Origin of the sequence: Campylobacter concisus UNSWCS (genome assembly GCF_000466685.1) — a bacterium.
In the GTDB taxonomy this organism is placed as follows: domain Bacteria; phylum Campylobacterota; class Campylobacteria; order Campylobacterales; family Campylobacteraceae; genus Campylobacter_A; species Campylobacter_A concisus_A.
Map to the genome: position 1 here is coordinate 1 of NZ_ANNG01000029.1, position 52940 is coordinate 52940.

The 52940-nt window shown below is 39.9% G+C and carries 47 protein-coding genes and 2 pseudogenes; 42 read left to right on the plus strand and 7 right to left on the minus strand.

Annotated features, from left to right (window positions below; translation table 11 throughout):
* Window positions 1–787: methyl-accepting chemotaxis protein (locus UNSWCS_RS12520; protein WP_035143656.1), on the plus strand; the 787-nt coding region annotated here is incomplete at its 5' end.
* A 577-nt stretch (window positions 788–1364) separates the two neighbouring features.
* Here the strand turns inward: UNSWCS_RS12520 and UNSWCS_RS06460 are convergent.
* Both UNSWCS_RS06460 and surE read right to left on the minus strand, forming a co-directional pair.
* Window positions 1365–2015: a ThiF family adenylyltransferase gene (locus UNSWCS_RS06460; protein WP_021087841.1), complete on the minus strand. Its 651-nt coding sequence runs from the start codon at window positions 2013–2015 to the stop codon at window positions 1365–1367.
* Window positions 2005–2781 (minus strand): 5'/3'-nucleotidase SurE, encoded by a 777-nt coding sequence (gene surE, locus UNSWCS_RS06465; protein ID WP_021087853.1) that lies wholly within the window; start codon window positions 2779–2781, stop codon window positions 2005–2007. Before surE ends, UNSWCS_RS06460 begins: the two co-directional genes overlap by 11 nt.
* 102 nt (window positions 2782–2883) lie before the next feature.
* Between surE and lpxB the strand changes: the two genes are divergently transcribed.
* From lpxB to UNSWCS_RS06590, 25 genes are all read left to right on the plus strand, one after another.
* Window positions 2884–3918 (plus strand): lipid-A-disaccharide synthase, encoded by a 1035-nt coding sequence (gene lpxB, locus UNSWCS_RS06470; RefSeq protein ID WP_021087840.1) that lies wholly within the window; start codon window positions 2884–2886, stop codon window positions 3916–3918.
* Between the two features lie 3 nt (window positions 3919–3921).
* On the plus strand, window positions 3922–4407 hold the full coding sequence (gene greA, locus UNSWCS_RS06475) for a transcription elongation factor GreA (protein ID WP_012001423.1): 486 nt from the start codon (window positions 3922–3924) through the stop codon (window positions 4405–4407).
* A gap of 64 nt (window positions 4408–4471) precedes the next feature.
* A complete protein-coding gene (locus tag UNSWCS_RS06480) occupies window positions 4472–5263 on the plus strand; it encodes a UDP-2,3-diacylglucosamine diphosphatase (protein WP_021087869.1) in 792 nt (263 codons plus the stop codon).
* Window positions 5263–6216: a chemotaxis protein gene (locus UNSWCS_RS06485; RefSeq protein WP_021087860.1), complete on the plus strand. Its 954-nt coding sequence runs from the start codon at window positions 5263–5265 to the stop codon at window positions 6214–6216. Before UNSWCS_RS06480 ends, UNSWCS_RS06485 begins: the two co-directional genes overlap by 1 nt.
* Window positions 6217–6224: 8 nt before the next feature.
* Window positions 6225–8576, plus strand: a complete 2352-nt coding sequence (locus tag UNSWCS_RS06490; RefSeq protein WP_021087842.1) for a chemotaxis protein CheW — start codon at window positions 6225–6227, stop codon at window positions 8574–8576.
* Window positions 8577–8586: 10 nt separating this feature from the next.
* Complete coding sequence (locus UNSWCS_RS06495; protein ID WP_021087872.1) at window positions 8587–9084, plus strand: chemotaxis protein CheW; 498 nt, start codon at window positions 8587–8589, stop codon at window positions 9082–9084.
* A gap of 8 nt (window positions 9085–9092) precedes the next feature.
* On the plus strand, window positions 9093–9719 hold the full coding sequence (gene serB / locus UNSWCS_RS06500; RefSeq protein ID WP_021087856.1) for a phosphoserine phosphatase SerB: 627 nt from the start codon (window positions 9093–9095) through the stop codon (window positions 9717–9719).
* A 4-nt stretch (window positions 9720–9723) separates the two neighbouring features.
* Window positions 9724–10716 (plus strand): transaldolase, encoded by a 993-nt coding sequence (locus UNSWCS_RS06505; protein WP_021087851.1) that lies wholly within the window; start codon window positions 9724–9726, stop codon window positions 10714–10716.
* Entirely contained in the window at window positions 10716–11876 is a 1161-nt protein-coding gene (locus UNSWCS_RS06510) for a type IV pilus twitching motility protein PilT (RefSeq protein ID WP_021087845.1), read from the plus strand. The genes UNSWCS_RS06505 and UNSWCS_RS06510 overlap by 1 nt, the downstream gene beginning before the upstream one ends.
* Before the next feature lie 67 nt (window positions 11877–11943).
* Window positions 11944–12480 carry a 50S ribosomal protein L25/general stress protein Ctc gene (locus UNSWCS_RS06515; RefSeq protein ID WP_002939542.1) on the plus strand — a complete coding sequence of 179 codons (537 nt, stop codon included), beginning with the start codon at window positions 11944–11946 and terminating at the stop codon, window positions 12478–12480.
* Window positions 12481–12491: 11 nt separating this feature from the next.
* Window positions 12492–13040 carry an aminoacyl-tRNA hydrolase gene (pth, locus tag UNSWCS_RS06520; RefSeq protein ID WP_035143659.1) on the plus strand — a complete coding sequence of 183 codons (549 nt, stop codon included), beginning with the start codon at window positions 12492–12494 and terminating at the stop codon, window positions 13038–13040.
* Entirely contained in the window at window positions 13037–14101 is a 1065-nt protein-coding gene (locus tag UNSWCS_RS06525) for an LptF/LptG family permease (RefSeq protein WP_021087850.1), read from the plus strand. The genes pth and UNSWCS_RS06525 overlap by 4 nt, the downstream gene beginning before the upstream one ends.
* A 55-nt stretch (window positions 14102–14156) precedes the next feature.
* The gene (gene lysA, locus UNSWCS_RS06530; RefSeq protein ID WP_021087854.1) at window positions 14157–15380 is read left to right on the plus strand and encodes a diaminopimelate decarboxylase; all 1224 of its coding nucleotides are present in this window, start codon (window positions 14157–14159) and stop codon (window positions 15378–15380) included.
* Window positions 15364–16443: a prephenate dehydratase gene (gene pheA / locus UNSWCS_RS06535; protein ID WP_021087852.1), complete on the plus strand. Its 1080-nt coding sequence runs from the start codon at window positions 15364–15366 to the stop codon at window positions 16441–16443. The genes lysA and pheA overlap by 17 nt, the downstream gene beginning before the upstream one ends.
* A complete protein-coding gene (hisC, locus tag UNSWCS_RS06540) occupies window positions 16443–17540 on the plus strand; it encodes a histidinol-phosphate transaminase (protein WP_021087857.1) in 1098 nt (365 codons plus the stop codon). The genes pheA and hisC overlap by 1 nt, the downstream gene beginning before the upstream one ends.
* 4 nt (window positions 17541–17544) lie before the next feature.
* Window positions 17545–19242, plus strand: a complete 1698-nt coding sequence (gene fliF / locus UNSWCS_RS06545; protein ID WP_021087880.1) for a flagellar basal-body MS-ring/collar protein FliF — start codon at window positions 17545–17547, stop codon at window positions 19240–19242.
* Window positions 19242–20273, plus strand: coding sequence for a flagellar motor switch protein FliG (fliG, locus tag UNSWCS_RS06550; protein ID WP_021087878.1), 1032 nt, complete (start codon window positions 19242–19244; stop codon window positions 20271–20273). The genes fliF and fliG overlap by 1 nt, the downstream gene beginning before the upstream one ends.
* Complete coding sequence (gene fliH / locus UNSWCS_RS06555; RefSeq protein ID WP_021087839.1) at window positions 20270–21136, plus strand: flagellar assembly protein FliH; 867 nt, start codon at window positions 20270–20272, stop codon at window positions 21134–21136. Before fliG ends, fliH begins: the two co-directional genes overlap by 4 nt.
* Window positions 21129–22955 carry a 1-deoxy-D-xylulose-5-phosphate synthase gene (gene dxs / locus UNSWCS_RS06560; RefSeq protein WP_021087867.1) on the plus strand — a complete coding sequence of 609 codons (1827 nt, stop codon included), beginning with the start codon at window positions 21129–21131 and terminating at the stop codon, window positions 22953–22955. Before fliH ends, dxs begins: the two co-directional genes overlap by 8 nt.
* A gap of 71 nt (window positions 22956–23026) precedes the next feature.
* Entirely contained in the window at window positions 23027–23437 is a 411-nt protein-coding gene (locus tag UNSWCS_RS06565; protein ID WP_009294652.1) for a Fur family transcriptional regulator, read from the plus strand.
* A 139-nt stretch (window positions 23438–23576) separates the two neighbouring features.
* A complete protein-coding gene (locus tag UNSWCS_RS06570) occupies window positions 23577–24983 on the plus strand; it encodes a CHAD domain-containing protein (RefSeq protein ID WP_021087873.1) in 1407 nt (468 codons plus the stop codon).
* Between the two features lie 13 nt (window positions 24984–24996).
* Window positions 24997–25719, plus strand: coding sequence for a bifunctional demethylmenaquinone methyltransferase/2-methoxy-6-polyprenyl-1,4-benzoquinol methylase UbiE (ubiE, locus tag UNSWCS_RS06575; protein WP_021087876.1), 723 nt, complete (start codon window positions 24997–24999; stop codon window positions 25717–25719).
* Window positions 25712–26878 carry an exodeoxyribonuclease VII large subunit gene (xseA, locus tag UNSWCS_RS06580; protein ID WP_021087846.1) on the plus strand — a complete coding sequence of 389 codons (1167 nt, stop codon included), beginning with the start codon at window positions 25712–25714 and terminating at the stop codon, window positions 26876–26878. Before ubiE ends, xseA begins: the two co-directional genes overlap by 8 nt.
* 2 nt (window positions 26879–26880) lie before the next feature.
* Window positions 26881–27960 (plus strand): phosphoserine transaminase, encoded by a 1080-nt coding sequence (gene serC, locus UNSWCS_RS06585; RefSeq protein WP_021087877.1) that lies wholly within the window; start codon window positions 26881–26883, stop codon window positions 27958–27960.
* Complete coding sequence (locus tag UNSWCS_RS06590) at window positions 27960–29420, plus strand: class I SAM-dependent methyltransferase (protein ID WP_021087855.1); 1461 nt, start codon at window positions 27960–27962, stop codon at window positions 29418–29420. The genes serC and UNSWCS_RS06590 overlap by 1 nt, the downstream gene beginning before the upstream one ends.
* Before the next feature lie 28 nt (window positions 29421–29448).
* Here the strand turns inward: UNSWCS_RS06590 and UNSWCS_RS06595 are convergent, their stop codons facing one another.
* The gene (locus UNSWCS_RS06595) at window positions 29449–30189 is read right to left on the minus strand and encodes a sulfite exporter TauE/SafE family protein (RefSeq protein ID WP_021087879.1); all 741 of its coding nucleotides are present in this window, start codon (window positions 30187–30189) and stop codon (window positions 29449–29451) included.
* A 144-nt stretch (window positions 30190–30333) separates the two neighbouring features.
* On the opposite strand from UNSWCS_RS06595, the gene UNSWCS_RS06600 reads away from it, so the two are divergent.
* The 3 genes and pseudogenes from UNSWCS_RS06600 to UNSWCS_RS06610 all read left to right on the plus strand — a co-directional run.
* Window positions 30334–31605: an anthranilate synthase component I family protein gene (locus tag UNSWCS_RS06600; RefSeq protein ID WP_021087848.1), complete on the plus strand. Its 1272-nt coding sequence runs from the start codon at window positions 30334–30336 to the stop codon at window positions 31603–31605.
* 152 nt (window positions 31606–31757) lie between these two features.
* The gene (locus UNSWCS_RS06605; RefSeq protein ID WP_035143662.1) at window positions 31758–32132 is read left to right on the plus strand and encodes a hypothetical protein; all 375 of its coding nucleotides are present in this window, start codon (window positions 31758–31760) and stop codon (window positions 32130–32132) included.
* 285 nt (window positions 32133–32417) lie between these two features.
* Window positions 32418–32654 (plus strand): annotated as a pseudogene (locus UNSWCS_RS06610) (phosphatidylserine decarboxylase); the annotation flags it as partial.
* Window positions 32655–32810: 156 nt separating this feature from the next.
* Here the strand turns inward: UNSWCS_RS06610 and UNSWCS_RS06615 are convergent.
* Genes UNSWCS_RS06615 through UNSWCS_RS06630 form a run of 4 tightly spaced genes read right to left on the minus strand, consistent with a single transcriptional unit; the run spans window position 32811 to window position 38374 of the window.
* Entirely contained in the window at window positions 32811–35342 is a 2532-nt protein-coding gene (locus UNSWCS_RS06615; RefSeq protein ID WP_021087865.1) for a response regulator, read from the minus strand.
* The gene (locus tag UNSWCS_RS06620; RefSeq protein ID WP_021087861.1) at window positions 35332–36066 is read right to left on the minus strand and encodes a hypothetical protein; all 735 of its coding nucleotides are present in this window, start codon (window positions 36064–36066) and stop codon (window positions 35332–35334) included. The genes UNSWCS_RS06615 and UNSWCS_RS06620 overlap by 11 nt, the downstream gene beginning before the upstream one ends.
* A complete protein-coding gene (gene uvrC, locus UNSWCS_RS06625) occupies window positions 36063–37880 on the minus strand; it encodes an excinuclease ABC subunit UvrC (protein ID WP_021087847.1) in 1818 nt (605 codons plus the stop codon). Before uvrC ends, UNSWCS_RS06620 begins: the two co-directional genes overlap by 4 nt.
* Window positions 37874–38374 (minus strand): hypothetical protein, encoded by a 501-nt coding sequence (locus tag UNSWCS_RS06630; RefSeq protein ID WP_021087875.1) that lies wholly within the window; start codon window positions 38372–38374, stop codon window positions 37874–37876. The genes uvrC and UNSWCS_RS06630 overlap by 7 nt, the downstream gene beginning before the upstream one ends.
* Here UNSWCS_RS06630 and UNSWCS_RS12370 point away from each other — a divergent pair.
* From UNSWCS_RS12370 to UNSWCS_RS06690, 13 genes and pseudogenes are all read left to right on the plus strand, one after another.
* Window positions 38357–38524: a lipoprotein gene (locus UNSWCS_RS12370; RefSeq protein WP_012001408.1), complete on the plus strand. Its 168-nt coding sequence runs from the start codon at window positions 38357–38359 to the stop codon at window positions 38522–38524. The two genes, UNSWCS_RS06630 and UNSWCS_RS12370, sit on opposite strands and share 18 nt — an antisense overlap.
* A 113-nt stretch (window positions 38525–38637) precedes the next feature.
* The gene (nhaD, locus tag UNSWCS_RS06635) at window positions 38638–40026 is read left to right on the plus strand and encodes a sodium:proton antiporter NhaD (protein WP_021087844.1); all 1389 of its coding nucleotides are present in this window, start codon (window positions 38638–38640) and stop codon (window positions 40024–40026) included.
* Between the two features lie 10 nt (window positions 40027–40036).
* On the plus strand, window positions 40037–41569 hold the full coding sequence (guaA, locus tag UNSWCS_RS06640; protein ID WP_021087866.1) for a glutamine-hydrolyzing GMP synthase: 1533 nt from the start codon (window positions 40037–40039) through the stop codon (window positions 41567–41569).
* Between the two features lie 126 nt (window positions 41570–41695).
* Window positions 41696–42064 (plus strand): annotated as a pseudogene (locus UNSWCS_RS06645) (bifunctional tRNA (5-methylaminomethyl-2-thiouridine)(34)-methyltransferase MnmD/FAD-dependent 5-carboxymethylaminomethyl-2-thiouridine(34) oxidoreductase MnmC); the annotation flags it as partial.
* Window positions 42065–42138: 74 nt separating this feature from the next.
* Window positions 42139–42783, plus strand: a complete 645-nt coding sequence (locus tag UNSWCS_RS06650) for a cupin domain-containing protein (RefSeq protein WP_021087871.1) — start codon at window positions 42139–42141, stop codon at window positions 42781–42783.
* Window positions 42784–42899: 116 nt separating this feature from the next.
* Window positions 42900–44060 carry a multidrug effflux MFS transporter gene (locus UNSWCS_RS06655; RefSeq protein WP_021087874.1) on the plus strand — a complete coding sequence of 387 codons (1161 nt, stop codon included), beginning with the start codon at window positions 42900–42902 and terminating at the stop codon, window positions 44058–44060.
* Complete coding sequence (locus UNSWCS_RS06660) at window positions 44053–44694, plus strand: uroporphyrinogen-III synthase (RefSeq protein WP_021087859.1); 642 nt, start codon at window positions 44053–44055, stop codon at window positions 44692–44694. Before UNSWCS_RS06655 ends, UNSWCS_RS06660 begins: the two co-directional genes overlap by 8 nt.
* 232 nt (window positions 44695–44926) lie before the next feature.
* A complete protein-coding gene (purD, locus tag UNSWCS_RS06665) occupies window positions 44927–46171 on the plus strand; it encodes a phosphoribosylamine--glycine ligase (protein ID WP_021087868.1) in 1245 nt (414 codons plus the stop codon).
* On the plus strand, window positions 46168–46617 hold the full coding sequence (locus UNSWCS_RS06670; RefSeq protein WP_002941696.1) for an RDD family protein: 450 nt from the start codon (window positions 46168–46170) through the stop codon (window positions 46615–46617). The genes purD and UNSWCS_RS06670 overlap by 4 nt, the downstream gene beginning before the upstream one ends.
* The gene (locus UNSWCS_RS06675) at window positions 46610–48772 is read left to right on the plus strand and encodes an LPS-assembly protein LptD (protein WP_021087858.1); all 2163 of its coding nucleotides are present in this window, start codon (window positions 46610–46612) and stop codon (window positions 48770–48772) included. The genes UNSWCS_RS06670 and UNSWCS_RS06675 overlap by 8 nt, the downstream gene beginning before the upstream one ends.
* Before the next feature lie 13 nt (window positions 48773–48785).
* Entirely contained in the window at window positions 48786–49484 is a 699-nt protein-coding gene (locus UNSWCS_RS06680) for a sodium:proton antiporter (RefSeq protein ID WP_002941705.1), read from the plus strand.
* Window positions 49474–51672, plus strand: a complete 2199-nt coding sequence (locus tag UNSWCS_RS06685; protein ID WP_021087870.1) for a polyribonucleotide nucleotidyltransferase — start codon at window positions 49474–49476, stop codon at window positions 51670–51672. The genes UNSWCS_RS06680 and UNSWCS_RS06685 overlap by 11 nt, the downstream gene beginning before the upstream one ends.
* Window positions 51673–51690: 18 nt before the next feature.
* Complete coding sequence (locus UNSWCS_RS06690; protein WP_021087843.1) at window positions 51691–52542, plus strand: universal stress protein; 852 nt, start codon at window positions 51691–51693, stop codon at window positions 52540–52542.
* Window positions 52543–52940 lie beyond the last annotated feature (398 nt).

Genomic DNA, 52940 nt, shown 5'->3' on the forward strand with positions numbered 1-52940 from the left:
CAATCCAAAACTAGTAGAACTTAAAAATGTTCTAAATAAAATGCTTGATGTTCTTGAAGCAAAAGTAGGTAGTGATCTAAATGTTATCCAAAAGGTATTTGATAGCTATAGAAGATCAGACTTTACCTCTAGGATAGAAAACGCAAATGGTGAAGTAGAAAAGGTAACAAATGCTCTAGGCACAGAAATATCTAGAATGCTAAACTATAACCTAGAAAAAGCTAAAACTCTAGAAGAAAAAGCTAAACTTCTAGCTGAGTCTGTATCTCAAGTAACAAGCTCAGCTAGCACACAAGCAAGCTCACTTCAAGAAAGTGCTGCTGCAGTTGAGCAAATGTCTAGCTCAATGAATGCCATATCTCAAAAGACAGCTGATGTTATAAGACAAAGTGATGAGATAAAAAACATCATAACTATCATTAGAGATATAGCAGATCAAACAAACCTTCTAGCTCTTAATGCTGCAATAGAAGCAGCACGTGCAGGAGAACATGGTAGAGGATTTGCCGTTGTTGCTGATGAAGTAAGAAAACTAGCCGAAAGAACTCAAAAATCACTTGGTGAGATAGAAGCTAATACAAATGTCCTAGCTCAATCAATAAATGAGATGAGTGAATCAATTAAAGAGCAAAGTGAAGGTATCAATATGATAAATCAATCAGTTGCTCAAATAGATAATCTAACAAAAGAAAACGTAGTAATTGCTAACCAAGCAAACGAAGTCACAACAGAAGTAGATGAGATGGCTAAAGCTATAGTTGAAGATGTTAGGAAGAATAAATTTTAAACTAAACCATTACAATTAAATACAAAGCATAGCTCTCTAAAGCATTAGAGGGCTATGTAAATTTAGACTAGATGATTAAATTTAACACATAAAAAACTTCAAACAAATTTTAAGATCAACACTCAAGAATTATCTATCAAATTTTAAAATTTATGAGCGAGCATACACACTTCCAAATATAGTGGCAAGTGGCAACGAGACCTGAATTTGGTAAGTTACTAAGGCGAGTGAGCAAAGTTTTAAAATTTGCCAAAAATAGATTTTTAGAAATTTAAAGTTTTATTTCTTTGTTAAAGAGGAAGAGGCTTGAATTACGAAGTCGCTCCCTTATCTCCCTTTAGATCCTACAATCCCCTCGCACGTTCAAAGTGCATGCGATATCACTATTGTGCCGCATGCGAATTAAAACTCTAGCAAGTTTAAAATTTGGTGATGTGGTTATGATCGCTTGTAAATTTTAAAATTTACTAGACGCTCATCTTGGATTGTTAAATTAGTCTCTTGTAGAGCTGGCTATTAAATTTATCCAAAAATGTCAGCTCTAATTTGAAATTTTGCTCGGAGTGTAAATTTAGGCTTACTGCTCAACTATCTTTTTAACAGCTAGCGAGGCTAAATTTAGCCCAAAGCAGGCAGTTACTCCCATGAAGCTTCCAAGTGGCTTGCAAAGTGGCTCTTCTGTTGAAAAGACCACGTCAAATTTACCGCTAAAGCCTGATTTTTTGAGCTCATATCTATATTTTCTAGCTAGTGGATCGACCGAAGTTTTCCAAACGCAGGCCACCTTGATCTTGGTTGGATCAACCCTTTTTGCCCCACCCATCGAGGCTATAAATTTGCTAGGATCTACCGCATTTGCAAGGGCGATCTTGGCGGTGATATCATCGATCGCATCGATCACCACGTCAAATTTACTAAAGTCAAATCCAGCAACAAACTCAGGCGTGATCAGCGTCTGCATAGGCGTGATGCAAGGATAAATTTTGGCAAACTCCTCCACCTTTACGCCACCCACGTTTTCACTGTAAATTTGGCGGTTTTGATTTGTCACGTCAAAGATGTCTTTATCGATCAGCGTGATGCTTCCGACCCCGCTTCTAGCAAGCGCATCTACGCACATCCCACCAACGCCTCCAGCTCCGCAAACTAGCACTTTTGCGCTTTGAAGCTTGCTAAAACCATCCTCGCCAAAGAGCCATCTTATCCTTGTAAATCTATCATTTTGCATCAAATTTCCCTTTTAAGCTCTCCAAGCTCTCGTATGAAGTCATGTTTAGTTTTATGGGCGTTATCGTGGCAAAGCCCTCATTTACCTTGCTGATGTCGCTTGGCTCGCCTTTTTCGTATTCAAGTGCGGCGTTTCCAAGCCAATAGTACTCGATGCCTCTTGGGTTGCGATTAAGCGTGGCATGCGTGGCGTAGGTGCGTCTGCCAGCTGGCACGACGGCGTAACCTTTGAAATTTTTGCTAGTTGTGGCTGGGATATTTACATTTAGAAATTCTCTTTGATTTAGCAAAATTTCATCATTTAGCACCTTTGGAGTGATAAATTTCACCACCTCTTTTGCTAGCTCAAACCCAAGTTCATTTAGAGAGTTATTTTCATAAAACTGCGAAAAAGCAATGCTTCTAATGCCCTGTAAAACCCCCTCCATCGCCGCTCCACACGTACCAGAATAGGTTATATCTTCGCCCAAATTTGCTCCGTGATTTATGCCGCTTATCACTAGATCTGGTTTTTTATTATAAAGTGCGTGAAGTGCGAGATAGACGCAGTCACTTGGCGTTGCGTCATCGAGTTTAAAAAAGTTATCATCAAGTTTTATAAATCTAAGCGGCCTTGTGAGAGTTAGCGAGTGAGCGCAGGCTGATTTTTCTGAGCTTGGAGCTACGATCGTGACATTTACGCCATCTAGCTCGCTTAAAGCTTCTTTTAAGGCAAGCAGGCCAGTTGCCTCAAATCCATCGTCATTTGTTATCAAAATTTCTTTCAAATTTTATCCTTTAAAGGGTTGGATTTTATCACAGCTTTCTTAAAATTTTAAAGAATTTTTGCGTATAATGCCCCCAAAAAAAGACCTGATGAAAGTGTGTAAATGAAAATTTTAGTCTCCGCTCTTGAGCCATCGGCAAATTTGCATTTAAAAGAAATTTTAAAAAATTTCGAGGGCGAATTTGAGCTAATGGGAATTTTTAGCGAAGAGCTTGGCACGCCATATATGAAAAGCAGCGAGTTTTCTGCGATGGGCTTTGTCGAGGTTTTGCCACTCATTTTTAAGGCAAAAAAAGCGATAAAAGTGATGAGCCAGATGGCAAAAGAGGCTGATGCGGTGCTGCTAATAGACAGTCCAGCCTTTAACCTCCCGCTTGCAAAGGCGATAAAAGAGGCCGGCGCAAAAGCAGCCGTGACATACTACATCTTGCCTCAAGTTTGGGCGTGGAAGCCAAAAAGAGTAAGCGTTGTGGAGAGGTATTGTGACAATCTTGCTTCGATCCTGCCATTTGATGCGAAATTTTATAGCCGCTCGACCTACGTGGGACATCCTTTGATGGATGAGATAAAGCTTAAAAAAACTAGCCTAAGTAGCAGTGGCAAAGTGGCTTTTTTACCAGGATCAAGAAGGTCAGAGATTTCAAGGCTGATGCCAGTTTATAGAGAGCTTGCTAAAAAGATAGAGGCTACAAGGCTGCTTGTCGTGCCACCATTTTTGCTTGATAAAGTGGGCGAAATTTATGGCGATGTGAGCGATTTTGAGGTCGTCTCAAACACGCCTGAAGCCTTGTATGAGAGTGATTTTGCCTTTGTATGCTCTGGCACGGCTACGCTTGAGGCAGCGCTCATTGGCACACCATTTGTGCTAGCATATAAGGCAAAAGCGATAGATGTTTTCATCGCCAGAAAATTTGTAAAGATCAAGCATGCGGGACTTGCAAATATAATGTTTGACTTCATGGGCAAAGAGCCACTTCATGAGGAGTTTATCCAAGAGTTTGCAACGGCTGAAAATTTGCTAAGAGCTTATGAGAGCTGTGATAGACAAAAATTCTTAAAAGGCTGCGATGAGCTAAGGGCCTACCTAGGGCATGGCAGCAGTAAAAATGTAGTAAAAATTTTAAAAAATATGGAGTAAAAAATGAGTGAACCAATGACAATGCACGGATATGAGAAGATAGAAGCTGAGCTAAAGGATCTAAGGTTAGTTCAGCGCCCACAAATCGTAACAGAGATCGACATCGCAAGAAGCCATGGCGATCTAAAAGAAAACGCTGAGTATCACGCTGCAAAGGAGAAGCAAGCCTTTATAGACGCTAGGATCGCTGAGCTTAGCGCACTTTTGGCAAACGCAGAAGTGATCGATCCAAGTAGCTACGAGCATGATAGGGTGAGATTTGGCTCTAGTGTAACGATAATGGACGAAGAGACCGAGGTGGAGCATACTTACACGATAGTTGGTGTGAGCGAAAGTGACCTAGACAAGGGCTATATCTCGATAAACTCTCCTCTTGCAAAGCAGCTTTTAGGCAAGGCTGAGGGCGATGAGGTGGCGCTAAATTTACCAAAAGGCAGAAGCGACGTTGAGATCGTTAAGATCTGCTATAAACCTATAAAATTTGACTAAAAAGATGAGGCGAAGGGCTAAAAACTGCTTTTTGGCTCTGCTAAATTTTTAATTAAGGCAAAATTTGAGCGAATACCTATATGTCCCCGTTATAAAAGAAGGCGCGATCTTTTTGGCTGATGCGCATGAAAATGTAAATAGAGATGGTTTTTTGAAATTCTTGCGCGCCGTTGATAGCAAAGAGATCAAGGAGCCACCGCAGATTTTCTTGCTTGGCGATATATTTGATTTTTTAACGGGTGAGGGCGAATATACGCAAAAATTTTACGCTGAGCACTTAAGGCTTATAAATAAAATTTCACAAAAGGTGGAATTTTTTTACTTCGAGGGCAACCACGATTTTAGACTTTCAAATTTATTTAATAAAACTAGAGATTTTTGGAACAAAGGCGAGAGGCTAAGCTTTGAGGGGGTAAAGGTCTATGACATTTGCGCTCAGCCAGTGAAATTTAGAACTATAAGTGGCGAGCACGTCCAGATCGCGCATGGCGATATATTTTTGCCTTTTATAGATAAATACGCGCTTAGGTTTTTAAGGCTTAGATGGTTTTTGAAATTTATGAACGCGCTTGATAAAATTTCGGATTTTAAAATTTCAAAAGCGATACTAGCCAAACTTACTAAGAAAAATCTGCACTATAAAATTTCAAACTTCAAGGAGCTAATGAGCAAGCATTTGCAGGGCTTTGATGCAAGTATAGTGATAGAGGGACACTATCATCAAGGTGAGCTATTTGATATTTACGATAGATTTTATATAAATTTACCTTGTTTTGCATGCGAGCAAAGTTATTTTGTTGTAGAATACGCCCAGCAAAAGTTGAATTTGCTCAAAATGAGTTTGAAAGGACATTGATGTTTGGAGACAACGTACTAAAAACGGGCTCAAACGAGATGGAACTTGTTGATTTTCGTATCTTTAAAAAGGCCGAAAACAAAGTATATGAAGGAATATACGGAGTCAATGTCGCAAAGGTGCGGGAGATCATTAAGATGCCAAATCTTACCGAGCTTCCTGGCGTTCCTGAGTATATCGAGGGAATTTTTGATTTAAGAGGTGTGGTTATCCCTGTTATAAATTTGGCAAGATGGATGAATATCGTCGAGCCAACTGAGGGTGTAGTCATAAAACCACGTGTTATTATCGCTGAGTTTAGCGGTATATTGATCGGTTTTATCGTCCATGAGGCCAAGAGGATCAGACGTATAAACTGGAAAGACATAGAGCCTGCAAATTTTGCTGCTGGAGCTGGTACTCTAGATAAGGGCAAGATCACAGGTGTAACAAGAATAGAAAACGACGAAGTACTTCTTATCCTTGATCTTGAAAGCATCGTTGAAGAGCTAGGAATTTACTCACCAAAGATCGATTTCGAGGTTGATGAAAACGAGAAGATCAAGGGTGTGGCTCTTGTGCTTGATGATAGCTCAACTGCTAGAAAGCTTGTAAAAGACGCACTTGAGAAGATGGGTCTTAGTATAGTTGAGGCTAAAAACGGCGTTGAGGGCTTAGAGAGGATGGAGGAGCTTTATCAAAGATATGGAGATAACTTAGCAAAAGAGCTTAGAGTTATCTTAAGTGATATCGAAATGCCACAAATGGATGGCTACCGCTTTGCTTCAACTATTAAAAATGATGATAGGTTTAAAGAAATTCCTATTGTATTTAACTCTTCATTAAGCAACGAATTTAGCGAAGCAAAGAGTAAAGAAGCTGGCGGGGAGATGTACCTTACAAAATTTGATGCTGGTATATTCTACAAAGAGGTGCTAAAAGTGATTGAAGCACATTCTAAATCTGCAAAATGAGGTGAAGTATGGATGATATGAAAGAAATAATGGAAGACTTTTTAATAGAGGCTTTCGAACTTATTGAGCAGATAGACCATGACCTTGTTGAACTAGAAGCAAACCCTGAAGATTTGGAACTTTTAAATAGAATTTTCCGTGTTGCTCACACAGTAAAAGGTAGCTCAAGCTTTTTAAATTTTGACGTTTTAACAGAGCTTACTCACCATATGGAGGATGTTTTAAACAAAGCTAGAAAAGGCGAGCTAAAGATCACTCCAGATATCATGGACGTTGTCCTTGAGTCAGTTGATATGATGAAAGGACTACTTGAGAGCATTAGAGATAACGGTAGTGACGCAGCCGCTGGCATTGATATTAAAAATATCTGCGCTAGCCTGACACAAATTTCTGAAGGTGAAGCCCCAAGTGCAGCCGCAGAAACTCCAGCCGCACCAGCTCCTGAGCCAGTAAAAGAGCCAGAGCCAGCCGCATCAGCTGAAGAAGCAGCTCCTGAAGTAAGTGATGCTGAGCTTTCAAAACTAAGTGACTCTGAGGTTGAAGCTGAGATAGAGAGACTTTTAAAAGTTAGAAAAGCAGAAGATCAAGCAAGACGTGCTTCAAAAGGCATAGCTCCAAAATCTCCTGAAGAGATAGCACCGGCTGCAAGCGCTGCACCAGCACCTGCACCTAAGCCAGCTCCTAGTAGAGAAAGAGATGCAGATAAAAAAGTGCCAGCAGCTAGTAGCAGCAGTGCAGTAGCACAAGAGCAAACGATACGTGTTGAAGTAAAAAGACTTGATCACTTGATGAATTTAATCGGCGAGCTTGTTCTTGGTAAAAACCGCCTACTAAAAATTTATGATGACGTAGAAGAGAGATATGAGGGCGAGAAATTCCTTGAAGAGCTAAATCAAGTAGTATCAAGCCTAAGTCTAGTTACGACTGATATCCAACTAGCTGTTATGAAGACAAGGATGCTTCCAATAGCAAAAGTCTTTAATAAATTCCCACGTATGATACGCGATCTTAGCCGTGAGCTTGGTAAGCAGATTGACCTTGAAATTTCAGGTGAAGAGACTGAGCTTGATAAATCAATCGTTGAAGAGATCGGCGACCCGCTAGTTCACATCATCAGAAACTCATGCGATCATGGTATCGAAGATCCTGAGACAAGAAAGGCAATGGGCAAACCTGAAAAAGGTCTTGTTCAGCTAAAAGCTTACAACGAAGGCAACCATATCGTTGTTGAGATAGTTGATGATGGTAAGGGCTTAGATGCTGATATGCTTAAAGCCAAGTCTATAGAAAAAGGCATCATCACTGAGCGCGAAGCCGATGCTATGAGTGAGAAAGAGGCTTTTGGTCTTATATTTAAGCCTGGATTTTCAACTGCAGCTAAGGTTACAAACGTATCTGGTCGTGGCGTTGGTATGGACGTTGTTAAGACAAACATTGAAAAACTAAATGGTATCATTGATATCGAGAGTGAAGTTGGAAAAGGCACAGTTATGAAGCTTAAAATTCCACTCACACTTGCGATCATTCAGTCACTTCTTGTTGGAACGCAAGAGGAATTTTATGCGATACCACTTGCGAGCGTTCTTGAGACTGTTCGCGTGCCGATCGATGATATCTACACGATCGATGGTAAAAATGTTTTAAGACTAAGAGATGAGGTCTTATCTCTTGTTAGACTTTCAGACGTCTTTGGAGTCAATAAAGTCTTTGATGGCGGAGATCAAACTTACGTCGTTATCATCGGTGTTGCTGAGGCAAAACTGGGCATCATTGTAGATACTTTAGTTGGTCAAGAAGAGATTGTTATTAAGTCAATGGGTGATTATCTACAAAATATCCCAGGCATCGCTGGAGCTACTATTAGAGGCGATGGTCGCGTAACTCTTATCATAGACGTTGGTGCTATGATGGAGATGGCAAAGGATATTAAGGTAAATATTAGGGCCGAAATGGAAGATAGCACTAAAGCAAAAGAGAAACCAAGCGATTATAAGGTTCTAATCGTTGATGACTCTAAGATGGATAGAACCATCATGCAAAAATCGCTTGAGCCAATCGGCGTCACAATCATAGAAGCAACTAACGGAGTAGAAGCACTCAATATAATTAAATCAGGCGAGCATGCCTTTGATGCGGTGCTAATCGATATTGAGATGCCAAGGATGGACGGATATACTCTAGCTGGTGAAATTCGCAAATACTCTAAGTATCGCACTTTACCGCTAATAGCAGTAACATCAAGAACGTCTAAAACTGATAGATTGCGCGGAGTAGAGGTAGGTATGACTGAATATATCACAAAACCATATTCGTCAGAATACCTTGAAAACGTTGTTAGAAAAAATATTAAATTAGGTTAGGGGTTAGGCGATGAATGATAAACTAAACCAAGTTTTAAGCAAACAAAAACAGCAAATTGACGAGCCTGAGATAAAAAACAACGAAGATATAGTCCAACTTGTAGGCTTCGTTGTTGGCGAAGAAGAGTATGCGATACCTATTTTAAATATCCAAGAGATAATCAAGCCTATCGAATACACCCGTGTTCCTAGCGTGCCTGACTATGTTCTTGGTGTGTTTAACTTGCGTGGAAACGTTATCCCTCTTATTGATTTGCGAAAACGTTTTTCACTAAATGTTACAAAGCAAAGCTCAAATACAAGATATATCGTCATGAAAGATGAGGATAATATCGCAGGCTTCGTGATAGACCGCTTGACGGAGGCTATCAGAATAGACCGCAACAGGATTGATCCGCCGCCAGAGACTTTGGTAAAAGACAAAGGCATGATCTATGGTATCGGCAAACGCGATCAAAACATCCTTACGATTTTAAAGGTTGAAAGCCTTTTAAAGCGTGATTTTTAGGGCATAGCTTGATAAAACTTTGTGTTTTTGACTTTGACTCTACGATAATGGACGGCGAGACGATTGATATCCTCGCCGCCGCTAATAACGCCAGCAATGAGGTGGCTAGCATAACAAAGCGTTCGATGAACGGCGAACTTGATTTTTTTGAAAGTCTTACAGCAAGAGTAAAATTTTTAAAAGGAATGCCACTTTCAAAAGCGGATGAAATTTGTAAAAATTTACCCATCATGCTAGGAGCTAGCGAGCTTATAGCTGCTCTAAAGCAAAAAGGCATAAAGGTTGTGGTCTTTAGTGGTGGTTTTCACATTGCAACTGATAAGATGCAAGAAAAACTTAAATTTGATGCAAATTTTGCAAATATCTTGCACCACAAAGATGGAATTTTAACAGGTGAAGTTGGCGGGGAGATGATGTTTGGTAGCTCAAAAGGCGAGATGATAGATCGTTTAAAGGGGCTATTAAATTTAGATAAAAGTGAGATCATGTGCGTTGGCGACGGAGCTAATGATGTATCTATGTTTAAAAAATGTGATCTAAAAATTGCCTTTTGCGCGAAAGAAATTTTAAAAAAAGAGGCGACGCATTGCGTGGATGTCAAAGATCTGCGTAAAATTTTAAATTTTATAAGGTGAAAAAATGTATGACAATGAAGCTAAATTTTCTCTTTGGTGTGACTTTATAGAGAGAGACTTTTTACAAAACGAATTTAACTCTTTATTAGAAAAAGGCGTTATAAACGGAGCTACAAGCAACCCAGCTATCTTTAAAACAGCTTTTGCATCACCTGCTTACAAACAGATCATACAAAATAGCAATAAGCGTCACCCAAAAGATCTTTATGAAATTTTAGCGACCCAAGATATCAAAATAGCCGCATGTAAAATGCTAAAAAACTACGCAAATGGCGATGATGGCTTTGTTAGTATAGAGGTTGATCCAAATTTAAGTGGCGAAACAGCTGCTACGATAGAAGAGGGCATCAGGCTTCATAGTCTCATCTCAATGCCAAATGTAATGATAAAGATCCCAGCTACAAAAGAGGGCTATGAGGCGATGAGTGCGCTTATGGCAAGAGGTATCAGCGTAAATGCGACGCTCATTTTCTCGCCAGATCAGGCTAAAAACTGCCTAGAGGCTTTTAAAGAGGGCAGTAAGGCATACGCAAGCCGCTTTGTGGATACGACGATGCCAAAAGGTGTGATCAGCGTTTTTGTTAGTAGATTTGATAGAAAGCTTGATGAGACAATGTCTGCAAAGAGCCTACCAACTGGGCAGATCGGCATAATGAACGCTGCAAATATCTATCATATCATTGAGGATTTTGGCTTAGAAAACGTAAGGACACTTTTTGCAAGCACTGGCGTAAAAGGCGGGGGCTTAAGAGGGGATTATTACGTTAGGGAGCTAATGTATAAAAACTCTATAAACACAGCTCCGATAGAGACTATAAAAGAATTTATAAAAGAAAAAGCTGAGGCAAAAAATGCCCCTAGCAAAGAGAATATCTCAAGCTTTTTTCACATCATAAAAAATAATGAGATCGATATAAATGCTACTTATAAAGAGCTTTTAAATGATGGCTTGAAGCAGTTTGTTGCAGCATTTGACGACATTATGAAATCACTTTAATGACCAAACAAGACCTAGACTCATATCTGTGCTCTTTAGTTGATAAAGGCGGCAGCGATCTTCATCTAAAGTCTGCAAGCCTTGTTTATGGCAGATTTAATGGTGAGATCATGCCACTTAGTGAAGAAAATTTAGACCCAAGTGATGCGGTAGCTATCGCAAATGAGCTTTTGGGGGCTAAATTTGATGAGTTTATGGATAAAAAAGACATAGATTTTTCGTATAAACTAAATGACGAGTACTGCTTTCGTGTAAATATGTTTTTGCAGATAAATGGAATTTCTGCTGTCTTTCGTGTCACTCCAACGAAAATCCCAACCATAAAAGATCTAAATTTACCAAGCGTGATAGAAAAAATTTGCACTGAGACCACTCGTGGCATCATTTTAGTGACTGGCCCAACTGGAAGTGGCAAGACGACAACGCTTGCAAGCATGATAAATTTCATAAACCAGACAAAAAGATCGCACATCGTGACTATCGAAGATCCGATTGAATACGTATTTAACGACGATAAAAGCATAATAAATCAGCGCTCTATCGGGGCAGATGCACTAAATTTCTCAGATGCGCTAAGAGCTTCGCTAAGAGAAGATCCTGACATCATTTTGGTGGGCGAGATGAGAGATCTTGAGACGATTGAGACTGCCATTAGAGCTGCTGAGACTGGTCACTTGGTGCTTTCGACACTTCACACACTTGATGCAAAAGAGAGCGTAAATAGAATAGTAAATAGCTTCCCTCAAGGCGAGCGAGATAAGGTCAGCCTTATGTTCTCTTCAGTGCTTGCTTGCGTCATCTCACAAAGGCTAGTTAAGACGCTTTTTGGCACAAGACGCCCAGCAGTCGAGATCATGAGAAAAAATACCCGCATAAAAGAGCTCATATCTGAAGAGAAATTTGACGAGATCGATCTTGCCATAGCTGAGTCAAAAAATACTTACGGCATGCAAACTTTTGACCAGCACCTGCTTGAACTTTATGAAAATAAGATAATTAGTGCCGAAGTAGCGCTTGATAATGCTAGTAACAGGGGTGATTTACAGCTTAAGATAAAAAGCTCAAATGTAGCAGGTTTTAGCTTTGAAAATGGTGTAAATTTTGGCAAACCTCAAAGCAAACAAGATCAACCTGAAGTGATCGCACTTAAAGAAATTTAGTAAGCTTTATCTGAAATTTATAAAGCATTAGATAAAATCAGCACCTATTTTTTATGAAAGGAAAACGATGTTAGAAGGAATCGTTAGAGAGAGTATCGGTAAGAAGTCTGCGAAGGCTTTGAGAAGAGATGGTTATCTAATCGCCAACATTTATGGCAAGGGATTAGAGAATGTTGCAGCTGCTTTTAAAGTAAATGACTTTATTAAAGAAGCGCGCAAAAAAGAGAGCCTTGCTTTTGATGTAAAAGTAGGCGGAAAAGTTTATAATGTCGTTATTGTTGATTACCAAAGAGATGTTGTTACAAGCGATCTTAAACACGTGGATCTAAAAGTAGCACTTCCAGGCGTTTTATCAAAATATATGATCCCGGTTAAGCCAGTTGGAACACCTATTGGTCTTAAAAATAAGGGCGTTTTGATCCAGTCAAAAAGACGTCTTTGCGTAAAATGCACAGCTGAAAATTTACCAAATTCATTTGATGTTGATGTAAGCAAACTTGACATTGATGATACGATTTTGGTTCGTGATATCACAGCTCCTAAAGGCGTTACTATCATTGACGCTGACCGTGTTGCGGTACTTGGAGTTATTAAAGCTAAATAAAAAGGGCTTTTGTGACACTAATAGCGGGGCTGGGCAATCCTGGCCCCAAATACGAAAATACTAGACACAACATAGGCTTTATGCTTATAGACCTCCTAAAAGACTCAAATTTCAAAGATGTTAGCTCAGCTAAATTTCAAGGTGAAGTTTTTAAATTTAACGACATTATCTTGCTAAAACCAACGACCTTTATGAACCTCTCAGGCCAAAGTGTTAAGGCAGTAAAAGACTTTTACAAGCCAGATAGGATTATCGTCATCCACGACGATCTTGATCTTAGTTTTGGCGCGGTTAAATTTAAAAAAGGCGGCAGTAGCGGCGGACATAACGGCATAAAATCGATCGATAATCTAATAGGCAACGACTACGAAAGAGTGCGCGTTGGCATAGGGCATGAGGGCGATGCTAAAAATTTCGTCCTTGGCGAGTTTAGCGATGAAGAAAAAAAGGCTTTAGATGAAATTTTGGCCTATACAAAAAATGCGGTTTGTGAGCTGCTAAAGAGCGACATCAACGAAATTTCACAAAAATTTACGGTAAAAAAAGGTCTTATCAAATGAAACTATACGCCAGATACGTTGGCTGGGTCTATATAAAATCTTTTCTTATCGTATTTTTAGCGCTTGAGCTATTTTATGTTGGCATTGATCTGCTTACAAATTTAAAAGATCTGCCGCCATCTGCGAACCTTCAGTTACTCTACGTTGGCCTTACTGCGCTAAGTGCCATTAGCTACGTTTTGCCACTTTCGCTCATTTTTGCACTAATAATTTTACATGTAAATATGGTTCGCTCAAACGAGCTAATCAGCTTTTATGCTCTTGGCATCAGTAAAAACAAGCTCATTTTGCCACCATTTCTCATCGCACTTTTTGTGACGATTTTTTACGTTGGGCTAAATTTTACGCCATTTGCTTATGCGCATGACTATCAAAAAAGTATCGCCAAAAACACCGCTTTTTCAAAAAGTACAAACGACTCATTTTTGAAATTTGAAGGCAAATTTATCTATATAAAAGAGCTAAACTCAGCCAAGCAAAGGGCAAATGACGTGAGAATTTTTGACATTAATGGCACTGACTTGCTCTCAACAACTTTTGCCGACCACGCTAAATTTAAAGACAATGAGTGGGTTTTAGAAGATGTAAATCAGACCTTTTTGCCTCAAAATTTAGAGCTTGGAGAAAATGGCTTTAGTAAGGTAAAAAGCGAAAATTTAGATGCGTTAAGAGGCTTTAAGCCAAAGAGCATCGAGAGTGCTGCAAGCGTTGAAAACTCGAAATTTAACATACCTGATGCGATAAATTTTATAAAGACATTTAAAAATGAAGGCATAGGGCTTGATAGTGCAAGGACTGCATTTTATAACCTTGTCATCACGCCATTTTTTGCGCCATTTTTATTGCTAATTTTCTACTATCATTTGCCAGTGACTGGCAGGTTTTTTAACCTCGCACTCTCAACATTTATCTTTGTCGTCATAACACTCGTAGTTTGGGGACTTCTCTTTATCTTAACCAAATTTGCTCAAACCTCAGTCATCTTGCCAGAGATCGGCATGGTTCTCCCTGTTATTTTGCTTTTTGCATACGCCATTTATCTCATAAAATCGCATCGTTAAGCCAAATTTTGGCAACTTTTTTGTAAAATCAAGCCATTTTAAAAAAGGCTATTTTATGGATTTTAAAGAGCTTGCAAGCAAATACAAAACCCCACTTTACGTCTATGATTTTAACTACATTAAAGAGCGCTATGAGGCGCTAAAAAACGCATTTTACGCTAGAAAATCTCTGGTTTGCTACGCTGTAAAGGCAAACTCAAATTTAAGCGTTTTAAAATTTCTGGCTGATCTTGGAGCTGGATTTGACTGCGTGAGCATCGGTGAGGTCAAAAGAGCGCTTTTGGCAGGGGCCAAGAGATATCAGATCATCTTTAGCGGCGTTGGTAAGAGCGATGAAGAGCTAAAAGAGGCTTTAGAAAATGAAATTTTGCTGATAAATGTCGAGAGTTTTGCCGAACTTTTAAGGCTTGAAGAGATAGCAAAAGGGCTAAATTTAAAAGCAAGGATTAGCATCAGGGTAAATCCAGGCGTCGATGCAAAAACTCACCCATATATCTCGACAGGCCTAAATGAAAACAAATTTGGCGTTGACGCAACGACTGCCAAAAAAATGTACATCCACGCCAAAGCTTCAGAGTTTCTTGAGCCAACTGGCATACACTTCCACATCGGCTCGCAGCTAACTTCTCTAAGCCCGATAATAGACGCTGCAAAGATCGTTAGCGAGCTTTTAAGAGAGCTAAGAGCGCTTGAGATCGATATCAAATTTTTTGATGTTGGTGGCGGACTTGGCATCATCTATAACGATGAAAAAGAGATAAATTTATACGACTACGCACAAGGAATTTTAGGCGCACTAAAGGGTCAAGATGTGACCGTCGTTTGCGAGCCAGGACGCTTTATCGTAGGCAATGCTGGCTACTTTGTCGCAAGCGTTTTATATGAGAAATTTAACGGTAAAAAGAGATTTGTCATCACTGATGGCGCGATGAATGATCTCATAAGACCAAGCCTTTATGGCGCGCATCACAAAATTTTCGCCTACGGCAAGGATGAAAATTTAGGCACTTGCGACGTGGTTGGTCCAGTTTGTGAAAGTGGCGACTTTTTGGCAAAAGATATTAAGCTGCCAGAGTGCGAGAGTGGTGATATCATCGTGGTTAAAGGGGCTGGAGCTTATGGTTTTAGCATGAGCTCAAACTACAATACAAGAAACAGAGCCGCTGAAGTTTGCCTGCTTGATGGCAAAGATAGGCTGATAAGAAGACGCGAGTGCTTTGAGGACGTCGTGGCACCTGAGATTGAGTTTTTGGAGAGCGCTGATGCAAGAGCTAAATGAGCTTAGAAAAGAGATCGATAGTATCGATGATCTCATCTTAAATAAACTAAATGAAAGAATGAAGCTTGTCGAGCAGATAGGCAAGCTAAAGCAAACTACTGGGACGCCTATATATCGCCCTGAGCGCGAGCGAGCTATCATAAACCGCTTAACTAGCCTTAGCAAAGAAAAAGCCTTAAATAAGGCTGCTATCGAGGCTATTTATCTTGAAATTTTTGCTGTAAGTAGAAATTTAGAGATGCCTCAAAAGATCGTCTATCTAGGGCCTGAGGGCACTTATACACATCAAGCGGCGCAGAGTAGATTTGGCGCGATGAGTGCCTATCTGCCACTTGCTACGATCGAGGCAGTTTTTACGAAGCTAGCTCAAAAAGAGGCGAAATACGGCGTCGTGCCTATCGAAAACAACACTGAAGGCGCTGTTGGAGCTACGCTTGATTGTTTGAGTAAATTTGATGATATAAAGATAGTGGCAGAGCTCTACGTAGATATTCACCACAGCTTTGTTAGCATAAATGAAAATTTAAAAGAGATAAAGCGAATTTACTCGCATCCGCAAGGCTACAACCAGTGCCGTAAATTTTTAGAAGATCATATGCTAAATGAGGTCGAATTTGTCCCAGCCAAATCAACTGCAGCAGCTGCATATATGGCATCTATGGATAGAGAATCAGCCGCCATTTGCTCAAAAATCGCAGCTAAAATTTACAACGTGCCAATCGTCTATGAGACTATTGAAGATAATATGGCAAACAGAACGAGATTTTTGATCTTAAGTGATTTTAAAAATGCCAAGGTTGAAAACTCGAAAACTTCGATCCTAGCAAAGACTGATCACAGTCCAGGACGCCTTGCTGATCTGCTTTCTATCTTTAAAAATGAAAATATCAATATCACAAAACTTGAGTCACGTCCTATCAAACAGCGCGAATTTAAGTCAATTTTTTATCTTGACTTTGAAGGGCATATCGACGATGAGAAGGTGCAAAATGCCTTTGAACTTGCAAAAGAGAGCGGCGCTGAGATAACGTGGCTTGGAAGCTATTTAAACGGAGATGAGTAATGAAATTTAATGACTTTTTAGATGATCTAGTAAATTATGAGGCTGGAAAGCCGATCGAGCTTGTAGTTAGAGAGTTTGGCATCGATGCAAAAGATGTGATAAAGCTAGCGAGCAATGAAAACCCTTTTGGCACGAGCAAACGCGTAGAAGAAGCGCTAAAAGAGGTCGCTAAAAACGCACATCTTTATCCAGATGATAGCTACTTTGAGCTAAAAGAGGGGCTGGCTAAGAAATTTGGCGTAACTAGCAAAAATCTAATCATCGGCTCTGGAAGCGACCAGATCATAGAGTTTGCACTTCACGCAAAGGCGAACAAGCAAAGTGGCGTTTTGATGGCTGGCGTGACATTTGCGATGTATGAAATTTATGCAAAACAAACAGGGGCTAAAATTTACCGCACAAAGAGTGTGGAGCATAATTTGAGCGAGTTTTTAGAAATTTATAACGCACACAAAGATGAAATTTCTGTCATCTTTCTTTGCCTGCCAAACAACCCATTAGGCGAGTGCATCGATGCTGACGAGGTCTATAAATTTATAAAAAACATTGATGAAAATACGCTTGTGGTGCTTGATTGCGCTTACAACGAATTTGCTAAATTTAAAGATAGCAAAAAAGAGATAAAGCCAAGCGAGGTGGTGAAATTTAAAAATGCCATCTATCTTGGCACTTTCTCAAAGGCATACGCACTTGGTGGCATGCGCGTTGGATACGGCGTGGCAAATGAAGAGATCATAGGCGCTCTTTCAAAGCTAAGAGCCCCTTTTAATATCACGACTCCAAGCCTAAGAGCAGCGATAGTAGCGCTTGATGATGATGAATTTGTGCAAAAAACTATGCAAAACAACTTCGAGCAGATGAAGAGATATGAGGAATTTGCAAGGCAAAATGGCATTGAGTTTATCCCAAGCTATACAAATTTCATCACATTTAAATTTAACGAGCCAAAATCAAGCCAGATATGCGAAAAGATGCTAAAAAAAGGTATAATTTTACGAGATTTAAAAAGCTATGCCTTAAATGCGGTGAGAATCACCATCGGTCAGGCATGGCAAAACGATAGAGTTTTTGAAGAGTTAAAGCAAATTTTAAAGTAGGGATATGGATTTTAAGGCATTACTTCATCAAATAAGTCAAATTTATCAAAAGCTTTCACTAAAACAAAAGATCGTCGCGGGCAGCTCGATCGTCTTAGTAGTGGCTTTTTTGGTATTTTTAACGCTTTACAAAAGTAAAAGTGATAGCTTTGCAGGATATAGCGTCCTTTTTGAAAACATCAGCCCAAGCGACTCAGCCTTAATAGTCGATCAGCTAAATAAAGATGGCATAAAGTATAAACTAGCAAACGAGGGCACTATCCTTGTGCCAACTAGCGATGTTTATAAAGAGCGTATCGCGGTTGCAACGCTTGGCATACCAAAAGAGAGCAAGATCGGCTTTGAAATTTTTGACAAGCAAGAATTTGGAGCTACTGATGCTGAGCAGAGAGTTAAATTTCAAAGAGCGCTCGAGGGTGAGTTAGCTAGAACGATCGAGAGCCTCTCATCTATCCAAAAAGCAACCGTAAGAATAGCCATACCAAAAGAGAGCGTCTTTACTGAAAGACAAGCACTTCCGACCGCTTCTATCGTAGTCGAGCTAAAGTCAGGCGTTAGTCTAAATGCGAAGCAAATTTTTGGCATTAAAAACCTAGTCGCCGCCTCTGTTACAAATTTAAGCACAGAAAATGTAAAGATAGTAAATCAAGATGGCGTCGCACTTGGCGATGAAGATGGTGAGTTTGATAGTGATGCCATAGCTCAGCAGATCCGTTATAAGCGCGAGTTTGAAAATAATTACGAGCAAAAGATCGTAAATGTCCTAGCTCCTATCGTAGGCGGGGCAGATAAGGTTGTAGCAAAGGTAAATATCGACTTTGACTTTGATAAAAAAGATACAAAAAGCGAGGTTTATGACCCAAATAACGTCGTAAGAAGCGAGAGCAACATCGAAGAAAAGCGTCAAGGCTCATCTCCAAATGAAGTGGGTGGCGTACCAGGTGCGGTTAGTAACATAGGTCCTGTTCAAGGTCTTGATGATAGCACTTTAAAAGAGCAGTACAATAAAAGCTCACAGCAGACAAACTACGAAATTTCAAAGAAAGTGACAAATGTCAAAGGGCAGTTTGCTAGCATAAACAGAGTAAGCGCAGCTGTCGTTATAGACGGACTTTATCAGAGCAAAAAGGACAAAGATGGCAAGCCAACTGGCGAGCTTGAATTTGCCCCGCTTACCAAAGAGCAAAGAGAATCAATCACAAATTTAATCAAACAATCAATCGGCTACAATCAAAATAGAGGCGATGAGGTAAGCTTGGATAATTTCGAGTTTAAAACTGGCAAAGATGTCAGCACTGGCGAGAAGATGGATGGCTTTATGAACAACTACGTGATGCCTTTCTTGCCGCTACTTAAATACATCTTTGCAGCACTGCTACTCTACATCTTCTACAAAAAAGTCATCGTGCCATTTATGCAAAAGATGCTTGAAGAGACGAAAGAAGAAGAGGAGCAAGTCCAAGACGATCTTGAAGATATCGAGGTGGATGCTGAAGATACGCTTGAGAAATTTAAAGCTGCTCGTAAGAAAGTCGAGGAGCAGCTTGGTCTTAGTGGTGAATTTAACGAAGATGAGCTAAAATACGACGTCCTTCTTGAAAAGATGAAGACGATAGTCACTGAACGAAGCGAGGAAATTTCAAATTTACTCCAAGATATGATTAAAAACGATAGCGACTTTAACATGCGTAAGGAAATTTGATGTCTATAAAACTAACCGATAAGCAAAAAATAATTTATGATGATCTTTCGATGCCAGAAAAGATCGCTATTTTACTGATCCAGCTTGGCGAAGAGGCGACAGCTCTTATGTTTTCTCACATGGATGTTGATATCATCACTGAAATTTCAGGCTACATAGCGACTTCAAAAAATATAGACAAGCAAGTAGCAGGCGCTATTTTGGAAGAATTTTACGCTCTCATGCAGTCAAATCAATATATGAGAAGTGGCGGCTTAGAGTATGCAAAAGAAATTTTATACCGCACATTTGGTCCAGAGGCTGCACAGAAAATTTTAGATAAGCTTGCAAAAAGCATGGAAAACTCAAAGAGCTTTGGCTATCTTGATAAGATAAAACCACAGCAACTTGCAGACTTCATCGTAAAAGAGCACCCTCAAACTATCGCGCTAATCCTAGCCCACATGGACTCAACAAGTGCTGCCGAGACGCTAAGCTTCTTCTCAGATGAGCTAAGAAGTGAGGTCGTGATCAGGATGGCAAATCTTGGCGAGATCAGCCCATCAGTGATCAAGCGTGTCTCAACAGTGCTTGAGGGCAAACTTGAAAGCCTCACATCCTACAAGGTCGAGGTTGGTGGTCCAAGAGCTGTGGCAGAAGTGCTTAACAGACTTGGTCAAAAAGCTAGCAAAAGCACCATTGAGCGCATCGAACAAAGCGACGATAAGCTTGCAACAACGATCAAAGAGCTTATGTTTACCTTTGAAGATATTATCAATCTTAACGCAACTGCGATTAGAGAAATTCTCAAAAATGTCGATAAAAAGGATCTTATGATTGCATTTAAAGGGGCTAGTGATGGCATTAAGGATAAATTTTTATCAAATATGTCTCAGCGTGCAGCCGAAGCCTTTAAAGAGGAGATGCAATACCTTGGCGCTGTGCGTGTAAAGGATGTTGAAGAGGCGCAAAGACGCATCGTAGAGGTCGTCCAAGGTCTAGCTGATCAAGGTGTCTTCCAAGTTGGCGAAGCAGATGAGATGATAGAATGAAAAGTAGCGTGATAACAAGTGAGACCTCGCCGGCTCATTTTATAGAAAATTATAGATTTAAGGTGCTTGGGAGCAATGAAAGAGCCCAAGATAGCGCACCTGTTTTGATAGAAGAAAATAATCTCAGTGAAGAGCTAAATGAGCAAAATTTAGAGCAAGGTGGTGAAAATTTCACGCCTCAGATGCCGCACCCAGTGCAACCAAACATGCAAAATCACTTTGCACCTCAGCCTCAAAATAACCAAACTCACCAGCCTGGATTTGACTCGAGTTTTGTCGAGGAGCTGCTTAAAAAGACAGATGAACTAAGCAGCAACATCATCAAGCTTCAAATGCAAATAGAAAATCAAGAGAGCGAATTTGCAAAGCGTCTTGAAGCTGAGATCGCTCGTGCAAAAGAGGATGGCAAAAATGAAGGCATAGCTCAAACAAACGCTGCAAACGAGGCAAAGATAAAGGAGCTTGAGGCTAAATTTAGCGCTTCAGCTGCAAAGCTAGATGAGCAGTACGTTAAATTTGATGAGTTTTTGAAAAAGAGCGAGGAAGAGCTTGGGCAAACTGCGATAAAGATCGCAAAAGAGGTGATAGAAAAAGAGGTTTCAAGCGCATCTAGCCAGATCGCTCACCACCTAGCAAATTCGCTTATAAAAGAGCTAAGCGACGTAAAAAATATAGAAATTCGTGTTAATCCTGAAGATAGCGACTATCTAAAAGAGCAATTTAGTAAAAACGAACGCGTAAAAGTAAGCGCTGATGACGCCATAAGCAAAGGTGGCGTGGTGATAATAAGCGAGGGCGGAAACATCGATGCTACGATGCAAACAAGGCTAGAGAAGCTAAAAATGCTGGTAAATAATGAATAAAGACGTTAAAAGCCTAAATGTCGATGAGCTAAACGCGCTTTGCCACGACATCAGAGATAAAATTCTATCCACCGTTAGCAAAAATGGCGGCCATCTTAGCTCAAACATCGGCGCAGTCGAGATCATCGTTGCGATGCATAAAATTTTTGACGTTACAAAAGATCCGTTTATCTTTGACGTGAGCCACCAAAGCTACGCGCACAAGCTGCTAACTGGGCGCTGGGACAAATTTGATACGCTTAGAAAATTTAACGGCATCAGCGGCTACACAAAGCCAAGCGAGAGCAAATTTGACTACTTTGTAGCAGGCCATAGCTCAACGTCCATATCGCTTGCAGTTGGCGCTGCAAAGGCGATCAAGCTAAAAAATGAAGAGCGCTTGCCAGTAGCTGTCATAGGCGACGGCTCACTAAGTGGGGGCATGGCGTATGAGGCACTAAATGAGCTGGGGGACAGAAAATATCCTTGCGTCATCATCCTAAATGACAACGAAATGAGCATAAGCAAGCCAATAGGCGCGCTTAGCAAGTATCTAAGCCAGATGATGGCTGGGCAGTTTTATCAAAAATTTAAAGGCAGGGTTGAGCGCTTTTTAAGCTATATGCCAGACTCTGCAGCCTACATGGCTAGACGCATGGAGGAGGGCATCAGACTCATCACTCCTGGCATGTTTTTTGAAGAGCTTGGACTTGAGTACATAGGCCCAGTCGATGGACACGACCTCGCAGCGCTTCTTAGCACATTTGAAACTGCCAAAAACATGAAAAAACCAGTCATCGTGCACGTGCAGACGCTAAAGGGCAAAGGGTATGAATTTGCCGAAGGATACTATGAAAATTGGCACGGAGTTGGGCCATTTGATCTAAAAAGTGGCGAATTTATAAAAAGGCAGTCAAACAAGTCAGCCACGGCGATCTTTAGTGAGCAGCTTTTAAAGATGGCAAGAGAGCACAGCGACATCGTTGGCGTAACGGCTGCGATGCCAACAGGCACTGGCATGGACGCGCTCATACATGAGTTTCCAGACCGCTTTTGGGACGTGGCGATAGCCGAGCAGCACGCAGTTACCTCGATGTCAGCCATGGCAAAAGAGGGATTTAAGCCATTTGTCGCGATATACTCGACCTTTATGCAAAGAGCCTATGATCAGGTTATTCACGACGCTTCTATATTAAATTTAAACATCACATTTGCGATGGATAGAGCAGGCATCGTGGGCGAGGACGGCGAAACGCATCAGGGCGCTTTTGATATCAGCTTTTTAAACGCTGTGCCAAACATGGTTCTTTTTGCTCCAAGATGCGAAGAGAGCATGAAAAATGTTATGGAATTTGCCTACTCTTACAAGGGCGTTAGCGCGTTTAGATATCCGCGTGGGGCGTTTATCTTAAGAGATGAGTTTAAAGCTAAACCTCTTGAGTTTGGCAAGGGTGAAATTTTAGCCGATGCAAAAAGCGACATCGCATTTTTAGGCTATGGCAACGGCGTTGGCAGGGCAAATTTGGTTAGAAATTTACTAGCTGGCAAGCTTGAGGTGATCTTAGTTGATCTAGTCTTTGTAAAGCCGCTTGATAGAGAGCTTTTATGTGAGCTAGCAAAACGCACTAAAAAGTGGTATATCTTTAGCGATAGCGCTAAAAAAGGCGGCGTTGGCGAGATCGTAAGTGCCTTTTTACAAGAAAATGGCATATCAAATGTAAGCGTTGTTAGCTTTGAATATGATGATAAATTTATCCAGCATGGCTCGACAGTTGAGGTCGAAAAGAGCCTTGGCATAAGCGCTGAGCAAATTACCCAAAAATTACTAGAGAATAATTAATATCATTTAATAAAGAAACGTTTAATATTACTTTTGCTAGCATAAAGCAAAAATTTGTATAGGGGAAAATTATGCAATATGTATCGTTGCTAAAACAGTCTGGGCTTAAAGTAACGCCGCAGCGTCTTAGCGTTTTGAGAATTCTTGATCGTCATACACATCCAACGATCGATGAGCTTTATGATGAAATTTTGAAAGAAAATCCATCAGTTTCGCTCGCAACTGTCTATAAAAACCTAAACACTCTAAAAGACGAGGGGTTAGTGGTTGAAGTAAATATCGTCAATCAAAAGGCGAGATACGACATTTACGAGCATCCGCACATCCACGTTGTTTGCGAAAACTGCGGTAGCGTCGAGGATATGAGCTATGATGACTCAGAGCTTGGCAAATACCAAGAAGCGCTTGAAAAAAAGATTGGTAACATCATCGAGCGCCTAAATATCGTTGCTAGCGTAAAGAGCTGTAAACACTGCCGATAAGGCAAAATTTATGTTGCATTATGCAACATAAATTTTTATTTTTCTTCATAAAGCACTTCAAACAAGCCTGAAATTAGCTTTTTTCTCATTATTTTAAGCACTAACTCGCTAAAATAAACAAAAAATTTCGGAGAAAAATGTGGGTTTGGAGATAGAGCGTAAATTTTTACTCAAAAATTCTCAAATTCTAGATTTTCTAAAAGAGGCTGGGGTAGTTTTTAAGCACCTTGAAATTTCTCAGTTTTACACCAAGATCACGCAAAATGAAGAGATCCGCTTCAGAAGCGAAGAGGGCAAATTTATAAAAACGATCAAGGTTGGCAAAGATCTTATAAGAGAAGAAAATGAGGAATTTTGCGAAAAGGCAGAGTTTAAAAAGGCTCTAAAAAACCGCATCGGGCGGGTAATCACAAAAGATAGATACATTTTTCGGCTAAATAATAACCCCTGCAACATCGACGTTTTTAAAGATAGCTTAAATGGTCTTTGCACATTTGAGATAGAGTTCGCTGATGAAAACGAGGCTGTCTATTTTAAACTGCCAGCTTTCTTGGAGCAGTTTTGTAAGGCCGATGTCACCTGCGATAAAAGATATAAAAACAAATTTCTTGCCATTCACGCAAATGAAAATGAACAAATCGACTACAAAAGAGCCTACAATGTCTTTAAAAACAAAGAAATTTCGCCAAATTTTGCTGCAAATTTAAAAAGCGGCGAGGCGCTAAGGGCTTTATTTTTAAGCATCTTTAAAGAGATAAAGAGGCTAAAGGGCGACTATCTGCAAGATCACGACGAAGAAATTTTACATAGTCTGCGAGTAAATTTAAGAAAAGTTAGGTCGCTACTTAAAATTTTTAACGGCGTTTTTGATGAGAAAGTGACGCTCTTTTTTGGAGAGAATTTTAAAATTTTGGCAAACTCAACCAACAAAAAGCGAGACCTCGACATCTTTCTTGGCTTTTTAAGCGAGCAAAAGCATGCAAATGAGCTAATTTACTTTGTGCAAAAGGCTTTAAATTTAGAGTATGAAAACGTTAAAAGCTACCTTAGCGATGAGGAAAACTACGCATTTTTAAAAGAGTGGGAGATATTTTTAAACGAGGGCGAGTTTTATAGATCAAAGCTCTTTGATGTAAGCCTTTCGCGCCTTGGCTCGTTTAAGCTAAGAACGCTTCTAGTTTTGGCTCAAAAGAGGTTAAAAAGCCTAGATCAAGACTGCCCAAACGAGAGCTTTCATAAGATCAGGATCGAGCTTAAAAAGGTGAGATACACTTACGAGTTTTTGAGTGAGATTTTTTATTTTGACGGGCTTAAAAAGTATGAAGAGCGGCTAAAAGATATGCAAGAGATCTTTGGTGCGCTTCAAGACTATGACGTCTGGCTTGGCATCTTAGAGCGCTTGCCAGAGGCTGCTGGCAAAGAAAAGCTAGAGAGTAAAATCTACAAACAAATTTACAAAACCAGAGAAGAGATACTAAAAAAACGGCTTAAATTTATAAAAGCAACTCGCAAAATCTCGCGAAATTTAAAAATTTACTACATATAAAGGTCTAAAATTTATGCAAAAACAAGAAAAAATAGTTGATATGTTTAACCAGATCGCTCCTACGTATGACGTCGCAAATAGGGTGCTAAGCCTTGGCGTGGACGTGAGCTGGAGGAAATTTGCCTGCAGATATATGCTAGAAATTTTTAAAAATAAAAGCATAAATATCGTGGATGTAGCTTGCGGCACTGGCGATATGATGGGGCTTTGGAGTGAAATGGCAAAAGAATTTGGCGTAGAGGTGAAAAGCCTAACTGGCATCGACCCATCAAGCGGCATGCTAAAAGAGGCGAGAGCGAAATTTCCAAATTTTAAATTTATAGAGGCCTACGCTGATAATACGACGCTTGCAAGCGGTGAGGCTCAAATTTTAAGCATAAGCTACGGCATAAGAAACGTGGTCGAGCGAAAGGCTGCGCTTAGGGAATTTAATAGAGTGCTTGCTCAAGATGGCTACGTCGTCGTGCTCGAATTTACAAAGCGCCAGAAAAAGGGCTTTATAACTGCGCTAAGAGATTTTTACCTAAGTAAAATTTTGCCAAGTATCGGGGGTTTTATCTCAAAAAATAAAGAGGCGTATGAGTATCTGCCAAGCTCGATCGAAAATTTCTTGGACGCAAAGAGCTTTTGCGACGAGCTCATAGAGGCTGGCTTTGAGATAGAGCTTTGCAAGGGTTTTAGCATGGACATTTCAACGTTATTTATCGCTAAAAAGGTAAGAGAGATCAATGCTTAGCGTATCTGAGCTAAACGAAAAAGCAAAGGCACTGCTTGAAGCAACCCTTGACTACGTCGAGGTAAGTGGCGAAATTTCGCGCCTTACTAAGCACGCTTCTGGGCACTGGTACTTCACGCTAAAGGACGAAAAATCAAGCATCTCAGCCGTGATGTACCGCATGAATAACCAAAAGGTGAAATTTCTGCCAAAAGAGGGACTAAAGGTCAAAATTTATGGCAAAGTGACCATCTACTCGCCAAGTGGCTCGTATCAGCTGGTGGCTAGCGCGATGCTACCTGATGGCGAGGGCGAGCTTGAGCTTGCGTTTAGGCAGCTTAAAGAAAAGCTCGAAAACGAGGGGCTTTTTGACATCAGCGCAAAAAAAGAGATACCAAATTTACCTAAAAAAATAGCCCTTGTCACAAGCGCCACTTCAGCTGCACTTCAGGATATGCTAAAGGTGGTAAGAAGCCGCTGGAGACTAAGTGAAATTTATATATTTGACGCGCTAACTCAGGGCGAAAGTGCTCCAAGCTCGCTTATAAAAGCCTTGCGCAGGGCTGATAAATACGGCGTCGATGTGATCGTTTTGGCTCGCGGAGGTGGTAGCAAAGAGGATCTTTGGTGCTTTAACGATGAGGGCTTAGCACGTGAAATTTACGCTACAAAAACGCCAGTCATAAGCGCTATCGGACACGAGATCGACTATGTTATAAGTGACTTTGTGGCAGACCGCAGATCGCTTACGCCAAGTGCAGCCATGCTTGATCTTTTGCCTGATGAAGAGGCGTTTTTTCAGTATCTTGACAGGCTCAGCGATGATCTTGATAGCGCATTAAATTTAAAGATCACAAAGAAGCAAAATTTATTAAATTTACTACTTTCTAAATTTTCATCAAACGCCCTAAAAGCTAGGATCGAGCTAAAATTTAGCGAGGTGGCAAACAAGCAAAACGCCCTAACAAACGCCGTGCAAAGAAAGCTCTTGCTTCTTAGCTCAGCTCTTGGCTCGCTAGAGAAGGCTTATGAGATGAGGGAGCTCTTTTTTGAGAGCACAAAGGGGCTTATCGAGGTTAGAAAAGATGGCAAGAGGGCTGATCTTAGGGATTTAAATTTGAATGATGAGATCGAGCTTATCTCGCAAAATACACATAAAAAAGCAATTATCAAGGAGTAAAAATGAGTAGAAAAATCAACTTTAGCGCAGGTCCAAGCGCGATACCGCTAGACGTTTTAGAGCACGCAAAGGCCGAATTTACCGACTACAGAGGCGAGGGCTACTCGATCATGGAGATCAGCCACAGAAGCAAGACCTTTGAGGAGATCCACTTTGGCGCGATGGAGAAGATAAGAAAGCTTTATGGCATCGGTGATGAGTATGAAATTTTATTTTTGCAAGGCGGCGCACACTTGCAATTTAGCATGATACCGATGAATTTATATCAAGGTGGCAGGGCTGAATATGCAAACACCGGCGTTTGGACAAACAAAGCGATCAAAGAGGCAAAAGTGCTTGGCGTAAATGTAGATGTCGTAGCAAGCAGCGAGGATGAAAATTTCTCTTACATCCCTGAGTTTAAATTTAGCGATGACGCCGACTACGCCTACATCTGCTCAAACAACACAATTTACGGCACGCAGTATAAGGCTATGCCAAAGACCAAATCGCCCCTTGTTGTCGATGCTTCGAGTGATTTTTTCGCTAGACCGCTTGATTTTAGCAGTATCGGCTTGCTTTACGGCGGCGCTCAGAAAAATGCAGGCCCAAGCGGCGTGACTATCGTTATTTTAAGAAAAGACCTAGTTGATCGCGTGAGTAGCCAAAACGTCCCTATGTTTTTGCGCTACAAAACGCACGTAGAGGCAAACTCGCTCTATAACACACCGCCAACTTTTGGAATTTATCTTTTAAATTTAACCATGCAGCACCTGCTAGATCTTGGCGGACTTGCCGAGGTTGAGAAGATAAATGCCAAAAAAGCAAGCACGCTTTATAGCATAATAGACAGCTCAAATGGCTTTTACGTGGGTCACGCTAAAAAATCAAGCAGGTCAGACATGAACGTGAGCTTTACCATACCAAAAGATCATGCGCTTGAGCCAGTTTTCGTAGAAGAAGCACTAAAAGAGGGCATGCTAGGGCTAAAAGGTCACAGACATCTTGGTGGCATAAGAGCCTCTATCTACAACGCCGTTAGCCAAAGCGACGTTGATAAACTTGGCGAGTTCATGAGAGAATTTGCCAGAAAGCACGGCTGATGAACAAGGCAAAAAAAGCTTACGACGAAATTCCTTATTTCTCAGCTGCATTTAGCGACTGCTCACCAGTTAGGATAGAGGCGGTTGCTAAATTTCTAGGTTTAAAGGCGGCAAATTTAAAAGATGCCAGAGTGCTGGAGCTTGGCTCATCATACGGTGGCAATATCTTGCCATTTGCAGCTTCGCACAAAGAGGCAAAGGTCGTTGGCATCGACATCTCAAGCCACCAAGTAGAAGAGGGCAACAAGATAGCAAAGAAGATGAATTTAGAAAATTTCACCCTTCTTGAGCGTGACTTTTTGCACATGAATGAGCACGATATAAAAGAGCTTGGCGAGTTTGACTACATCATCGCTCACGGCGTTTATAGCTGGGTGAGCCCAAACGTAAGAGACGCGCTACTTGCAACGATAAAGGCGCTACTTAGCAAAGATGGCATCGCCTACGTCTCCTATAATACCTACCCGGGTTGGAAGAGCCTTGATATCTTAAGAGACTTCATGCTCTTTGCAAGCGCTGGCAAGGAGAGCAAAGAGGCGCTTTCTCACATAAAAGATGAGTTAAATTTCTTGCAGGATTATCTGAAATTTAGCCTGCAAAACCAAAGCGACGTCGTCTATAAAGACAGCATGAAGCTACTTTTAACGCAGCTAAATTTCTTACAAGGCATCATCGCAAAGGGGAGTGATTATTACATTTTGCACGACTTTTTGGAGGCTAGTAACGAGCCAACTTACTTTCATAAATTTGCTAAACACATCGACAAACACGGACTTTGCTACGTTATAGACGCCTCACTAAATGACATCTTTGCAAGCTCGACTGGGATATATCGCTTTGACGCGCACATCGAGCAAAGCTACAACACTCGCATCAAAAAAGAGCAGCTAAACGACTTTTTGTTTAATAGATCTTTTAGAAAGAGCCTCATCGCGCACAAAGAAAGACTTGGTGGCGCTGAGGACTTTGACGCGGTGCTTGGAGAGAGCGAGCTTGATAGGATTTATTTTGCATATTTTAGTGAGCAGCCAAGGACAAAAACGCAAGAAATTTTAAGCAAAGCCTATCCGCAAAGTCTAAATTTAAGCGAAGTAAAGGCCGCACTTGGTGAGAGCGAGGGCGAAGCCTTTATGGGGCTACTTGAAATTTTAAACGATCAAAACACCAAAATTTCATTTTCAAATCTTGCTGCACTTGCTTATGAGCCTAAAAAAACTAGGCTAAAGCCTAGAGCTGCGGCGTATCTTGGGTATTTTTTGGAGGCTAGCTCGCCAGTCATATCTTTGGCAAATGAGCTAAATGGCAAGCTTAGTTTAAGCGTTGAAGAGATCAAAGCTGCATTGAAATTTGACGGCAAGGCTAGCCTTAAAGAGATCGCAAAGGGCGTAAATTTAAGCGAAGATGAGCTAAAAGAGCTTGCTTTTAAACTAAGTGAAGCTTACTTTTTTGAAGAAATTTAAAAAGAGCGTGGCAAATTTAGCCATGCTCTTACTCAAAAAACATATCTTTTAATATCAAACATATCATCGCTATGTAAAAGACCAAAAACCATTTTTTAAGTGTTTTTTTGTCGGTATGTTGCGTCTTTTTGGTGCCAAAGTATGCGCCTATTAGCGAGCCAAGTCCTAAAAATGTGCCCTCAGCGTATGAGATGTGACCATTTAGTGAGAGTGAGATGAAGCCAGCAATGGCTGCAAACATAACGAAAAACACGCCCATAGAAACGGCTTTTTTAAGCTCATAACGTAAAAAGCCAACCAAAATAGGAGCGATAAAGACGCCTCCACCGATGCCGATGCTAATGGCAAAAACGCCAACAAAAACGCCAACTAAAAATAGCAAAAAGAGCGAATTATTCGCATTTGAGCCGTCGCTGTTTGGTGAAAAGTATAGTTTTATAAGCGAAAAGACAAATGTCGCAAGTAGCATAGACTCAAGTAAAAGCGCAGGCGCGTGCGACACGATGATGCCACTAAAGCTAGCTCCAACCAAGCCTCCAAGCCCCAAAAAGACGCCGCGATTTAGCTTTAAAAGCCCAGCCTTGTAGTTTAGATACGAGCCAAATGTCGCGCTAAAGATCATCTGCATGACGCTTATGCCAATGGCTGTTTTCACGTCGTATCCAAAGGCGACCATGATAGGAACGACGACCGTGCCGCCACCGATGCCAAAAAACCCGGCGATGTAACCAACGCCGATACCGATTATAAATAGTTCTACAAAAAGCATTTTTTCTCCCTCGACTGGTGCAAATTTTAGCCAAGGGGCTCTTAAAAAAATAGTAAAAAAGGCGTAAATTTAAAAATTTAGCCAAAATTCTAAAAAGTAAAAGCGAAAATTTTTTATAATCAATAAAAATTTAAAAGGAAAAATATGCTTTTAGAACAACCACTTTTTTATTACGAAGCGATCAGAGAGAAATTTAAAAATAGCTACCTTGCTGAAGACAAGACGCAAACGATAATCGGCATCGACTGCGAATATATCGACGAAAAGGATATGGACTTTTACGGGCTTAGAAGCTACTTTGATACTAATCGTAACAGATCGCTAGCACCTTTTGCTGGACTTTTTGGCGTTTTTGCTTATGATGGCGTGAGATACTTTGAGTATATCGGCGAAGAGAAGGCTAAAAAGTATGAGTTTCCAAAATTTATCTACGCCGATGCTAAAGCATATCTGCACTTTGATAAGATGAGTAAAATTTACACTTTTTATGGAGATAAAGAGAGGTATTATGACTTTTTGCTAAATTTAAAGGCAGAGCATAAGGGCGAAAAAGAGTGTGAATTTAGCATAAAAACTGACCTTAGTAGCGAAAAGAAACACTTTGAAGATATGGTTGAAGTGGCAAAAGAATACATAAGAAGCGGCGACGTCTTTCAGGTGGTGCTTGGTGAGCTACTTGAAATTTCAACGAATATGAGTAGCTTGGATTTTTACAAAAAGCTTGCCATAGCAAATCCTAGCCCATATATGTTTCATTTTCCTACGCCTTATGGCGATGTGGTTGGCTCTTCGCCTGAGCTTGTTTTTGAGATGAAAAGTGAGCAAATTTTTGTAGCACCGATCGCTGGCACAAGACCAAGAGGCGGCGACGCAAACGCTGATGAGGCACTTGAAAATGAGCTACTAAGTGACGAAAAGGAGCTGGCTGAACACAAGATGCTAATCGACCTTGCAAGAAATGACATCGGCAGGGTCTCAGAGCCAAAGAGCGTGGTCGTGAAAAATGCGATGCATATCCAGAAATTTGAAAAAGTGATGCACATTGTTAGCGACGTCTATGGCAAGTGCGCTAGGGAGCTTAATCTTTTTGACGTGCTAGCTAGCATCTTCCCAGCTGGCACGCTAAGCGGTGCGCCAAAGATCAGAGCGATGCAGATAATTAATGAGCTTGAAATTTTTGAGCGAAATATCTATGGTGGGGGTATTGGATTTTTGCATTTTAATGGCGACGCTCAGGTAGCGATCCTCATCCGCTCAGCCATCTTTGTGCCAGCTAAAAACGGCTTTAGCGACGTCTTTGTCGGAGCTGGAGCTGGCATAGTCTATGACTCAAAAAGCGAGAAAGAGTATGCTGAAATTTGCCACAAACGAGCCAGCGTGGTAAATGTCTTTAAAAACAGCGCAAAAGAGGTTTAGATTTAAGTTACACAAGTGAAAACTTTAAAAATAAAAGGATAAAATAGCTGAATAAGCGATGAAAAACATAAATTTTTCATTTCCGCAAGGAAAATTTAGAAAAAATGAATTGTTTTTAGAGCTTAAATCTAAAAAATATAAAAGGACAGTATATGAAAAAAGTTTCATTATTAGCATTGAGTGGTATCGTTGCACTATCATTACTCGGATGCGATGGAGGAACAGCACACAGCCTAAAAGAAGTATGTGAAAATCCAAAAAAACAATATGAAAACCTTGAAGCAGACGTATATTATAAACTAATAGAATTCCCAATAGGACCGGGCGAAGATTCTCCAAAAGGAAACCATGTAAAATTCTTCGATGCAAATGGAAACGAACAATACTATATTCTACAAAACCCAAGTGATCTAATGGGATATAGAATAAGATATGTCAAAAAAGAAGGTGAAATTTTTAAACTAAAAGGAGAAAATCCTAAATGTTATGGTAAAAGCGTCCATATAGGCTTAATACGAGAAGAATAAAAAAATTAATAATAGTATCTTACTACTCGCCTGATAGTAAGATATTATAAAAGGGTAGCTAATGCCAGGACAAAATTTAATCCTAGCTATAACGATTTTTGTTTTTATGTGTGCATGCTTTATGGCATACAAGGATCATAAAAAGAATTTGCAAAAGAAAGATAGATAAAATTTATTAAATTTAAAAGGTAGTAAATTGACATGCAAGAGTAAATTTGTGTTGTTTGGCTTTAAAAAGAATAACTAATGCCAAGATAAATTTATCCTATCTAACGACCCTAGTTTTTAAATGTTGGCAAGATGAAATTTAGCTTTGATGAGCGTATTCAGACAAATGCGATGGCAAATTTCACGCAAATTTATGAGTATGAAAATTTGCACATCAAAAAGGGTGAGCGTCTTGGAAATTTCGAGCTTGGCTCAACCATCGTCATACTTAGCGAAAAAGATGCGATCGAGTACAACCTCTTTGAAAACAAAGAACTAAAATTTGCTGAAGCGATCGGCAGGATCAGAAATTAAGGCTAAGTTTTTTGTAACGATTACTTTAGATTAAAATAGTTGAGCTAATAAATTCTCATCTTATAAAATAAGCATTACAAATATATAGCCGCTCTATGCTTATATACTGATAGGATCTTTTTTAATCTTTCTTAAAAACTCTCTAAAGTCTTCCTTTTATTTTATTGTATTTTTTATCTCCTCTAAAGTGTTGGTTGAGTTATTCTTTGCTGTTTTATTTTCATCTTCTTGGCTTGCATTTTCTTTGTTTGGCTTTAAATCTATTTCAAATTTTGATAAAACTCGCTTTAACTCATTTTTACTAAATGGTTTTTTGATCATCTCATCAAATGGCGACACGAGCTCTCTTTCGGAGATGTTTTTGGTGTTTGAAGTCATTGCGATTAATATCTGTTTTTCATCCCGTAACGATCTTAATTCTTTTACATATTTTGATGCATTGTTTTCAAAAAATGATGCATCTATGAAAATAGCATCAAAGTGATTTATGAGTAATGCCTGTTTAAGCTCTTTTTTGTTACCTATACACACTACTTCACAATCAAAATAGTTAAAAATATGCTTTATCATCTCGATACTAAGTGGATTTTCATCACATAGTAAGAAAGTTGTATCTTTCTCATACAAACTTGCACCTTGATATTTTTGCGTGTAGATGAGTCTTGCGATATTGAGCGGAGTTAGCGGCTCTTTCAAAGAGACAACGTTTTCTATGCTTGCTTTTTTATTAATAGTCTGTCTTGTAAAGACTATATCGCAACTCTTTGCTTGATTTGAATGATATGAGATAATATTTTTAAATTCAAGTCTCATGCTCTCTAAGGTTCTCTCAAAAAAATCATTATATTTTGTATTGATATCTGGTATATATCCTATCTTTAACTTGACATCGATATCAAAGTTCTGTAGTTTTTTGATATTTTTTAGGTTTATTGTAAAGTTAAATTCATTGCCAGTTCCGCCAAGAGTGCTTATATCAAGAGGTGTGTTTAAAAGAGATAGATAAAAGCGTGCCATTCTTAGATAAAACTCGCTATCTTCATCAATTATCTCATTTTTATCGTCTAGTTGCAGGGCATCGATCTGTTCGCTAGAAAAGCACATTTGATTTATGGTTATTTTAAAATTGACGCTAGTAATTCCACTTGTCGCAGCATAATTACTAGCGTTTCGTATCTCAACTGATAAATTTGCAAATCTATCACACTTTGCTATGATGGCTAGCATGATCATATTAAAGATAACGCTTATCTTCTCGCTATCGCCCTCTAGCTCGTCGCTAATGTTTGCATCAAGATAGGTTAAGAAAATTAGCTTTTTCTCTTGCGCAAAAGGTATCTGCGCTTCAAGTATGTTTGAAAACAAAATTTGTGGATTAAATGGCTTTAAATTTAGTCCAACTTCGCCATTTCTGCTATCAAGCAAGCCTTTTATATTGCTGTAATTTAGCGCGATTATTTGGCTATTTTTTTCTAAATTTTCAAAAAGAAGCTCATTTTTTACCACATTTTCATCTTTTTTTAGGGTAGCGACCGAGCTAAAGATCTGCTCTTTTGCTTGATAAAATTTCTTACTTAGCCTAACAAGCAGTCTATCTTTTATAGCTGCAAAGCTTTTTTCTTGCTCATATTTTTGAAGTAGCTCTTTATATAGCGCGATGAAGTTTTCTATTAATTTTTGTGGATTTCTATCCCCCCTTTTTAAAACCTCATCTCTTACAAGCTTCATTTTTTGGTTTAAATTTTCTAGATCTTTTAGCCAGATGTATGTTTTATAGCCAGCGTAAAAGAGCCAAAATGAAAGAAAAAACATCAAAAATGCTAGGCTAAGCACCTTTATCCTAAAATTGTCATTTTGCCTCTTTAGCCCGTCGCTTAAGAGATTTGCTATCTTGCCAAAAAGATCAGCTCTTTTGTTTTCAAAATTATTTATCTGCAAGATCTCATCACGTGTTAGCTCATTGTTTAGTTTTAGCTTAAAGCGGATCTCGTCATAGCCCTGAGAGATCTCTATATTGTCAAGCCTTTCTATATCTCTTATTATGCTATCTTTTATATCGCCACTTGGGAGTAAATTTGCATTTATATCGTTGTATTTAAGGCCATTTAGAGTTTGTTTTAACGAACCTTCAGTAATTTTTTCTTTACCCATAAGCACAGCTAAGATGTGCTCTTTTGCGGTATTTACATTTTGAAGTAGCTCATAGGTTCTGATTAAAGAGAGTATATAGCGCTTGATATCAATATCTAAAGCAACATCTTTAAACACTACTTGCCCACTTGTTGCCGCAGAATTTGCCAGTTCAACGAAGCTATAAAACGAGAGGTTAAAGCTCTCCCAGCTTGCATTTGCGTTTTTTAAAACTTCATTTAGCCTATCTCTCATCCTTGTATCATCTGAAGTGTTGGAGAGACTATTTAAAAATATTTTTACAGCTAGATTTTTAGCAGCATTTGCTTTTCTTAGTGTTATTTCGTCTTGTGGTGACCTAGTCTGACTATATTTTTCGTAGGCTTTTCTCTCTGAGATAATAGAAGCTGCAGCGCTTCTTACTAAACTTTCTCTTTTTACCTCGCTATTTATGCCATAAGAGATCCTAAAATTATCAAAGTAGAGCGCGCCACTATAAAAGCAAGCCATAGCCGCCAAAAATATCGGCAAAAGAACTAAAAATTTACTAACCCTCATTGCCAAGCCTTTTTGAAAATTTATTGCAAAGCGTGCTTATTTCGCTTAGTCTTTCGTTTATCTGAGCGATCTTTTTGATCTTGTTTGGTCTAGTAAGAAGCGCATCGAAATTTGCCACAAGTGGAGTAATCTTTAAATTTAGCGCTGGCTCTTTTAAGATCTTTATGCTCTCTTCTAAAAATTTAGTATCTCGCGCTTGCACCGCACTTTGGATAAAGATCATCTTGTCTTTTGCCTTGCTTAAAAATATACCAAGATAGGTCGCAAACTCGCTTTTGCTTAAATTTAAAAAGCTAGCAGTCTCGCTAAACCAGCTCTCATTTAAGACCTCTTCTTCTTTATCCAAAAGCTCTTTTTCATCTACCTTTAAATTTGGCAAGCGAAGCTTTGTCTTTGCTTTTATCGCAGCTTGCTGGTTTTGGCTGTAAATTTCTGTTTGATCGAGGATCAAAAGCTCAAAATACTCTTCATTTTTTACTGAGCTGATCTTTGAAAACTTAAGCGTCGCATTTAAAATTTTGCCGTTTTTGGTCTTTAAATTTACTCTTAAATTTGGTCTTTTAGCTAGATAATCTATAAAAATTCCAGACTCTTTGTAGTCTAAAACTAGCTCGTCAATGTCTTTATGCTCGCTTAAAAACTCCCTTATATCTTTAAATTCAAGCAGACCAAGAGAGATATCTCCCATCGCTAAAATTTGACCGTTTTTGTCGTATATTATCACTTCAAATTTCCTTCTTTGAGCGTTAAAAGCTTTGCTGCTACGCTTTTGTTTGTTATTTTTGCCACTTCGTCTAAATTTGCTTCGCTGATTTTATCAAAACTTCCGTAAAAGCTGATTAATTTCGCGATACTGCCCTCAGAAACGCCAGCTTGTCTTAGCACTGATCTTTGCATATCGTTTTTCTGCCTTGTTTTTCTGTGAAAACTGATGACAAATCTATGGCTCTCATCGCGCATTTTCTGGAAAAACTGCAGCTTTTTATCGCTCGTACTTAGGCTAAAGCTGCCATTTTTTGTGTAAATTTTATCTTTCGCTTCGCCTTTTGCGCGGTGAGCTTTGGCGTCTATTTTTTCTTTTGAGATAGCGATCACATCGACGTTTGCTCCACTGCTTGCTAAAATTTCGCAGGCTAAATTTAAAAGCGCCTCGCCCCCGTCAATAACCCAAAGATCAGGCGGACTAAGCTTATCAAACCTAAGCGCTCTAGCAGTGAGGCTCTCTCTCATCTGATCGTAGTCGTTTTTAGAGTTTAGATGCATGTGGCGGTAGTTTTGCTTCGCCCACTCGCCATGCTCATAGCGCACCATCGCCCCGACACTTGCCTCGCCAAAAAGGTGCGAGTTGTCGTAGGCTTCGACCACGTAAGGCGTGTGAGCTAGATTAAAATACTCTTTTATCTCGTTTAATAGCTCATTATCGTGCGTTTTTAGGTATTTTTCGATGCTAACTTCAGCGTTTTTTGTAGCGATCTCGCAAATTTTACGCTTATCGCCTATTTTAGGGCAAGTGATGCTAAATTTACGTCCAAATCTCTCGTTTAAAATTTCCTCCACCAGCTCGCTATCTTCAAAGTTTTCATTGACGTAAATTTTGGTGCTGATTATTGGCTGACCAGCGATGAAGCTTTTTAAAATGGCCTGCTTATAAGCCTCGTTTATCTCGTCTTTTTGAGCGTTTTTAGCCTGCGTGATATCGGTTTTTACGCCTGTTATCTTGCCGCTTTGCACGCTAAATCTCACTGCGCAGATCATATCGTGCACGCAAGCGACCGAGTAGGCCTCAAAGTCCTCAAGCTTGGCTAAATCGACCTCAACCTTTGTTTGCATATTTTTAAGCGTCTGCATCTTATCTCTAGTCGCGGCTGCTTGCTCGTAGTCTTCAGCTTTGGCGTAGTTTAGCATGAGCTCTTCAAGGCGGGCGATTAGCAAATTTGGATTTTGCAAAGCAGCTGTGGCGTCAGCGACTATTTTGGTATAGCTCTCTTTTGAAATTTTACCCTCACATGGGGCGTAGCAGCGTTTTAGCTGGTAAAAAAGGCAGGCTTTTTTGCCTTTGATGCAGGATTTTTTCTGAACTAGGTTGAAATTTAGATAAAGCGCTTCAAGAAGCTCTCCTGCTCCACTAAAATATGGCCCAAAATAGCGTATATTTGAGCCTTTTACCACCTTTCTAGTGATCTCAAATCTAGGGAATTCATCATTTAAATTTATAAAGATATAAGGATAGGTTTTGTCGTCACGAAGCAAGATGTTGTATTTTGGCTTAAGCTGTTTGATAAATGAATTTTCAAGTATGAGCGCGTCTGCTTCGCTTGGTGTGACGATGTATTCAAGATGCACAGCCTCGCTTATCATCTTTGAAATTCTTGGGCTTAGCTTTTCAGCTGGGGCTAGGCTTGGGGTAAATTTAAAGTAGCTTTTGACCCTGTTTTTTAAAATTTTGGCCTTACCGACATATAAAAGTCTGTTTTGAGCGTCAAAATATTGATATACGCCAGGCTCGTTTGGAAGCGTTCTTATCTCGTCTATTAGCATCTTGCCTGCTCATTTTTCTTTAGCAGAATTTCTCTTAGCTCTTCAAATTTCTTATAAATTTGCTCATTTGTGGCTAAATTTTTAAACTCGCCTTTGCTTGCTGGAGTGATGAAATTTGACCTTTGCGTAGGTTGAGGCGTGAAAAATTTTAGATATTTGCTCACGATAAATCTTATATTTTCTTCTTTTTTGTTTTTTATATAGTTGATCTCATTAAGAGGTTTTGGCTCGATGACGCTTGCAAAAATGCTATTTTTATTAAATTTGCAAAAGGTTTTTAATAACCCTTTTATATCATTTATACTACTATCACGTCTAAGCTCCAAAAGCCCTGAGGGATGAGTGAGAACGAAGGTTAAAATGCCTTCTCTAACATAGCAAAAAGCTATGTAAAACCGCTTTGCTTTACCCATGAGGCGCAGAAGCTCTCGGCACTCGTCTGCCATGCTTAATTTTTCTTTATACAAAGGATTTTCGTGGATAGCATCTATCATAAATTTGGCGTCTTTCATAAGGCAATCTTATCATCTTTTATTTTAATTTTCGCTCTTTTTGCACTTAGTGGCTGCGGCTACAAGGACGATCCATTTTATGGCGATGCACCTGTAAAAGAGAAAAAAACTGACAAGATCAATAAAATTTGATCTTAAATTTGGCGTAAGATAAAAATGTAATGCAAGCTTAATAAATTTAACTAACCTAAATTTTAGGCTCATTTAAGTAAAATACGCAAATTTTTATCTTACAAGGAGAGTATATGAGGTTATTTGGACTTCTAGGCTTGTTTTTTGCTATAGCCTTTGGTGCTGACGGAGAAGCTGCGGCTATTGACTTAACTACTACATGGGCGGGAATTTTATCGCTTATCATTTTTGTTGTTGGATACTTTTTCATAGCAGCAGAAGAGAATTTTCACATCGACAAGGCAAAACCTGCCATTTTTATCGGCACTTTTATGTTCCTACTTATCGGCGTTTATATGCTTATAAATGGCATGGATGTGCATTTGCTAGAGCACGAGGTAAATCACCTAATCCTAGAGATAGCTCAGATCGTTTTTTTCTTGATGGTAGCGATGACATTTATCGAGGCACTTGTTGAAAGAGATGTGTTTAACGCACTTAAATACAACCTAGTTTCAAAAGGCTACACTTACAGAAAGCTATTTTGGCTAACTGGTATTTTGGCATTTTTCATTAGCCCAGTGGCTGATAACCTAACAACAGCGCTTATCCTATCAACCGTTCTTTTAACGATAGATAGAAATAATACAAATTTCCTAGTCGCAGGTGCGATAAATATCGTCGTAGCAGCAAACGCAGGCGGAGCGTGGAGTCCATTTGGCGATATCACTACACTTATGGTTTGGGCGGCTGGCAAGTCACCATTCTTAGACTTTTTTGCACTTTTCCCAGCTTCATTTATCGGCTGGTTTGTGACAGCGTTTTTACTTTCACGCATCGTGCCAAATACTGCACCTCATTTTGACGTGGCAAATGAGCCAAAAGTGGTTATGAAAAAGGGCGGTAAAGCGGTTATCTTTATAGGTGCATTTACTATCTTTTGTGCAGTTATGATGCACCAGTTATTTCACTTGCCAGCTATGTGGGGCATGATGTTTGGCTTCTCGCTACTTAGCCTTTATACGTATTATTTCAAAAAAGCTCACAAAGACGAAGAACCTATGAATGTCTTTCACTATATGTCAAAGATCGAGAACAACACGCTATTTTTCTTCTTTGGAATTTTAGCTGCAGTTGGCGCTCTTCACTTTGCTGGATTTTTAAATTACGCTGTGTCACTTTATGATAAATTTGGCTCAACACCTGTAAATATCGGTGTTGGCTTCCTCTCAGCAGTCGTTGATAACGTCCCTGTTATGTCAGCTGTGCTAAAAGCAAATCCAGCTATGGGAGCTGATGCGGGCGAGGCTATGAGTCAGTGGCTACTAGTGACACTTACAGCTGGTATCGGCGGTTCGATGATCAGTTTTGGCTCAGCAGCTGGCGTTGGAGTAATGGGTAAATTAAAAGGAATTTATACCTTTGGTGCGCATATGAAATATGCATGGATGGTAGTTTTAGGATACATCGTATCACTCATTGTTTGGTATGTGCAGTTTGAAATTTTTCACATCTACTTTTAAAAGGTTATAAATGAACAATACGATTATAGTTTTGGACTTTGGTTCGCAGTATACTCAGCTAATAGCTAGAAGGCTAAGAGAAGAAGGAGTTTATACTGAAATTTTGCCATTTAACGCAAAACTAAGCGATATAAAGGCGAAAGATCCAAAAGGTATCATTCTAAGTGGTGGTCCAGCTAGCGTTTATGCTAAAGATGCCTACTTTTGCGATAACGGCGTCTTTGAGCTAAACATCCCTATACTTGGCGTTTGCTACGGCATGCAGCTACTTGCTCACACACATGGTGCTGAGGTTTTAGCAGCTGATCACAAAGAGTACGGCAAGGCTGAACTTAGCGTCGTAAAAGAGCACGATCTTTTTAAAGATACACCTTCAAAACAAATCGTATGGATGAGCCATAGCGACTATGTAAAAGACCTGCCAAAGGGCTTTGAGGCGATTGCGATTAGCGAAAATTCGCCTTATTGCGCTTTTGGCGATGATAAACGTAAATTTTATGCGATCCAGTTTCACGCAGAGGTGCAACATAGCGAGTATGGCACGCAAATTTTAAAGAATTTTGCTAAATATATCTGCGGCTGCGAGAGCACTTGGAACATGGGAAGCTTCGCTAAAAATAAGATAGAAGAGATCAGAAAAACAGTGGGCGCTCACAAGGTGCTTTGCGCGGTTAGTGGCGGCGTGGATAGCTCTGTGACTGCGGCACTTTTAGCAGCTGCTGTGCCTGAAAATTTGATCCTTGTTTTTGTCGATAACGGACTTCTTAGAACAAACGAAAAAGAGCAAGTTGAAGCTACATTTAGAACCAAGCTTGGCGTTGAGCTAGTTAGCATAGACGCGAGCGAGACCTTTCTTGGCCGCTTGGCCGGCGTCGTTGATCCTGAGAAAAAACGCAAGATCATAGGCGAGACATTTATAGAAATTTTTGAAAAAGAGGCTAAGAAGCATGGCGATGTGAAATTTCTAGCTCAAGGCACTCTTTATACTGACATCATCGAAAGCTCAGTCGTTGGCTCAAGCAAGACGATAAAGAGCCACCACAACGTTGGAGGCTTGCCTGATTGGATGACATTTGAGCTGATAGAGCCTTTAAGAGAGATTTTTAAAGACGAGGTTAGAAAACTAGGACTTGAGCTTGGACTAAGCCGCGAGCTAGTTTTTCGCCATCCTTTCCCTGGACCTGGCCTTGCTATCCGCATCATGGGCGAGGTAAATAAACCAAGTCTTGAGTTACTTCGTAAAGCTGACGTGATTTTGCGCGATGAGCTAAAAAGTAGTGGCTGGTATAACAAAACTTGGCAGGCATTTTGCGTACTTTTAAATGTAAATTCTGTTGGCGTTATGGGAGATAACCGCACCTACGAAAACGCTGTTTGTGTGCGCGTGGTCGATGCAAGTGATGGCATGACTGCAAGTTTTTCAAGACTTCCTTATGATCTGCTTGAAAACGTAAGCCGCCGCATCATAAACGAGGTAAATGGCATAAACCGCGTAGTTTATGACATCTCAAGCAAGCCACCTGCAACTATCGAGTGGGAGTAAATTTAAAGGTGGTTTGCCACCTTTAACTCCTTTAAACTTGTAAATTTAATCTCTTAAAAATTTTCTCCGCAAATTTTATTTTAATTGACTTTTTTATTTATAAATTTTTAGTCAAATTTGTATTATTTAAGGTTTGTGAGTGAGTTTTTTGACGCCACAAAAGCCACCATCATCGGCTCACGTGTGGGATATAGAAGTTACAGCGGAGATAGATTTTCGATAATCGGCGCCCTGCACGATGAGAAGTTTTATAAGCAAAACTACAAAGGGCTATTTTGGAGTAAAAATAAAGATAATAATCCAAAAGCAAGCTACGAAAAAAACGTCTTTGTAAATTTTGCTCACGGATCACGTGGCCTTGGCACGGCGATACTTGGAGCAAATTTAATAATGGATCTTGTGCTTGCTCGCCCACTTTGTATAGAAAGATCGCTATTTTTTGAGCTTCATCCTGCTAGATTTTTGATAAGAAAGTTAAAAAAAGGACTAAAATAGTCAAATTCCTTAACATATGTTAAGAACTGTTATCAAAACTTGCATTATAATCCTTCACAAAAAAAGGATAAAAAATGAGTCAAATTTATAATCTCGATAAAGACACAAAGATAGTTGAAAAAAGCGTCGTTAGCAAAAGGCTCTTTCAAAACAAAAACGCAAGCATCGATATATACGCATTTGACGAGGGCGAGGAGCTTGATCACGAGATGCTTTTTATAGATAGCCTTGCCTTTGTCATTGACGGCGAAGCGCAGCTTGAATACGGCGAAAAGCAAATGAGGCTTGGACGCGACGAAGCCTGCCTTATCGAGGCAAAAACTTGGCGAAAGCTCAAATTTACAAAGAAAACAAAATATTTACTAATAGATTTTAAGGAGAATGTTATGATAGATCATTTAGACAAAGCGAGTGTTTTTAGCCTCGCAGATGCCGTTAGTTACGAGAGTGGCAAGATAGTTAGCAAAACGCTTGTCAAAAACGAAAATGGCTCGATGTCGCTGCTTAGTTTTGACAAAGACCAAGAGCTCTCAACCCACGCAGCACCAGGCGATGCGCTACTTATCGCGCTTGATGGCGAGCTTGATTTGAAAATAGCTGATGAGAGCTTTCATCTAGTAAAGGGCGATAGCATCGTGCTTCCAGGTAAGATCCCACACGGCCTAAAAGTGAAAGACAAATTCAAAATGCTTCTAATCGTCACAAAAGATAAAATGTAAAAAAAGCCCTATTTTAGGGCTTTTTTCATATCAAAAACTACAAATTTAACTTTAAATTTACCTTTAATAATCAAAAAAGCAAAGCCATAATATAATCGTTTTTAAAAAGAAGAGCGATGAGAAAAGAAAACTCCAAACTATTTTTACTACTATTTTTAGGCGTGCTTTCAGCCTTTGGACCATTTGTCACAGACCTTTACTTGCCAGCACTTCCAGCCATAACTGAGTGGTTTAGCACAAGCGTTTCAGCCACGCAGCTAACGATCACCACTTCGATGGCAGGCCTTGCGATCGGTCAGCTAATAATTGGCCCAATCAGCGATAAATTTGGCCGAAAAACGCCACTTACCATCTCGCTCATCGTCTATACGGTAAGCACGATTTTTATATTTTTTGCGCAAAATATCCAGTTTTTTATCTTCATGCGCATCATTCAAGGTCTTGCAAGTGCGGGCAGTCTCGTCATCTCAAGAGCCGTTGTGAGCGACCTTTATAAGGGTCATGAGATGACAAAATTCTTTAGCCTTATGATGGTTATAAACGGCCTTGCTCCGATACTTTCGCCAATAGGTGGCAGCTTGCTGCTTAAATTTACCGACTGGCGCGGCATCTTTATGGCACTAACTATCATTGGCATTGTGCTATTTATCGCAAATTTTTACTTCAAAGAGAGCCTAAACCAGAGAGATCGCTTAAAAGTACCACTGCTTCAGACTTACGGCGTCTTTGGCAAAATTTTAAGAAAAAAGAAATTTATGCTCTTTATTGCGATACAGACATTTACTATGGGCGCGATGTTTGCCTATATCGCGGCATCTTCTTTTATATTTCAGGATTTTTACTCGCTAAGTCCATTAAGCTACGGTTTTTGCTTTGGGGCAAATGGTCTAGCCATCGTCATAGGTGCTAGACTTGCAAGCTTGCTAAATGAACGAAAAGCGCTAAAAACTGGGCTTTTTGGCACCTTGTTTGCTAGCATTTTTGTTGCACTCATGCTTTGCTCTAAATTTGAAGTGATCGGCGTTATCATCGCATTTTTCTTGCTTTTGCTCTTTACTGGCTTTATCTTACCAACGGCCTCTTCGCTAGCGATGAACGAGGGCAGAGAGTACGCTGGCTCAGCCTCGGCAGTGCTTGGATTTTGCCCATTTTTCTTAGGCGGCGTCATCTCTCCATTAGTTGGGCTTGGTGACATTTTTTACTCGACGTCAATAGCCATTTTAACTTGCAGCGTGCTTGCTTTTATCTCATTTTTAGGACTAAAAAGAGTTGCGTAAAATTTATCTTGTCTCAAACACAAAAACGACTGATGAGAGCGTTATAAATTTAAGCGTTAGTAAGATAGAGTTTTTGAAATTTGAGATAAATTTAAGCGAATATGACGCACTTGTAGCAACCTCAAAAAACGCTTTTAAGGCTTTAAAATTTAATGAGATCAGCGCGCTAGAAAATTTACCAGTTTTTGCTATCGCAAATAGTTGTGCAGCAGCTGCAAGAGAGTTTGGTTTTAGTGAAATTTACACTGGGCAAAATGCTCATGGAGATGACTTTGCAAGAGAAATTTTGCCACTTTTAAAGGGCAAAAAGGTTCTTTATCTAAAGGGCAAAGATAGCGCTTCAAATTTCTTAGAAATTTTGCAAGATGGCGGCGTAAATATAAAGGCGGTCATCGCTTATGAAAATGTCTTAAATCCTTGCAAAATGGAGCTAAAACCACCAAAAAATAGCATTTTGATCTTCGCATCTCCGATAAATGTGAGAAATTTTCTTGCTAATTTTGGCTGGGACGAGAGCTATCAAACAATAAGTATCGGAAAGGTCACTGCAAAAGAGCTAAAATTTAGCACGCCACTTGTTAGTCAAAGTCAAGATATAAACGCTTGTATCGCACTTGCCAAAACGTTACTTTAAGCAAAGAATTTATATAATTTTATTGCCTGAGTGAAGCGAGTCAGCATTTTACGGGGTCCAACACTTTTTTGTTAGCGAAAAGGTATGGGTGCCTTGCGATGTGGCTTCGTTTGAGCCTTAAACAGCGAGAAGTTGCAACCTTTTGGTATCCATCTATTTGCAAGATTGGCTTTGTTTATGGGCCACTCTTCTATGCGACGCCCACTTGGGTTTTTAAATTTACGGAGATAATATGAACATTCTCATAATAGGAAGTGGCGGCCGCGAATACGCCATTGCTCTAAAACTAAAAAGCGAAAAAAATATAAATTTATACTTTGCGCCTGGAAATGGTGCGACCTCACGCCTTGGTGAGAATTTAAACATAAAAGACTTTCATGAGCTAGCAAATTTTGCCAAAAAAAATAGTATCGAGCTAACTATCGTGGGACCTGAAGCGCCTCTTAGCGAAGGCGTGGTGGATATCTTTAAAAAAGAGTGTTTGCTCATCTTTGGACCAAGCAAAGCAGCAGCCAGACTCGAGGCTAGCAAGGCCTATATGAAGGACTTTTTAGCTAGAAATAATATAAAAACTGCAAAATATTTAAACACAGACGACAAAGAAAAAGCATTTAAATTTATTGATACATTAAGCGTGCCAATTGTCGTAAAGGCTGATGGACTTTGCGCTGGAAAAGGCGTGATCATCGCAAATTCTAAAGAGGAGGCCAAAGGGGCAGTTAGCGACATGCTAAGTGGGGCTAGCTTTGGTGATGCTGGCAAATTTGTGGTGGTTGAGGAGTTTTTGGACGGCTTTGAGCTTAGCTTTTTTGCCATTTGTGACGGCGAAAATTTTGTAAGCTTGCCAGTGGCGCAAGACCACAAACGCTTGCTTGATAACGACGAGGGTCCAAATACTGGCGGCATGGGCGCTTATGCTCCAAGTCCGCTTGCTTCAAAAGAGCTTATAAAAAGGGTTGAAGAAGAGGTTGTAAAACCTACGTTAAAAGGGATGAAAAACGAGGGCAGTCCGTTTTGTGGAGTGCTTTTTGTGGGGCTGATGATCGTGAAAAATGAGCCTTATGTGCTTGAATTTAACGTGAGATTTGGCGACCCTGAGTGTGAGGTATTGATGCCTTTGATAGATGGAAATTTGAGTGAAATTTTACTAAGCGCTGCAAAAGGCGAGCTAAAGCCTATCAGCTTAAAAGATGAATTTGCCGTTGGTGTCGTAATGTCTAGCAAAAACTATCCTTATAAAAGCAGTCCAAAGGCTAAAATTTCAGTATTAAATGATGTAAAAGACGCCCATATAGCTTACGCAGGTGTGAGCAAAGAGGGTGATGAAATTTACGCAGATGGTGGTAGAGTGCTAGTCTGCGTGGCGACTGCAAAGAGCATAAAAGAGGCGCGTGATAAGGCTTATGAGCTTTGCGAAAATGTCAAATTTGACGGAGCGCACTTTAGAAAAGATATCGCGTGGCAGGCTCTAAAATGAGTATGCAGATAGAAGAGAAGCTTCAAAACGAAGAAATTTCACTTGCTCCTTTTGCTAAGAGGATCATGGCGTTTTCTATCGATGAGATCATAGTTTCGTTTCTTTTTATGATCATCTATTGGGAGCCTCTTTCTACTAGCACTAACTATGATGACGCTAGAAATTTAGTATTAAATTTATTTTGGCAAGTGGTAGCTTTAAAAGTCATCTATCACACATTTTTTGTTTGGTATTATGGCGCTAGTTTAGGGCAGATGATAACAAAGACGATGTGTATAAATGTAGAAATTTTAGATAAGCCAAATTTAACTCAAAGTCTTGTTAGGGCGATATTTAGGATAGTTAGTGAAGCTTGTTTTTATCTTGGCTTTGCTTGGGCACTTTCAAACCCTGCAAGGCAGACTTGGCAAGACAAAATAGCAAAAACAGTGGTGATAAATGCGTAAAATTTTATTTTTAATTCCGGTTTGTGTTTTTAGTTTAAGTGCAGCAGTGCAAGATGTGCAGCTATTGGCTGATGATGTGAAGCAAGATAAGGGCATCGTAACGGCAAACAAAAACGTCGTTGTATATTCGCAAGAGTATCTTGTGACGGCTGATTGTGCTGTTTATGATCAAAACAACTCAGTCATTGAGCTCTTTGGCAATGTCAATATGATGAAGGGCAAAGATGAGGTCTCTCGCTCAAACTACGCTAAGCTAAATTTAAAAAACAACAACGCTGCCTTTGAGTCACTCTTTATGATGAATAAAGACATGGAAGTGTGGATGAGAAGCGATGAGAGCAGCTCAGATAGCGAGTACTACAGAGTAAGAAAGGCGATGGTTTCAAGCTGCAACGTCCAAGATCCTGACTGGAGCATCACCTCAAGCTCAGCCATGCTAAATAAAGAGAGTAAATTTTTGCACCTTTTTAACCCAGTCTTTCGCATAGCAAACGTGCCAGTCTTTTACCTGCCATACTTTGGCTTCTCAACTGATACTACAAGAAGGACAGGCCTTTTGCCACCAGAGCTTGGATACGGCAAGTCAGAGGGCTTTTACTACAAGCAGCCAGTCTATTTTGCACCTTATAATCAGTGGGATCTGGAGTTTGATCCGCAGATAAGAACAAACAGGGGCGCTGGAATTTACGGTGCTTTTAGATTTACTGATTCGCCTGATTCAAGAGGCGAGATCAGCTTTGGTTCATTTACTGATAAAAACAGCTACCGAGCCAAGCAAAAAAGCGAGACTTCAAACAGAGCTGAGCTAAAAAACAAAACTCACAAAGGTGTCGGGCTAAAATATGAAAGAGATAAACTCATAAAATACCTTAGCGAGGCTGATCTGCAAGAGGGTATGTGGATAGATGCAACCAAGCTAAATGACATAGACTATCTAAATTTAAAGGGCAGAGATGATGACTACGACTCGCTTGTCACCTCTAAATTTAACTACTTCATAGCAAATGACGATCACTACTTTGGCACCTATGCGAAATACTACATAGACACCGAAAAGATCGGCTCAAAGAACGAAAACAAAGATACGCTTCAAGAGCTTCCATCGCTTCAGTATCATAAATTTACAGACGATATAGTCTTGCCAAATATCTTATATTCAATCGATCTTCAATCACATAGATATGATAGAAAGATAGGCGTTAGAGCAACTCAGTATGAATTTACGCTGCCAGCTTCAGTGCATGTGCCACTGTTTGATGATAGCTTAACGTTTTCATTTTACGAGTACCTTTACGCTTCAAGGATAAACTACGAAAACAAGATAAATTCATTTGATGACAAAAGAGAAGACAAGCACGCAAATTTTGTAAATAACTACCATAAATTTGCTCTTCACACAGACCTTGCAAAGGCGTATGAGAGCTTTTATCACACTTTAAATTTTGGTGCTGAGTATTTGCTACCATGGTATAGAAAAGGAAATTTAGACGACGAGTTTATCTATGACAAAGATCTAAATGAGTATGAAAATTTCTTAGCTCAAGATCAGAGCAAAGAGGAAGTTTCTGGCTATTTGACACAGTATTTCTTTAACGGCAGTGGCAGAAAAGTTGTCAAACACAGCATCTCACAAGGTTACTACACAAAAGATGATGAGTATTCAAATTTAAAAAATGCCATCTACCTATATCCGTTTGAGAATTTTAGCCTTTATAACAAGCTTGAATACTCACACAAAGATAGAGAGCTTAAAAAGGTGCAAAACGGACTTTACTATACGCACGATCTATTTTGGATAAATATGCTCCATACAATGAAAAAGAGCGATAGCAAGGCTAAAAATAGTGCAACAAAAGATAGCTACTTTACAAGCAGCGCTGGTGTAAAACTCCCGCATCAATATAGCCTAATTGGCGGCTGGCAATACGACCTTGAAAGGAGCTACACAAAGAGCTGGAGAGTTGGTGTGCTTCATCAAAGAAAGTGCTGGAACTACGGGCTAATTTATCAACACGATGTCGAGCCAACAACAACGACAAATGGCTCAGCCTCAACTAAGAAAAGTGGCATCTACTTTACTATAAATTTCTATCCGATGGGCGGCTTGCACTATGACTTTTCACAAAGCAGCACCACTTCATCAAGTAGCAAATAAGATGGCTAGATAAATGGCAAGCGTTAAATTTAAAGATCAATTAGATGCAGCTAACAAGCTCATCGAGATCTTGCCAAAAAAAGAGCTAAATGACGCTAAGACGATAGTTCTTTGCATGTCGCTTGAGTCAGTTATCCTGACTGACGTGGTTTGCAGGGGGTTAAATTTAAGCTATGAGATGCTCTTTAGCGAGCCAATCCCTGCGCCAAACAACAGTGAATGCGACGTAGCGATAGTTAGCGAGACCGAGGATATCGTGCTAAACGACCCTCTCATAAAAGCTTTTAACATAAGCTATGACTACATCTACGGCGAAGCGCATAGAAAATATGAAGAGAAAATTTTAAAAAATGTCTATAAATACAGAAAAGGAAATTTGATAGGAGAGCTAAAGGGCAAGAATATTTTACTGATCGACGAGGGGTGTGAGACTGGCATGACGGCACTCATTTGCATAAAGACGCTGCTTGATGTGAAGGTAAAGTCCATCTCATACGCAACGCCGATGATAGCCACTGATGTCTTTGCAAATTTAAATGATATGGTCGATGAAATTTACACGATAAACAAGATCGTTGATTTTATCGATGTGGATTCGTATTACGAGAAAAAGATCGAGGCTACGAGCGAGCGCATCATGTCGATATTAGAAGAGAGCCCTCACTATTTACCGTTACAAAAACAACAAGGAGATAAAAATAATGCAATATAGTATAGAAGTCAATAATCAGGTCGAAATTTTTGACCTTAATAAAGTAGCTAAACAAGCTAGTGGGGCAGTGCTTTTAAGGGTGAAAAACACCATAGTTTTAGCAACTGTGGCAAGAGAAGATGTGCAAGTTGAAGAGGACTTTTTGCCTCTAACGGTGCAATACATCGAAAAAGCTTACGCAGCTGGCAAAATACCAGGTGGTTACGTCAAGCGCGAGACCAAGCCAGGCGACTTTGAGACACTAACTGCTCGCATCATAGATAGATCACTTCGCCCACTTTTCCCAAAAGGCTACGCATACCCAACACAGATCGTTGTCATGGTGCTTTCAGCTGATCCTGAGGTTGATTTACAAGTTGTGAGCCTAAATGCGGCTTCAGTTGCACTTTACCTTAGCGACATCCCTGTAAATCGCCCAGTTTGTGGTGTAAGAGTTGGCTATATAGATGATAAATTTGTTATCAATCCAAGCAACTCTGAGCTAAAACAAAGCGCGATCGATCTTTATGTTGCTGGCACAAAAGATGAGCTTTTGATGATCGAGATGAGAAGCTTGCCTCAGCAAACTACGCAGCTCATACCGATGGTAGCGATCGAGCCGATGATAGATCCTAGCCTAAGCGATAGCATGGCGCAAAAGCAAGTGATGAATGAATTTAGCGAAGATAAGATGGTTGAGGCGATCGACTTTGCTGGTAAAGCGATACTAAGAGCTAGCAGCGCTTATGAAGAGGCGTTTAAAGAGCATAAAAAAGAGGATGCCGCACTTGAGCTAAAACCAGAGATAGAAAACGAAAATATCGCTATTTATATCGATAAATTTTACAAAGCAGAGGTTAAAAACGCGATCAATCAAATGGCAAAGAGCGAGCGTGCAAGCGAGCTTGGCAAGATCGCTAAACAAATTTCAAGCGATGAGGTAGCTCAAAAAGAGGGCTGGGACGAGGCTGTCATCTCAAATGTCCTTGGCAAATATAAAAAGAAAATAGTAAGAGAGCAGATCATAAACGAGGGCGTTAGAGCCGACGGACGCGGGCTTGAAGAGGTTAGGCCTATTAGCATCGAGACAAATGTCCTTCCAAACGCTCACGGCTCATGTCTCTTTACAAGAGGTCAAACTCAGGCGCTAGTTGTCGCCACTCTTGGCACAGATAGCGATGCTCAGATGTATGACATCCTAACTGAAAAAGCTCCTTTGGTTGAGAAATTTATGTTTAACTACAACTTCCCAGGCTTTAGCGTCGGCGAGGCAAGCCCGCTTAAAGCTCCAGGCAGACGTGAGCTTGGACATGGAAATTTAGCCAAACGTGCCCTTGCACCAAGCATCGATCTAGCTTCTCCATATACGATAAGGGTCGTTTCAGAAATTTTAGAGAGCAACGGCTCAAGCTCGATGGCTAGCGTTTGCGGTGGTTCGCTTGCACTTAGAGCTGCTGGGGTCAATACCCAAAAACTTGTCGCTGGCGTTGCGATGGGTCTTATATTTGAAGGTGAGAAACACGCTGTTTTAACTGATATCATGGGTCTTGAAGACCACGACGGCGATATGGACTTTAAAGTTGCTGGCACAAGTGATGGCATCACAGCGCTTCAGATGGACATCAAGCTTGGAGGCATCAGCCTAGAAGTGCTAAAAGAGGCGCTTTATCAAGCAAAACGCGGCAGAGAGCACATCCTTGCTCTAATGACACAGGCTGATAAAAATATAGAGATAAACGAAGATGTATTGCCAAAACTTGAGCTATTTAACGTTGATCCAAGCAAGATCGTAGATATCATCGGTCAAGCTGGCAAGACTATAAAAGAGATCATCGAGAAATTTGAAGTTTCGATCGACCTTGATAGAGAAAAGGGCGAGGTTAAAATCGCAGGTGGCGCTAAGAAAAACGTCGATGCAGCAAAAGACTACATCATCTCGATCACTTCAAAAGAGAACTCTCGCTCGTTTGGCAAAAAGCCGTTTAAACACGATAAAGAGCGTGTAAAACCGACATTTAATATCGGAGATGAGTTTGTTGGAAGCGTAAAAAGCGTGGTTGATTTTGGAGTATTTATCGAGCTAAAAGATGGTGTTGATGGTCTGCTTCACATCTCAAAGATAAAGAGCCCATTAAACGTAGGTGATCAGGTAAAAGTGTGTGTGAGCGAGCAAAAAGGAAACAAAATTTCGCTCTCTTTGGTTGAATAAATTTTTAAAGGATAGATGATGAAATACAAAAAGTTGCTTTTTCCAATTGGAGCAGGGGACGATATCGAGCCAAGAATTTACGGTGCTTTAAAGGTTGCACAATGGTTTAAAGCTCACATGGAGATCCTCACTTGCCAACTAGATCCAAGTGTGGTTTATAATATGAAAATGACGCTTCGTGGTGGAGTGCTTTTTGAGGAATTTTTAAAATCAGCCAAGTCTGAGCTTGCGGTTGAGCACGAAGAGAACGAAAAGCTTTTTAATAAAATTTGCGCTGAGCTTGGCATAAAGGTGAGCGATGAGATCATCGAAGATGTCTGCACTGCAAATTTCACGATCCATAATGGAAAAAGAAGCGCCATAGTTGAGCAAGAGAGTAAATTTTGCGATCTAGTCGTAGCTGCAGTGCCACTTGATGGCAAGATCACTGGCACATTTGAGTCAGCTGTTTTAAAAAGTGGTAAAAATGCGATCGTTATCCCAAGAAAGATGCGTGAATTTAGGGCTGATAATATCCTTGTAAGCTGGACAGGAACAACTCAAAGCTCAAGAGCCCTAACTGGAGCGATCGATCTTTTAAAGAGCGCTAAAAAGGTTCAGTGCATCACTTCAAAAGCAAGCCTTGGCGACAATGCCGAGCTAAATCTTAAAAAGCTTGAAGAGTATTTTAAAATTCATGGTATCAGCGCGTCTTTTGAGATCATAGCAACTACAACGATACCTGGCGAGGCACTTTTAAAAGCTGCAAATGATAGAAATGCAGATCTCATCGTAGCCAGCAGATACGGTGAAAACGGACTAATGGAGATGGTCCTTGGCGGAACATCAAGATTTTTCTTAGAACATACAAATATCCCAGTTTATCTATAATGGATTGCGGCTTGGTCCGCGATCTAATTTTTTTGCTTTGCAAATTTTAAAATTTGCTCGAACTTCTTTTGTAAAAAATATTTTTAGTTTGTAATCAGAAATTTTAAAATTTAATAGATATTCCTTGAGTGTTAATATTAAAAATTGTTTGAAGTTTTTTAGGTATTGTTCTTTTTAAAATTTGATAGATATTTCTTGGAGTATTAAATTTAAGTCTAAATTTACATAGCCCTCTAATGCTTTAGAGAGCTATGCTTTGTATTAATTGCAGTGGTTTAGTTTAAAATTTATTCTTTCTTACTTCACTTACTATAGTCTTTGCCATGTTATCAACATCGCTTGTTACTTCATTAGCCCTATTAGCAATTACAACATTCTCTTTTGTTAGATTATCTATT

What these genes read in the sequence shown, in the direction of transcription:
- UNSWCS_RS06460 (WP_021087841.1), bottom strand. Translation starts at nt 2,015, where the DNA reads ATGCAAAATGATAGATTTACAAGGATAAGATGGCTCTTTGGCGAGGAT.
- dxs (WP_021087867.1), top strand. Translation starts at nt 21,129, where the DNA reads ATGAATAAAGACGTTAAAAGCCTAAATGTCGATGAGCTAAACGCGCTT.
- UNSWCS_RS06675 (WP_021087858.1), top strand. Translation starts at nt 46,610, where the DNA reads ATGCGTAAAATTTTATTTTTAATTCCGGTTTGTGTTTTTAGTTTAAGT.
- pheA (WP_021087852.1), top strand. Translation starts at nt 15,364, where the DNA reads ATGCAAGAGCTAAATGAGCTTAGAAAAGAGATCGATAGTATCGATGAT.
- UNSWCS_RS06495 (WP_021087872.1), top strand. Translation starts at nt 8,587, where the DNA reads ATGAATGATAAACTAAACCAAGTTTTAAGCAAACAAAAACAGCAAATT.
- lysA (WP_021087854.1), top strand. Translation starts at nt 14,157, where the DNA reads ATGGATTTTAAAGAGCTTGCAAGCAAATACAAAACCCCACTTTACGTC.
- lpxB (WP_021087840.1), top strand. Translation starts at nt 2,884, where the DNA reads ATGAAAATTTTAGTCTCCGCTCTTGAGCCATCGGCAAATTTGCATTTA.
- UNSWCS_RS06600 (WP_021087848.1), top strand. Translation starts at nt 30,334, where the DNA reads ATGCTTTTAGAACAACCACTTTTTTATTACGAAGCGATCAGAGAGAAA.
- xseA (WP_021087846.1), top strand. Translation starts at nt 25,712, where the DNA reads ATGCTTAGCGTATCTGAGCTAAACGAAAAAGCAAAGGCACTGCTTGAA.
- UNSWCS_RS06690 (WP_021087843.1), top strand. Translation starts at nt 51,691, where the DNA reads ATGAAATACAAAAAGTTGCTTTTTCCAATTGGAGCAGGGGACGATATC.
- UNSWCS_RS06515 (WP_002939542.1), top strand. Translation starts at nt 11,944, where the DNA reads ATGTTAGAAGGAATCGTTAGAGAGAGTATCGGTAAGAAGTCTGCGAAG.
- UNSWCS_RS06680 (WP_002941705.1), top strand. Translation starts at nt 48,786, where the DNA reads ATGGCAAGCGTTAAATTTAAAGATCAATTAGATGCAGCTAACAAGCTC.
- UNSWCS_RS06670 (WP_002941696.1), top strand. Translation starts at nt 46,168, where the DNA reads ATGAGTATGCAGATAGAAGAGAAGCTTCAAAACGAAGAAATTTCACTT.
- UNSWCS_RS06485 (WP_021087860.1), top strand. Translation starts at nt 5,263, where the DNA reads ATGTTTGGAGACAACGTACTAAAAACGGGCTCAAACGAGATGGAACTT.
- serC (WP_021087877.1), top strand. Translation starts at nt 26,881, where the DNA reads ATGAGTAGAAAAATCAACTTTAGCGCAGGTCCAAGCGCGATACCGCTA.
- UNSWCS_RS06590 (WP_021087855.1), top strand. Translation starts at nt 27,960, where the DNA reads ATGAACAAGGCAAAAAAAGCTTACGACGAAATTCCTTATTTCTCAGCT.
- UNSWCS_RS06490 (WP_021087842.1), top strand. Translation starts at nt 6,225, where the DNA reads ATGGATGATATGAAAGAAATAATGGAAGACTTTTTAATAGAGGCTTTC.
- nhaD (WP_021087844.1), top strand. Translation starts at nt 38,638, where the DNA reads ATGAGGTTATTTGGACTTCTAGGCTTGTTTTTTGCTATAGCCTTTGGT.
- fliH (WP_021087839.1), top strand. Translation starts at nt 20,270, where the DNA reads ATGAAAAGTAGCGTGATAACAAGTGAGACCTCGCCGGCTCATTTTATA.
- fliG (WP_021087878.1), top strand. Translation starts at nt 19,242, where the DNA reads ATGTCTATAAAACTAACCGATAAGCAAAAAATAATTTATGATGATCTT.
- fliF (WP_021087880.1), top strand. Translation starts at nt 17,545, where the DNA reads ATGGATTTTAAGGCATTACTTCATCAAATAAGTCAAATTTATCAAAAG.
- UNSWCS_RS06510 (WP_021087845.1), top strand. Translation starts at nt 10,716, where the DNA reads ATGACCAAACAAGACCTAGACTCATATCTGTGCTCTTTAGTTGATAAA.
- UNSWCS_RS06565 (WP_009294652.1), top strand. Translation starts at nt 23,027, where the DNA reads ATGCAATATGTATCGTTGCTAAAACAGTCTGGGCTTAAAGTAACGCCG.
- greA (WP_012001423.1), top strand. Translation starts at nt 3,922, where the DNA reads ATGAGTGAACCAATGACAATGCACGGATATGAGAAGATAGAAGCTGAG.
- UNSWCS_RS06685 (WP_021087870.1), top strand. Translation starts at nt 49,474, where the DNA reads ATGCAATATAGTATAGAAGTCAATAATCAGGTCGAAATTTTTGACCTT.
- UNSWCS_RS06615 (WP_021087865.1), bottom strand. Translation starts at nt 35,342, where the DNA reads ATGAGGGTTAGTAAATTTTTAGTTCTTTTGCCGATATTTTTGGCGGCT.
- UNSWCS_RS06505 (WP_021087851.1), top strand. Translation starts at nt 9,724, where the DNA reads ATGTATGACAATGAAGCTAAATTTTCTCTTTGGTGTGACTTTATAGAG.
- UNSWCS_RS06630 (WP_021087875.1), bottom strand. Translation starts at nt 38,374, where the DNA reads ATGATAGATGCTATCCACGAAAATCCTTTGTATAAAGAAAAATTAAGC.
- ubiE (WP_021087876.1), top strand. Translation starts at nt 24,997, where the DNA reads ATGCAAAAACAAGAAAAAATAGTTGATATGTTTAACCAGATCGCTCCT.
- UNSWCS_RS06605 (WP_035143662.1), top strand. Translation starts at nt 31,758, where the DNA reads ATGAAAAAAGTTTCATTATTAGCATTGAGTGGTATCGTTGCACTATCA.
- uvrC (WP_021087847.1), bottom strand. Translation starts at nt 37,880, where the DNA reads ATGCTAATAGACGAGATAAGAACGCTTCCAAACGAGCCTGGCGTATAT.
- UNSWCS_RS06655 (WP_021087874.1), top strand. Translation starts at nt 42,900, where the DNA reads ATGAGAAAAGAAAACTCCAAACTATTTTTACTACTATTTTTAGGCGTG.
- guaA (WP_021087866.1), top strand. Translation starts at nt 40,037, where the DNA reads ATGAACAATACGATTATAGTTTTGGACTTTGGTTCGCAGTATACTCAG.
- UNSWCS_RS06525 (WP_021087850.1), top strand. Translation starts at nt 13,037, where the DNA reads ATGAAACTATACGCCAGATACGTTGGCTGGGTCTATATAAAATCTTTT.
- hisC (WP_021087857.1), top strand. Translation starts at nt 16,443, where the DNA reads ATGAAATTTAATGACTTTTTAGATGATCTAGTAAATTATGAGGCTGGA.
- UNSWCS_RS06595 (WP_021087879.1), bottom strand. Translation starts at nt 30,189, where the DNA reads ATGCTTTTTGTAGAACTATTTATAATCGGTATCGGCGTTGGTTACATC.
- UNSWCS_RS06650 (WP_021087871.1), top strand. Translation starts at nt 42,139, where the DNA reads ATGAGTCAAATTTATAATCTCGATAAAGACACAAAGATAGTTGAAAAA.
- purD (WP_021087868.1), top strand. Translation starts at nt 44,927, where the DNA reads ATGAACATTCTCATAATAGGAAGTGGCGGCCGCGAATACGCCATTGCT.